The organism is Pseudomonas sp. A25(2017) (genome assembly GCF_002001065.1).
GTDB classification, from domain to species: Bacteria; Pseudomonadota; Gammaproteobacteria; order Pseudomonadales; family Pseudomonadaceae; genus Aquipseudomonas; species Aquipseudomonas kilonensis.
The window spans coordinates 55,937-112,486 of sequence record NZ_MUOA01000079.1 but is presented as its reverse complement, the minus strand read 5'-3'; the positions used below and the strand labels follow the sequence as shown (position 1 = coordinate 112,486).

Below are 56,550 nucleotides of genomic sequence, written 5' to 3'. Positions count from 1 at the left end.
CAACTTGGCGATAGACACCTCGGTGGATTTGACGAAGGCAATCACTTCGCTGCCGATCGCCAGTTCCAACTCCTTGACCGAGCGGGTAGTGATGACCGACGTGACAATGCCCGACGCGGTCTGCACGTCGATTTCCGACAGCACGTCGCCTTCGACGATTTCCTTGATGGTGCCTTTGAACTGGTTGCGTACGTTGATGGCTTTGATAGTCATGGTGTCGATTCCTGTCTGGATGAAGTTATTGCGCCCAACGCAATTGCGTAGGCAAGGGTGAAACGGGTTCGGGTTCCGGCGGTTGGCCGGGCAAGGACAGCACACGGTTGAGGACTTCGGTTTCCAGGCTCGCCAGGCGATGAGAGCCGCGAACCCGTGGGCGTGGCAGGTCGATGGGCAGGTCGAGGCCGATCTGGCCGTCCTCGATCAGGATCACCCGATCGGCAATCGCTACCGCCTCGCTGACGTCGTGGGTCACCAGCAACACCGTGAAGCCGTGCTGCTGCCAGAGGTTTTCGATCAGTTGCTGCATCTCGATACGGGTCAGTGCGTCCAGCGCCCCCAAGGGTTCGTCGAGCAGCAACAGGCGTGGCTGATGAATCAGCGCGCGGGCCAGGGCCACTCGTTGTTTCTGCCCACCGGACAACGCCGCCGGCCACTCATGGGCGCGGTCGGCCAAGCCGACGGCTTCCAGTGCCTGCAACGCCTGCGGGCGCCAGTTGCCCTTGAGCCCGAGGCCGACGTTGTCGATGACTTTTTTCCAGGGCAGCAAACGCGCTTCCTGGAACATCAACCGCGTGTCCTGTTGCGCGGCACTCAGCGGCGCCGAGCCCGCCAACAGTTGGCCATCGGTGGGTTGATCGAGCCCGGCCAGCAACCGCAGCAAGGTACTTTTGCCACAGCCACTGCGACCGACCACAGCCACGAACTGCCCGGCCGGGATATGCAGGTCGATGTCGCGCAACACCTGGCGTGTGCCGAAGGTTTTTTGCAGCTTGCGCACCGCCAGCGGGATGCCACGCAGCAGGCGCGGAGGTTGTTGGGCGGTCATGCGGCACCTCCCTTGTTCACTTGGTAGGCCGGGTGCCAACGCAGCCAGACCCGCTCAAGCCCACGAGCGGCAAGGTCAGCCAATTTGCCCAGCACGGCATACAGAAGAATCGCCAGCACCACCACATCGGTCTGCAGGAACTCCCGGGCATTCATCGCCAGATAGCCGATGCCGGCGCTGGCCGAGATGGTTTCCGCCACGATCAGCGTCAGCCACATGAAACCCAGGGCAAAGCGCACACCCACCAGGATCGAAGGCAGGGCGCCAGGCAGGATCACCTGGCGAAACAGCCTGAAGCCGGACAAACCGTAGCTGCGGGACATTTCCACCAGCGCCGGGTCGACGTTGCGAATGCCGTGGTAGGTGTTGAGGTAGATCGGGAACAACGTACCCAGCGCCACCAGGAAAATCTTCGCCGACTCATCAATGCCAAACCACAGGATCACCAACGGAATCAGCGCCAGGTGCGGGATGTTCCGGACCATTTGCACGGAACTGTCCAACAGACGTTCACCCCATTTCGACAAACCGGTGATGAAGCCCAGGGTCAGGCCGATGCCACCGCCGATCAGAAAGCCCACCGCAGCCCGCCAACCGCTGATCGCCAGGTGCGTCCAGATCTCGCCGCTGCGCACCAGGTTGACCCCGGCCTCGATCACGGCCACGGGTGCTGGCAGGATCCGCGTGGACAACCAGCCGGCCGACACCGACAGTTGCCATACCGCCAGCAACAGCAGCGGCACCGCCCAGGGCGCGAGGGTGTGGATGATTTTCTTCATGGCCGCCTCAGCTCTGGGACGCGGCTTTGGGAAGAATATCGTTGGCGACCATTTCACCGAACGGGCTCACATAGCCCTGGCTTTTCGGTAATTCCGGGCGCTCGACGTCCAGGTGGGGGAACAACAGTTCCGCCACGCGGTAGGACTCTTCCAGGTGTGGATAACCGGAAAAGATAAAGGTGTCGATGCCAAGGTCAGCGTATTCCTTGACCCGCGCCGCCACGGTCGGGCCATCGCCCACCAGCGCCGTACCGGCACCGCCGCGAACCAGACCGACGCCGGCCCAGAGGTTGGGGCTGACTTCCAGCTTGTCGCGACGGCCACCGTGCAGCGCGGCCATGCGTTGCTGGCCCACCGAATCGAAGCGCGCCAGGGACGCCTGGGCACGGGCGATGGTGTCGTCGTCCAGGTGAGAGATCAGCCGGTCGGCCGCTTGCCAGGCCTCGGCATTGGTTTCCCGCACGATCACATGCAGGCGAATGCCGAAGCGTACCGTGCGCCCCAATTTCGCAGCCTTGGCCCGTACTTGTTCGATCTTTTGCGCGACGGCTGCGGGCGGCTCGCCCCAGGTCAGCACCATTTCCACCTGCTCGGCTGCCAAATCCTGGGCGGCTTCCGACGAGCCACCGAAATACAGCGGCGGACGCGGTTGCTGAATCGGTGGATAGAGCAGCTTGGCGCCCTTCACACTGATGTGCTCACCGTCGTAATCCACGGTTTCGCCTTCCAGCACCCGGCGCCAGATGCGGGTGAATTCCACCGATGCCTGGTAGCGTTGCTCGTGGTCGAGGAACAGGCCATCGCCGGCCAGCTCATCCGGGTCGCCGCCGGTCACCAGGTTGAACAGCGCCCGCCCGCCGGACAACCGGTCGAGGGTCGCAGCCTGACGCGCCGCCACCGTCGGGGAAATGATCCCGGGGCGCAGGGCAACGAGGAATTTCAGGCGCTGGGTCACCGGAATCAACGAAGCGGCCACCAGCCAGGAGTCCTCGCAGGAACGCCCGGTGGGGATCAGCACGCCGCCAAAACCCAGTCGATCCGCCGCTTGGGCGACCTGCTGCAGGTAACCGTGATCAACGGCGCGGGCGCCTTCGGCAGTGCCAAGGTAATGGCCGTCGCCGTGGGTAGGCAGGAACCAGAAAATATTGAGGCTCATGGAGTGGTCTCCTAAGGGATCGAATTACTGCGCGTTCGCAACGGCCGCCGGCGGCGTCCAGATCACGTCCTTGATGCTCAAGGGTTTGGGAATCAATTTGAGCTGGTAGAAGCTGTCGGCGATTTTCTGCTGCGCCGCCACCACCTCCGGCGTGAGGAACAACGCCCCGTAGCCTTGGCGTTTCACCGCCGTCAGGGTGATGTCCGCCGGCAGGCCAAGCAACGGCGACACTTGCTTGGTCACGTCTTCAGGGTTGGCCTTGGACCACTCCCCCACTGCCCGCACCTCCTCCACCAGCGTCGTGATGACCTGGGGATTTTTTTGCGCATAGGGTTTGGTGGCAAGGTAGAACTGGTGGTTGTCGACGATGCCTTTGCCGTCACGCAGGGTGCGTGCCTGCAACTGCTGTTCGGCGGCCGCCTGGTACGGATCCCAGATCACCCAGGCGTCCACGCTGCCACGTTCGAACGCGGCGCGGGCGTCGGCCGGCGGCAGGAAAATGGTCTGGATGTCGGAATATTTCAGGCCGGCATCCTCCAGCGCCCGCACCAGCAGGTAGTGGACATTGGAGCCTTTGTTCAGCACGACTTTCTTGCCCTTGAGGTCTTGCACCGATTGGATGGAAGAACCTTTGGGCACCAGGATCGCTTCGCTGGTGGGCGCCGGTGGTTCGTAGGCGACATAAAGCAGGTCGGCGCCGGCGGCCTGGGCAAACACCGGCGGGGTTTCACCGGTCACGCCAAAGTCGATGGAGCCGACGTTCAAGCCTTCAAGCAGCTGCGGGCCGCCGGGGAACTCGGTCCATTGCACGTCCACGCCTTGGGCGGCGAGGCGTTTTTCCAATGTTCCCTTGGCTTTGAGCAGCACCAGGGTGCCGTACTTCTGATAACCGATCCGCAAGGTCTCGGCTTGAGCTTGAGTAATGGCGCCGAGGGACACAGCCGCAGCAAACAGAGCGACCAGCCCGCGACGCAAAATGACAGTGCGCATGGCGCCTCTCCTTTTTGCTGTGGGGTTTTGGCTGCACCTGCTGGGCCGTTGGCGGCTGAGTAAGGTGAGTTGAATCAGGGTGTTCGGGGTTCAAATGCTCCAGCGAGCACTCAACAAACGTTCGTTCAATACACTGGGGTCCAGCGGCCTGGGCCGACGGGCCATGGCGCTGAAAAACTGTTCCAGCGCCTCGTCCAGACGCTGTTGCAATGCTGGTGTCAATTGCGCCTGGGCACTGCCTTCGCCATAAGCGATCTGGCTGTCCTCGGCAAAGATCCCATGGAGCATTTCCTGGGCCTTGAGCGCAGACAACACCGGCTTGAGGGCGTAATCCACCGCCAACATGTGGGCGATACTGCCGCCGGTTGCCATCGGCAACACCACTTTATGGGCCAGGGCGCGCTCAGGCAGCAGATCCAGCACAGTCTTCAGCGCACCGGAAAAAGACGCCTTGTACACCGGCGTGGCAATCAACAGGCCGTCGGCATTTTCGATCTGCTGGAGCAGGTCGACCACCTTCGGGCTGTCGAAGCGGGCATGGAGCAGATCTTCGGCCGGGAAGTCGCGCACCTGATAGCTCACCACTTCCACACCTTGCTGCTGCAACCAGCGTTGCGACCGCTCCAGCAGCACCCCGGAGCGGGAGCGTTGGCTGGGGCTGCCACCGAGTAAGACGACCAACATGCCTGCTATTCCTTAACTGTCACGTGCGATTCGCGGTGGGCGATCTCGCTGCATGGGTCAAACCATAACAGGGGATTCATATATCTTTAAATCATATTTATTCATTTGGTTATGCAATTTGGAGATATAAAACTCGTTCTCTTTAAGCAATAAAAAAAGGCCGTCGAAACGGCCAAAACCCTTGGTGCACAGTCATCTATGCAGGAGCGCGCTTGACTGATCGTTCCCACGCTCTGCGTGGGAACGCCTCAACGGACGCTCCGCGTTCGGCTTTGGGACGCAGAGCGTCCCTGGCTGCATTCCCACGCAGAGCGTGGGAACGATCATTGCGGGCTCAGGTTTTGCTTCAGCGGTTGGGCTGCGGGGTCAGGCGCAGGTAAGGCTTCACGGCGCGGTAGCCCTTGGGAAAACGCTGCTTGAGTTCCTCTTCATCCTTGAGCGACGGCACGATCACCACTTCATCACCGTCCTGCCAGTTGGCCGGGGTGGCGACTTTGTAGTTGTCGGTCAGTTGGAGCGAGTCGATCACCCGCAGGATTTCGTTGAAATTGCGCCCGGTGCTGGCCGGGTAGGTGATGGTCAGGCGGATTTTCTTGTTCGGGTCGATCACGAACAGTGAGCGCACGGTCAAGGTGTCGCTGGCGTTGGGGTGGATCAGGTCGTACAGGTCCGACACCTTGCGGTCGGCATCGGCCAGGATCGGAAAATTGACCACGGCGTTCTGGGTCTCGTTGATGTCCTCGATCCACTTGTGGTGCGAGTCCACCGGGTCGACCGAAAGGGCAATGGCCTTGACCCCGCGCTGGGCGAACTGGTCCTTGAGCTTGGCGGTCAGGCCCAACTCGGTGGTGCACACCGGAGTGAAGTCCGCCGGGTGGGAAAACAGCACGCCCCAGCTGTCGCCGAGCCATTCGTGAAAGCGAATCTTGCCGGCGCTGGAATCCTGTTCGAAGTCGGGGGCGATATCGCCGAGTCTGAGGCTCATGGTGCGGCTCCTGGATGAGGTTGTTGTGAGCCCAACTTTGCACCGGTTTGGATTGCTTTAAAAAGAATAAATATCCATTTATCTAGATCTATAGGGAATATAAAAAACTGTTCACTGGCGCCACAACGCATAGCGGCCCAAGATCATTTCCGAGGTTTCGAGAAGGCCTCGAGTTGCTGAAAAGAGGAGAAGGTTCGGGGAAGGCTACAGGGGTGGGCCAGACCCGAAACGCAAAAGCCCCGTCCGGCGTGTTGCCGGGCGGGGCTTTTTTTACTTCGCTACGTCTTACATGAAGTTGTAAGTGTAGTTGAAGATTACGCGAGTCTGATCTTGGTCATCGCCAACACCGCCGCTGCGGTAGCTACCGTGACGCACAGTAGTACCGAAGCCTTTCAACGCGCCCTGCTGGACTACGTAATCCACACGCATGTCGCGCTCCCACTCCGAGTACTCGCTTGCACCGGAGACTGTTTTGACGTCGTCACCGCGCAGGTAGGAAACCGCAGCTTTCAGGCCTGGAACGCCCAGAGAAGCGAAGTCGTAGGAGTACTGGCCGAAGGTGGTGTTTTCACCGGCACGGACAAACCCGTTGATCATGCTGTCGGTGAACAGGTAGAAGCTCGAGCCACCGGCACCTTCGGGGCGACCGTTGCCATCAACTACGCTGCCCTGGTTCAGGTAGACAAAGCCACCGTCATCGCCGACTTGCTGGTGACCCAACAGGAAGGCACTGCCGCCGAGGGTGTAAGTGAACATCGCGCTCCAGGTCTTGTTATCGACCTCGCCCGCGTTCTTGGCATAGCCATTGTTGTTGTTGAAACGATAGCCTGCGTCGCCGTTACGGCCGTCAGAGCTGCTGTCGAAGTAGCGCAGGTCGGTCTTGAAGGATTGACCTTCGCTGATCGGGAAAACGTGTACCGCGCCCAGGAAGTGCTGCTTGTAGTAATCCTGCAGGTTCGCGTAGTAGTACTGCAGGGTCAGGTCTTTAGTGACCTTCCAGTCAGCACCGCCAAAACGGAACTGGTTGCTTTCCTCGGTACCGCCCGCCACTGCCAGACCGGTGCTGTTGCTCGATGCACGACCTGTGGCGTGTTCCAACTGACCAGCGTTGAAAGTAACGTTGTCGATTTCCTTGGAGGTGATGGTGCCACCTTCAAAGGTCTGTGGCAGCAGACGGCCGTCGTTGGCAACCAGGATCGGCAGGTTAGGTGCCAGGGCGCCACCCACGTGGGCTTCGGTTTTGGAGAAAAGTGCCTTTACGTTACCGGACAAACGGCTCCACTCATGTACCGCCGAACCATCAGTATCGGCTGGCATGTAGGAGCCGTTGTTACGGCCCCTACCCCCATCAAGACGAATACCAACCAGTGCCTGAGCGTCGATACCGAAACCAACAACACCTTGCGTGAAGCCAGACTTGTAGTCGAACTTGAGGCCGGTGCCCGTTTCGCGCAGATCCTCGCTGCCCGTTTCACGGTTGTCGTTGTTGAAATACAACGTACGAGAACTGACAGACGCCTTGCTGTCTTCGATAAAACCGGCGGCGCCTGCCTGCTGCGCCAGAACCCCAACGGCCACAGCCAGGGCCAAGGTGGACTTGTTCATGCTTCGCTCCTCTCGTTTTCTAATTCTTGTGTGTCTTTGGCTCCGGATCGAACGCCCGGAATCCGCGGATGCGCGATTAGCGCCAGACCGTGACTAACAAGTCAATCGTAAGCATTTATCACTACGACTATGGTCTAACCCCTCTACATCGGCCCGCAGGATAATGGATTCTTTATAATCCCAAAAAGAATTGTTTCAGCAGTTTTCAGCTCATTTGGAAATATAGCCGCCATCCAAGCTTCGTCAACCGTGACCCGGCGTATCGGCCAGCCTGCTGATTACTGAATGGTTTTCTGTCGGGACCTCCCAAAAAGGTAATCCCCGGCGTAGAGGCATGCTCTTGATGCTCATTGGCTACGCGCCGGGAACTGCGAAGGTTGCGATCTTGATCGCTATGCGTCTGACGATTCATTGTCTGAAATCAAAAAGACGCAACCTGCGACAGTCCCACGCAGGTAGGAATGACCAGGGGGTTACAGGGCCTTTTCGAAGATCTTCGAATTACGCTGATAGTTGTAGAGCGACGCCCGCGCCGCCGGCAGGCGCTCGACACTGCTGGGTTCAAAGCCACGTTCGCGGAACCAGTGGGCAGTTCGGGTCGTCAGTACGAACAGCGTTTTGAGCCCTTGGGCGCGGGCCCGGGTTTCGATCCGTTCCAGCAGTTCATCGCCGCGGCCACCGTGGCGGTATTCCGGGTTCACCGCCAGGCAGGCCAGTTCCCCGGCGTCCGAATCGGCAATCTGGTACAACGCCGCACAAGCGATGATCATGCCTTCGCGCTCGACCACGCTGAACTGTTCGATTTCGCGCTCCAGCACTTCGCGGGAGCGACGCACCAGAATCCCCTGTTCTTCCAGCGGGCTGATCAGGTCCAGCAGGCCGCCGACGTCTTCGATGGCCGCTTCGCGCACCACCTCGAATTGCTCCTGGGCCACCAGCGTACCGCTGCCATCGCGGGTGAACAGTTCGGCCAGCAGCGCACCGTTCTCGGCATAGCTGACGATATGGCTGCGGGCGACGCCGCCCCGACAGGCCTGGGCCGCCGCGTCCAGCAATTCGGCCTGATAGTCGCTGCCCAGGCGTTGCATGTGGGCCGGGACCTGTTGCGGGCGCAACTCGCGCACCAACCGCCCGTCTTCACCAATAAGCCCCTGCTCGGCACCGAACAGCAGCAGTTTGTCGGCCGCCAGGTCGATGGCTGCGCGGGTGGCAACGTCTTCACAAGCCAGGTTGAATATCTCGCCGGTGGGCGAATAACCCAACGGCGACAGCAGCACGATGGAGCGCTCGTCCAGCAGGCGATTGATGCCCTTGCGATCGACCCGGCGCACTTCACCGGTGTGGTGATAATCCACGCCTTCGAGCACACCGATGGGACGCGCGGTGACCAGGTTGCCGCTGGCGACCCGCAGCCGCGAGCCCTGCATGGGCGAGGACGCCATGTCCATGGACAGGCGTGCCTCGATGGCGATGCGCAACTGGCCGACCGCGTCGATCACACACTCCAGCGTCGCCGCATCGGTGATGCGCATACCGTGGTGGTAATGGGGCGTGAGGCCCCGTGCAGCAAGGCGGGTCTCGATCTGCGGGCGCGAACCATGGACCAGCACCAGGCGCACGCCGAGGCTGTGCAGCAGCACCAGGTCATGGACGATGTTGCCGAAATTAGGGTGTTCCACCCCGTCGCCGGGCAGCATGACGATGAAGGTGCAATCGCGGTGGGCGTTGATGTAGGGCGAAGCGTGACGAAGCCAATTGACGTATTCGGGCATGAACCTGGACCTGTAATAAATAACAGCCAAAACAAAGACGAAACAGAACGCACAACGGGGCTGGTGGTTATCGTCGGAACAGGCTTGGCGACACGCGCGCTCTCCTCATGTGATGAATACGGCCCCGCAAGGGCGCAATTTAACCGGCCGTGGCCGGCGTCAGGCAGTAATGGCCGATCAACTGCCGCAACAACTGTACGGTAGGTTGCAAACGTGACATTTCAAGGTACTCGCCCGGCTGGTGGGCGCAGGCGATATCGCCAGGGCCGAGCACCAGGGTTTCGCAGCCAAGGCGCTGAAGATAAGGCGCTTCGGTGCCAAACGCCACTGCTTCGGCACGATGGCCGGTGAGTCGCTCGGCCACCCGTACCAGCTCGCAGTCTTCGGCCTGCTCGAAGGGTGGCACTTCGGGGAACAGCGGTGCGTAGTCGATCTTGACTTTATGGCGTTCGGCGATGGGGTCCAACTTCTGTTGGATCGCCGCCCGCAGCACCTGCGGATCCATGCCCGGCAAGGGTCGCAGGTCGAATTCCATGGAGCACTGGCCGCAGATGCGGTTGGGATTGTCGCCACCATGGATGCAACCGAAGTTCAGCGTCGGTTGTGGCACGGTGAACTGCGGATTACGGAACTCACGCTGCCATTGCAGGCGCAGGCCGCGCAATTCGCCCATGGCATCGTGCATGGCTTCCAGCGCGCTGTGGCCCAGGCTCGGATCGGAGGAATGGCCGCTGCGCCCGAGAATGTCGATGCGCTCCATCATCACGCCTTTGTGCAGGCGAATCGGCCGCAGGCCGGTCGGCTCACCGATCACCGCCGCGCGCCCCAGTGGTCGGCCGGCATCGGCCAGGGCCCGGGCGCCGGACATGGAGCTTTCTTCGTCACAGGTCGCGAGGATCAGCAGCGGTTGCTTGAACGGTTGGTCCAGCAGCGGCTTGACCGCTTCGATGACCAAGGCGAAAAAACCCTTCATGTCACAACTGCCCAGGCCCACCCAGCGGCCATCGACCTCGGTGAGCTTCAGCGGATCGGTCTGCCACAACGCGCCGTCGAACGGCACCGTGTCGCTGTGGCCAGCCAGTACCAGGCCGCCGGGGCCGCTGCCGAAGCTGGCCAGCAGGTTGAATTTGCCAGGGCTGACCTGCTGGATATCACAGCAGAACTCCAGCTCAGTGAGCCAGCCTGCCAGCAGCTCGATCACGGCACTGTTGGACTGGTCCAGCCCAGGCTGGGTACAACTGACCGAAGGTGCGGCGATCAGGGCAGCGAATTGATCTTTCATGGACGGCAAAGGCATCGCTGACTCCGGGCTTACAGATTGACGTTCATCATAGAACCATCTGGCCCCAGGAATAAACCTAGGGCGGGTGAGTCCTGTACACTGCACGGCCTTGGCAGCCACACCTTCCCCCGGCTGCACACCCGATCCCTGGATTTTCCGGCCATGCAGAAAGAAACCGAAATCAAACTCCGCGTCAGCCGCGAGACCCTGGCAGCCTTGCGCGAGCATCCGCTGCTGAAAAAACGCAACAAGAGTGGCTGGGAACGCCACGAACTGATGAACCAGTATTTCGACACGCCGGAGCGTGACCTGGCCCAGGCCAAGGTCGCCCTGCGCCTGCGTCGCGATGGCGAAGAAGTGATCCAGACCCTCAAGACCCGCGGCCAGAGCGTCGCCGGCCTGTCCGAGCGCAACGAATACGACTGGCACCTGCCCAAGGCCAAGCTCGACCTGAAGAAGCTCGACGGCGAATGCTGGCCCGAGGCCTTGGCCGAACTGGACAAGAAAACCCTCAAGGCCATCTTCACCACCGATTTCGTTCGTGAACGCGCTGAAATCGCCTGGGGCCGTGGCAAAAGCAAGGTGGTCATCGAAGCCGCCCTGGACCTGGGCCACGTGGTGGTGGGTAAGCAGAAGGAAGAAATCTGCGAACTGGAGCTGGAACTGCGCGAAGGCGAGCCCGCCGCCCTGCTGGAACTGGCCGCCGAGCTGGCCGCGACCCTGCCCTTGATGCCCTGCGACATCAGCAAGGCCGAGCGTGGCTATCGCCTGTATGACGCGGGCAGCTACGCCCTGAGCCTGCCGGCCCCGCAACTGACCGCCGAAACGCCACTGGATGACGCCTTCGCCGCGCTGAGCTGGCATCTGCTCGGCAGCAGCCAACGGCTGGCCGAGCAATACCGTTTCAACGGCCACTGGCGCCTGCTGCAGGACTGGGTGGAAAACCTCGCCGAACTGCGTGCCCTGCTCAGCAGCCTCGGCCAGGCCGCGCCGCGTCAATCGACCCACGACTTGCGCCAGGCCCTGGACGCGCTGCTGGAAGACTGGCGCCCACTGGTCCAAGCCGGCCTGGATGACGAAGACGTGCGCAAGGCGGCACCGGAACAGTTCCTTGAAGAGCTGCAAGACCCGCGCTGGGGCCTGTTTTCCCTCAACACTTCACGCTGGCTGCTGGCGCGCAGCTGGGCCGCCGAGCGCAACACCCGTGGCAATCGCCAGGGCGCGGCGCAACTGGGCAGCTGGCTGCCGCGCATGCTGGGCGAAGAATCCTCGTCCCTGCAACTGCAACGCTATCAGCAGCAGCCGGAAGACCTCGCCGAGCAACTGCCGCGCATCGAACGCATCCAGGCCTGGCTGCACCACGCCCGCCATGTGCTGGAGATCCCGGAAATGGATCGCCTCTACGGTGAACTGAACAAACTGGCGCAATTGGCCAACCAACCGATCACCGACGAAACGCTGGATGCGCGCAAGCAACAGGCGATTGCGGTTTACCAGAATCGGGCCTGGAAGACTTTGCTGCGCCTGTAACCGAGATATCTTCGGCGTCGGGTATATTGCTTTCGCGAGCAAGCCCGCTCCCACACTGGATCTTCAGCGAACACAACATGTGTGTACGGTAGAGGCCCATTGTGGGAGCGGGCTTGCTCGCGAAGGGGCCGGTGAATTCACCTCAGATTCAACTACCGCAGCACCGGCAAACTCGTCGTCGACTTGATCTCCGACAGCGCCACGATCGAGTTCACTTCCTGGATCCCCGGCACCATCGACAGCTTTTCGAAAAAGAATCGCTCATACGCCTCGATGTCCGCCGTGACGATGCGCAGCAGAAAATCCACCGCCCCCATCAGCACGTAACACTCCAGCACTTCGGGAAAGCCGCGGATCGCTTCGGTGAATTCGGTGAAGTTCGAACGGCCGTGGGCGTTGAGTTTGATTTCGGCGAAGATCTGCGTGTTGAGGCCGATTTTCTTGCGATCCAGCAGGGTCACCTGGCCGCGAATGATGCCCTCCTCTTTCATCCGCTGGATCCGCCGCCAGCACGGCGATTGAGACAAGCCGACCTGCTCGGCGATCTGCGCGCTGGACAGCGAGGCATCCTCCTGCAGCAGCGCCAGTATCCTGCGGTCGTAGCTATCCAGTTCGCTGTGCATGATCAAACCCGAAATGATTGTTTTAGAGAATCAAGCGATTCAAAACATCGCCAGAATCACTCATCTTAGATAAGAAATACCCCGCATCGCATGTAAATATTTCTCCCGCCACCAAGGAGACCGAACATGCCCTCACTCGAAGCCGTTGCCATCGCCCCGACCCGCGCCGACGTCTGGCACGCCGCCAATACCCATTGCCGGGTGCAGTACCAGATATTGGCCGAAGCCGAGCCGGATTTACTGTGTCGGGCGTTGAACCTGTTTGCCTTGCAGGGCCTGACGCCGCAGCGGGTTCATGCCGAACGCCAAGGCGATATGCTATCGCTGGACATCGTCATGGACGGGCTGAGCTGGCACCGTGCCCAGGTCATCGCTGAAAAATTACGTAACCTGATCAGCGTCTGCTCGGTGGACCTGCAAGACGCTGATATTGCGCACGTTGGGCCGGCCCACGCAGCGGGATGAGCGTCCACGGGCAAAATTTCGCAACGCATTGGTCGGGTAGTGGCCCAACGGTCTACAGCGTCGGGACTATTCTTTTGCAGACCGAGCGAGGACGCCGAGGCGTCTGTATCGCGGCTTTGCTGCAATTGTCCAATAGGAACCCGCATGTCCACCAAACACGCCACTCAGGACCGCTGGCTGGACCTCAACGATCTGCTGCGCCAACTGGTCACCCAGGGCCTCATCAGCCAGGACTCAGCCGAAACCGCGCTGAACGCCCGCCGACGCCACAGCGCCAATAGCCAGTTGCATCCGCTGGAGTTCATCGCCAACCAGCACCTGGACGACCTCAGCCGGCCCGGCAAGCGCCTGGACCTGGAGAACCTGACCCTGTGGTTGTCCCAGCAGGCCGACCAGCCCTACATGCGCATCGACCCGTTGAAAATCAACGTCGCGGCCGTGACGCCCTTGATGTCCTACGCCTTTGCCCAGCGCCACAAGATCCTTGCGGTGGCGGTCGATCGTGACGCCGTCACCGTCGCCAGCGCACAGCCCTACGTCAACAGCTGGGAAGCCGACCTGACCCACGTGCTCAAGCTGCCGATCAAGCGGGTGATCGCCAACCCGGTGGACATCCAGCGCTTGAGCGTGGAGTTCTATCGCCTGGCCAAATCGGTCAGCGGCGCCACCACGGTCGACCAGCAGCCGAGCAACCTGAGCAATTTCGAACAGTTGCTCAACCTGGGCGCCAGCGACCAGGAGCCGGACGCCAACGACGCCCACATCGTCAATATCGTCGATTGGCTGTTCCAGTACGCCTTCCAGCAGCGCGCCAGTGACATCCACATCGAACCGCGCCGCGAACAGGGCACCGTGCGATTTCGCATCGACGGCGTGCTGCACACCGTCTATCAGTTCCCGCCGCAGGTCACGATGGCAATCGTCAGCCGCCTCAAGAGCCTGGGGCGGATGAACGTCGCGGAAAAACGCAAACCCCAGGACGGCCGGGTCAAGACCAAGACCCCGGACGGCGGCGAAGTGGAATTGCGCCTGTCGACCTTGCCCACCGCGTTCGGCGAAAAAATGGTCATGCGGATCTTCGACCCGGAAGTGCTGCTCAAGGACTTCGACCAACTCGGCTTCTCCGCCGACGACCTGCGCCGCTGGCAGGACATGACCCGCCAGCCCAACGGCATCATCCTGGTGACCGGGCCTACCGGTTCCGGCAAGACCACCACGCTCTATACCACCCTCAAGAAGCTGGCGACGCCGGAAGTGAACCTCTGCACCATCGAGGACCCGATTGAAATGGTCGAGGCCTCTTTCAACCAGATGCAGGTCCAGCACAACATTGACCTGACCTTCGCTGCCGGGGTGCGGGCGCTGATGCGGCAAGACCCGGACATCATCATGATCGGTGAGATCCGCGACCTGGAGACCGCCGAGATGGCGATCCAGGCGGCGCTCACCGGGCACCTTGTGCTGTCGACACTGCACACCAACGACGCGCCGAGCGCCATCAGTCGCCTGCTGGAGCTGGGAGTGCCCCATTACCTGATCAAGGCCACCGTGCTCGGGGTCATGGCCCAGCGGCTGGTGCGCACCTTGTGCCCGCAATGCAAGGCCCCCCTGACCCTGGATGAAGATGACTGGCAAACCCTGACGCGGCCCTGGCAGGCGCCGCTGCCGAGCAATGCCCAACAGGCCGTCGGCTGCCTGGAATGCCGTGACACCGGTTACCGCGGCCGCGCCGGCGTCTACGAAATCATGCAACTGACCGACAGCGTCAAGGCCTTGATCCACCCCGACACCGACCTGCTGGCAGTGCGCCGCCAGGCGTTCAAGGAAGGCATGCGCAGCCTGCGGCTGTCGGGGGCGCAAAAGGTGGCGGCAGGCTTGACCACGGTCGAGGAAGTGCTGCGGGTGACGCCACAGAGCGAGCAGAAGTAGCTGTGGCAGCACCTGTGGCGAAAGGCTGTGGGAGCAAGGCTTGCCCGCGATGAAAATGACGCGGTCTCCCGGGGAAGCAAGGCGCCTGCCTCGCGAGCAAGCTTTGCTCCCACAGAGTGATGATACTGGCCGCGTGCCCTACACTCAGGGCTCGCAGGTCCATCTCAATTCGCACAGGGAACCGTCATGCAGATCGGTAGTGTACTTTTACTTTTCATCGGCCTCGTGGTCGCCATCCTGTTCATGGGTTTCAAGGTCGTGCCCCAGGGCTACCAATGGACCGTCGAGCGGTTCGGCCGCTACACCAACACGCTCAAGCCCGGCCTGAACATCATCATCCCGGTGATGGATCGCATCGGGCGCAAGATCAATGTCATGGAAAGCGTGCTGGACATCCCGCCCCAGGAAGTCATCACTGCCGACAACGCCACGGTACAGATCGACGCCGTGTGTTTCTTCCAGGTGGTCAATACGGCCCAGGCGGCCTACGAGGTCAACAACCTCGAACACGCCATCCGCAACCTGCTGCAAACCAATATCCGTACCGTGCTGGGGTCCATGGAGCTGGACGCGATGCTGAGCCAGCGCGACGGTATCAACGAAAAACTGCTGCGCACCGTCGATGAAGCCACAGCGCCGTGGGGGATCAAGATCACCCGGATCGAGATCAAGGACATCAGCCCGCCGGCCGACCTCATGGCCGCCATGTCGGGGCAGATGAAAGCCGAACGTATCAAGCGTGCCCAGATCCTCGAAGCCGAGGGCCTGCGCGCATCGGCGATTCTCACCGCCGAAGGCAAGAAGCAGGCGCAAATCCTCGAGGCCGAGGGCAGCCGCCAGGCCGCGTTCCTGGAGTCCGAGGCCCGCGAGCGCCAGGCACAAGCCGAAGCGCTGGCCACCCAGGTGGTGTCCCAGGCGATTGCCGACGGCAACGTCCAGGCGGTGAACTACTTCGTCGCGCAGAAGTACATCGATGCGCTGGGCAAACTGGCTTCCGCCAACAACAGCAAGGTGATCCTGATGCCGCTGGAAGCCAGCCAGGTCATCGGTGCGGTCGGCGGCATCGGCGAGATCGTCAGGGCCACCTTCGACAGCAAGAAAGCCTGAGGCGCGCATATGTGGGTGTTCCTGCAAAACATGTCGTACTGGGACTGGCTGGCGCTGGGCGTCATCCTGCTGATCCTTGAAGTGTTCGGCGCCGGCGGCTACTTGCTGTGGATCGGCATGGCCGCCGCGGCGGTCGGCGTGCTCACGTTCATCCTGCCGCAGATGCCGTGGGAGCTGCAGTTCCTGTTGTTCGGCCTGTTCGCCATCGCAACAGCGCTGTACTGGTGGCGACGCCAGCGCAGCGCGGTGCGCGAAAGCGATCAGCCGCACCTGAACCTGCGCGGGCAAGAGCTGATCGGCAAGGTCTTCCAGGTTCATGAAGCGATTGTCGATGGCCGTGGCAAGATCAAGGTGGCCGACAGTGTCTGGCTGGCCAAGGGGCCCGAGTCGTCCGTGGGCACGCGGGTCAGGGTGGTGGCGCAAGATGGCGCGGTGCTGCAGGTGGAACGGGCTGACTGACAAGGCATGGAACTGAATAGAGGCGCAGGTAATCCAACGTCATAGTTAACCCAGTGGAGTCACCTATCATGCGTCTCAAACTTGCTGTCGCTACCCTAGCCTTGCTGTCTCTTCCTGTTGGCTCGGCAATGGCCGACACGTTTTGGCGTAACGTCATCTCATCCGGTGCGACCACCGGTTCCACCTACCTGACCTTCAAGGATAACAAGCTGATCGTCGCGGCTCAGGACGACGCCGGCAGCTTCGTCGCCAGTGATGGCGGTATCCGTGGCCCCTACCTGGAAGCGGCGATGCAGAAAGTGCGTGCCGACAACCCAGGCCTGCAAGCCACCGACATGGAACTGGCCAACGCGATCCTGGCGAAAAACGCCGTCGCCCAGGACTGATTTCCGGCCAATAAAAAATGCCGCTCGATGGGAGCGGCATTTTTTTGCCCGAAAATATTATCAGGCTGTACGCAGTACCCTGTGTGGGAGCGGGCTTGCTCGCGAAAGCGGTGTATCAGTCAACAACACTGAAACTGACACACCGCTTTCGCGAGCAAGCCCGCTCCCACATTGGATCCGGGTTATTCGCCGATAGCGGCCTGGTAACCTGCCGCATCGAGCAGCTTGTCCAGCTCATCCTTGTCGCTTGGCTTGAGCTTGAAGATCCAGGCGCCGTACGGATCAGAGTTGAGCAGCTCAGGCGAGCCGCTCAGCTCTTCGTTGACCGCGATCACTTCACCTGCAATTGGGGAATAGATATCGGAAGCAGCTTTGACCGACTCGACCACACCGGCCTGGTCACCTGCGCCAAAGACCTTACCGACTTCAGTCAGCTCGACAAATACCACATCGCCCAAGGCTTCCTGCGCATGATCGCTGATGCCTACGGTGACGGTACCGTCAGCTTCCAGGCGTGCCCACTCATGGCTTTCGGCAAAACGCAGTTCGGCAGAGATATCACTCATATTCTGTGTCCTCAAGAGAAAGTGTCAGCGGCCAGCGGCCCGCCGCAAAAGGTTAGATCAGGGTTTTGCCATGGCGGACGAAGGTCGGTTTGACCACCCGTACCGGGTACCACTTACCGCGAATTTCCACCTCGGCCCGGTCAGCCGTAGCCATCGGAACACGTGCCAGGGCGATCGACTTGCTAAGCGTAGGAGAAAAACTACCACTGGTGATCTCCCCTTCGCCAACATTGGCGATGCGAACCACCTGATGGGCGCGCAAGACACCCCGCTCTTCCAGCACCAGCCCGACCAGTTTGTGCTGCACACCGCTGGCAAGCTCGGCTTCCAGCGCACCGCGCCCGATGAACTGACGGCTCGCCGGTTCCCAGGCGATGCTCCAGGCCATGTTCGAGGCCAGCGGCGAAACGTCCTGGTTGATGTCCTGACCGTAGAGGTTCATGCCGGCCTCCAGGCGCAAGGTATCACGGGCGCCGAGGCCAATTGGCGAAATGCCAGCACCTACCAGGTCATTGAAGAAACTCGGGGCCTCCTGGGCGGGCAGGACGATTTCCAGGCCATCTTCGCCGGTGTAGCCGGTCCGGGCGATGAACCATTCGCCGTCGACGCGACCTTCGAAAGGCTTGAGTTGCTGGATGATTTGCCCACGCGGCTGGGTCACCAGTTCGGCAATCTTCTGCCGGGCCTGGGGGCCCTGGATCGCCAGCATCGCCAGCTCGGGGCGCTCATGCAGTTGCACGTCGTAATCACCGATCTGTGCCTGCATCCAGGCCAGATCCTGATCGCGAGTCGAGGCGTTGAAGACCAGCCGATAGCTGTCCTCGACCCGGTAGATGATCATGTCGTCGACGATGCCGCCGCGCTCATTGAGCATCGCGCTGTACAAGGCACTGCCTGTGTCTTGCAAACGATCGACGTCATTGGCCAGCAAGCGCTGCAGCCAGACCTTGGCCTGGACGCCCGCGACATCGATCACGGTCATGTGGGAGACATCGAACACTCCACAGTCGCGACGCACCTGATGGTGTTCTTCGACTTGCGAGCCGTAGTGCAAAGGCATATCCCAACCGCCAAAATCGACCATCTTCGCGCCAAGGGCGAGATGAAGGTCATACAGAGGCGTACGCTGTCCCATGGGTTTCTCCTTCCGGGCTTGGCGAAGGTGCGGACGGACACTGAGTAGCGCGAACGTCTGAAAAAAAGGAGTTTTCTGACGTTCTCAGTTGCCCGGTCCGACAGACGGACCGCACCGAATGCCGCGCATTGTAGCCGCATGAGGTGGGACTGACACCTAGCTGTTTCGATGGGCCGAACGTCGTATCAATCCGATGACCGGTAACAACCCCACCAGTACCAACGTCAGCGCCGGCAGCGCGGCGCGGGCCCACTCCCCTTCGCTGGTCATCTCGAAGATCCGCACCGCCAGCGTGTCCCAGCCGAACGGGCGCATCAGCAGGGTGGCGGGCATTTCCTTGAGCACATCAACGAACACCAGCAACGCCGCGCTCAAGGTGCCGGGCAACAGCAACGGCAGATACACTTTGAAAAACAGTCGTGGCCCACTGACCCCAAGGCTGCGTGCAGCTTCGGGCAAAGACGGACGAATTCGCGCCAGGCTGCTCTCCAGCGGACCGTAGGCCACGGCCAGGAAGCGCACCAGGTACGCCAGCAGCAGCGCCGACAGGCTACCCAGCAACAACGGCTTGCCTGCCCCGCCGAGCCAGCTCGACAGCGGGATGACCAGCTCACGGTCCAGGTAGCTGAACGCAAGCATGATCGACACCGCCAGCACCGAACCGGGCAAGGCATAGCCCAGGTTCGCCAGGCCGACACCGGCACGAATCGGCCGGGTCGGCGCCAGCCGCCGGGCGAACGCCAGCAGCAAGGCCACACAAACGGTGACCAGCGCCGCCAGGCCGCCGAGGTAGAGGGTGTGGACGATCAGCCCGGCATAACGCTCATCCAGGTCGAAACGACCGCGTTGCCAGAACCACACCACCAACTGCAGCACCGGAATGACAAAGGCACAGGCGAATACCAGGAAACACCAACTGCTGGCTGCCACGGCCTTGAGACCGCGCAACGTGTACAACGCCTTGACCCGGGGCCGCTCGTTGCTGGCTCGATGAGCGCCGCGAGCCCGGCGTTCGCCGTAGAGCACCAGCATCACCGCCAGCAACAGCAGGCTGGCCAACTGGGCTGCGCTGGAGAGGCTGAAGAAGCCGTACCAGGTCTTGTAGATGGCGGTGGTGAAGGTGTCGAAGTTGAACACTGACACCGCGCCGAAATCCGCCAGGGTTTCCATCAGCGCCAGCGCCACGCCCGCACCGATGGCCGGTCGGGCCATCGGCAGCGCCACGCGCCAAAACGCCTGCCACGGCGATTGCCCGAGCACCCGGGCGGCTTCCATCAAGCCCTTGCCCTGGGCCTGGAAGGCACTGCGCGCCAGCAAATAGACGTAAGGGTAAAAGACCAGCACCAGCACCAGGATCACCCCGCCGGTGGAGCGAACCCGGGGCAGGCGCAGGCCGCTGCCGAACCATTCACGCATCAGCGTCTGCACGGGGCCGGCAAAATCCAGCAGGCCCACGAAGACAAACGCCAACACATAGGCCGGAATCGCGAACGGCAGCATCAGAGCCCAATCGAGCCAACGGCGTCCCGGAAACTCACACAGGCTGGTGAGCCAGGCGAGACTGACACCCAGCAACGTCACACCGACACCCACGCCAAGGATCAACGTGAGGGTGTTGCCCAACAAGCGTGGCATTTGCGTATCCCACAAGTGGGACCAGATCTGTTGGTCGATGCTCTGCCAGGACAGTAACAAGACGCTAAGGGGCAGCAGGACCAGCGCGGCGATGGCGAAGACCAGGGGATACCAGCGGCGTTGGGCGGGGTGGGCCAAGGAATACTCTCGTTAAACAAACGGTCATGTGGCGAGGGAGCTTGCTCCCGCTGGGCTCTGTAGGAGCTGGCGAAGCCTGCGATCTTTTGATCTTTTGATCTTTCGCTTGAGATTCAAGTGTCTGGGGAAAGATCGCAGCCTCGTTACACTCGACAGCTCCTACACAGCTCCTACACAGCTCCTACAGGCCCGGCGGGAGCGAGCTCCCTCACCACAGGTCTCAGTTCCAGCCAGCGCGATCCATCAGGCGAATGGCTTCGGCCTGGCGCTTACCCGCGACTTCCACCGGCAGGGTATCAGCCTTGAACTTGCCCCAGGCTGCCACTTCCTTGGACGGCTCGACTTTCGGGTTGGCCGGGAATTCCTGGTTCACGTCGGCGAAGATGTTTTGCGCTTCCGCCGTGGTCATCCACTCCACCAGTTTCTTCGCGGCTTCCGGATGCGGTGCATGCTTGGTCAGGCCAATGCCCGAGAGGTTGATGTGCACGCCGCGGTCGGCCTGGTTCGGCCAGAACAGCTTCACCTTCAGGTCCGGCTTCTGCTGGTGCAGGCGGCCATAGTAGTAGGTGTTGACGATGCCGACATCGCACTGGCCAGCGTTGATTGCTTCAAGCAGCGCGGTGTCGTCGGAGAACACGTCGGTGGACAGGTTCTTGACCCAGCCCTTGAGGATTTCCTCGGTTTTTTCCGCCCCGTGGGTTTCGATCAGCGTGGCGGTCAGGGACTGGTTGTAGACCTTCTTCGAGGTCCGCAGGCACAGGCGGCCTTCCCACTCTTTGCCAGCCAGCGCTTCATAGGTGGTCAATTCGCTGGGTTTAACCCGCTCGGTGGAGTAGACAATGGTCCGCGCCCGCAGGCTCAAGCCGGTCCAGGCGTGGGAAGAGGCGCGATATTGGGACGGGATGTTGGCGTCGATCACCGGCGACGTGAACGGCTGGAGAATGCCCATCTGCTCGGCTTGCCAAAGGTTGCCGGCATCGACGGTAAGCAGCAGGTCGGCAGTGGCGTTCTCGCCTTCGGCCTTGATCCGCTGCATCAGCGGCGCTTCCTTGTCAGTGATGAACTTCACCGACACGCCGGTTTTCTTGGTGTAGGCATCGAAGACCGGCTTGATCAGTTCATCGATACGCGAGGAGTAGACCACCACCTCATCGGCGGCCTGGGCGGCAGTGGTGCCGATCAGGGTCAAGGCGAGGGCGGACAGCAGGCGCTTGGTTGCCAACATGGTAGCGGTCTCTGGATGGTGAGCGAAGCGCAAATGATAAGGACTCACATTTGGCATCTCAATCGAACAATGGTTGGACACATTTCCAAATGTTGCAGCTTTGAGATGTGCCGTGTTTTTGCGTCCGTCATCGCGGGCAAGCCTTGCTCCCACAAAAGCTTGTCCCACATTGCACACCTGTGGTGTGCAAGAGTTTGTGGGAGCAAGGCTTGCCCGCGATAGGGCCATAAGCCCCAATACACCTCTCAGGCCTTGGCCAGATCCGGCAAATCCCCAATCAACCCCAGCGCCTCGCGCACGAACAACGCCTTGGCCTCAGGCATGCGGTCCACCAGCTTCAGCCCGGTGTTGCGCAACCAGCGCACCGGCAGCGGATCGGCCTGGAACAAGCGCTCGAACCCCTCCATCGCCGCCATCAGCGCCAGGTTATGGGGCATGCGTCGCCGCTCGTAGCGGCTCAGCACCTTCACGTCTGCCAGTCGTTCACCACGCCCGACCGCCTGCAACAGCACTTCGGCCAGCACGGCGGCGTCGAGGAAGCCCAGGTTCACGCCCTGCCCGGCCAACGGATGAATGGTATGGGCCGCGTCGCCGATCAACGCCAGCCCTTCGGCCACATAGCGCTTGGCATGTCGTTGGCGCAGCGGCACGCACAGGCGCGGGTCGGCACTCAGTACCGTACCGAGTTGGCCTTCGAAGGCCCGTTCCAGTTCGCTGCAGAATTGAGTTTCATCGAGCGCCATCAAGCGCTGCGCTTCACCGGGGGTGGTGGACCAGACGATCGAGCACCAATCGTGCTGACCGTCACGCTCAAGTGGCAGGAACGCCAGCGGACCGTTGTCGGTAAAACGCTGCCAGGCCGTCATTCGATGCGGCCGGGCGCTGCGCACGCTGGTGACGATGGCGTGGTGCAGGTAATCCCATTCGCGCGTGGCGACGCCGGTCAGGCGGCGCACAGCGGAATTCGCGCCATCGGCAGCGATGACCAGGGGCGCGCGCAACGTGCGGCCATCGGCCAGGGTCAGCAGCCAGTCGTCACCGGAACGACGCATCTGTTCCAGCCGGGCATTGGCCAGCAGGCCCAGGTCGCAGTCATGCAGTCGATCCAGCAAGGCGTCCTGCACAACACGGTTTTCAACGATGTGCCCAAGCGCCTCGGCGTGCAGGCTGGCGGCCGAGAAATGGATCTGCCCGGTGCCGCTGCCGTCCCAGACGTGCATGTCGGTATAGGGGCTGGCGCGGCGGGCGGTGATGCCGTCCCAGACGCCCAGGCGATCGAGGATCCGCTGGCTGGCCGTCGACAAGGCACTGACCCGCGGCTCGAACGCGGCCTGGGGATCAAAGGGTTTGACGCTCATCGGGCTGCCGTCGAGCAACAGCACTTGCAGGCCACTGCCCTGCAACGCCAGCGCCAGGGCGCTGCCGACCATACCGGCGCCGACAATCAGCAGATCTGCACGCAATTCCATGCTCTAAGCCTGTTTTGCTGGCGACATCAGCCGCCCATGAAAAGAAATGACAGCCCCGGCCTCAAGCATCGGGACGCGTCCCCAGCCCCATGGCCTGACGGGCGAACCAGCGCTTGGCCGGCGGCAGCAAGTCGAGGCCCAACAGGCCGAGGTTACGGCCCAGGGACACCAACGGCAGGTTGCTGGCGAACAGCCGCGTGACCTGGTCGGAAAAGCCCACGGTCAAGGCCTGATCCATTCGCTGACGCTCGCGATAGGCTTGCAACACGGCAAAATCCCCCGGCTCGCTTTCGCTGTCGAGCAGAGCATCGGCAAGAGCCTGGGCATCGCGCAGGGACAAGTTGAACCCCTGCCCGGCAATCGGGTGCAGGCTGTGGGCGGCGTTGCCCAGGATCGCCAGGTGCGGACGGACCTGTTCTTCGGCCTCCACCAGCGCCAGCGGGTACAGATGTCGCACGCCCACCTGTTTCAGGGTGCCCAGGCGATAGCCGAATACACCCTGCAATTCACTGAGGAAACTGCGCTCGTCGAGGGCCGCCAGCCGTTGTGCGTCCATGCCCTGGCGGGTCCAGACCAGCGCGCAACGATTCTCCGGCAGCGGCAGCAAGGCCATCGGGCCGTCATCGGTAAAACGTTCGAAGGCCATGCCGTTGTGGGCTTCGCTGGGGGTGATGTTGGCGATCAAGGCGCTCTGGTCGTAGGGTCGACTGCGCACGCCGATACCCAACTGCTCGCGCAGGCCGGAGCGGCCGCCATCGGCCAGTACGGCAAGGTCGCATTCCAGGGTGGTTTCGTCGTCGAGGGTCAGGCGATAACCGCCGACCAGCGGTTCCATCCGGGTGACCTGCGCCGGGCAACGCCAACTGACCACCTCCGGGTCCAGGCCTTGCCACAGGCACTGGCCGAGCCAGGCGTTTTCCACCACGTAGCCCAGCGCCGGCACGCCCTCTTCCATGGCCGACAGCCGCGCCGTGGAAAACCGTCCGCGGTCGGACACATGGATCTGCTTGATCGGCTCGGCGCGGCGGGAAATTTCCTGCCAGACACCCAGGCGTTGATAAATCTGCCGGGCGCCATAGGACAATGCCGAGGACCGGGCATCGTAGCTTGGCTGCCAGGCATCGCCGGGGGCGAAGGGCTCGATCAGCATGATCTTCCAGCCCCGGGCCTTGGCACCGGCCTGCAGGGCCAGCGCCAGGCTCGCGCCGACCAGGCCGCCGCCGACGATCGCCAGATTGACCCGGCTCATGCCGCTTGCGTCCGGGCAGCGGCCATCAGGGCCTCGATGTCGGCGACCGTCTTCGGTACGCCGTGGCTCAGGATTTCACAACCGGTTTTGGTCACTACCACGTCATCCTCGATACGCACGCCAATGCCGCGCCATTTTTTCGCGACGCTGCGGTTGTTCGGGCCGATGTAGATGCCCGGCTCCACCGTCAGCGTCATGCCGACCTCAAGTACCCGCCACTCGCCACCAACGCGGTATTCACCCACGTCGTGCACATCCATGCCCAGCCAGTGGCCAGCGCGGTGCATGTAGAACGCCCGGTAGGCCTCGCTGGCGATCAACGCGTCCACCTCACCCTCCAGCAGCCCAAGGCGCACCAACCCCTCGGTAATCACCCGCACCGTCGCTTCGTGGGCCTGGTTCCAATGTTTGTCCGGCGCGATCTGGGCAAACGCGGCTTCCTGGGCAGCCAGCACCACTTCGTAGATTGCCTTCTGCTCGGGCGAAAACTTGCCACTGACCGGCCAGGTACGGGTGATATCGCTGGCGTAGCAGTCGATTTCACAGCCGGCGTCGATCAACACCAGGTCGCCATCCTTGAGCAGCGCGTCGTTCTGCTGGTAATGCAGGATGCAGCTGTTGCGCCCCGCCGCGACGATCGAACCATAGGCCGGCATCTTCGCCCCGCCCTTGCGGAACTCATAGTCCAACTCGGCTTCCAGGCTGAACTCATGCAGCCCCGGGCGCGCCGCCTGCATCGCTCGGATGTGCGCCTGGGCGGAAATCCGCGCCGCTTCGCGCATCACTTTCACTTCTGCCGCCGATTTATACAGGCGCATGTCATGCAGCAGATGATCCAGGGCAACGAACTCGTTCGGCGGCTGGGCGCCGAGGTGGGCCTTGGAGCGAATCACGTTGATCCATTCCATCAGGTGCCGGTCGAATTCCGGGTTGCTGCCCATGGCCGAATACACCCGGTCGCGGCCTTCGATCAGGCCCGGCAGGATGTCGTCGATGTCGGTGATGGGAAACGCGTCGTCGGCACCGTAGTCACGGATCGCCCCTTCCTGGCCGGCGCGCAGGCCGTCCCACAACTCACGTTCGGCGTTGCGCTCGCGGCAAAAGAGGATGTATTCGCCATGGGCGCGGCCCGGCATCAGCACCAGCACCGCTTGCGGCTCGGGAAAGCCGCTGAGGTACTGGAAGTCACTGTCCTGGCGATAGACGTGCTCGACGTCGCGGTTGCGGATCGCAACGGCGGCGGCGGGCAGGATTGCGATGCTGTTGGGTTCCATCTGCGCCATCAGGGCCTTGCGGCGACGGCTGTATTCCGATTTCGGGATATGAATCATGGGCAGACGGGGTTCCCTCTAAAAATTAATGCAAGGACGGCTTGGCGGCCGCTGCATCGGTTTTCTTGGTCTCGGTGAACAGCAGCAACGGTGCGACCCGCAGGTACTCCATCACTTCCATGTAGTCGCTTTCGCCGTCATCGGATTCTTCCAGGGCATCCTGGACCTGGGAGATCGCGGCCAGGTCCTGCAACACTTCCTTGGCCTCGTCGCTCAGCGCGTATTCGCGGCGGGTCAGGCCGAAGCCGGCGAGGAAGCCCTGGCACCACTGGCCCAGCGCCGCGGCGCGTTCAGCCAAAGGGGCGTCGTCAGTGGGCAGCAGCAGGACGACGGTCATGTCGTCGCTGGTCAGCTCGCCCTTGACCATTTCCTGCAGGCCGATAAGCGCGTTGCGGACGTTGTCCGCCGGCTCGCCTTCCAGCAGTTCGGCGGCGTCGGCCAACCAGCCGGCGGCATCGAAACCGGCGCCGGCGCAACTGCGGCCGAGCAACAGGCCATGCAGTTCGGCGGGCGAGACAGGATGACCGCTGGTGCTCAGCAGGGTGGCGAATGCTTGATACGGGGAATTCTGAATGGGCATGGGCAGCTAGGCGCCAGACGGCGCTATGTCTAGAATGGAGGCCTTGTATCCTACATCGACAGACTCGCCAAGACTATCAGAGGCTGTGCGACCCATACCCTCCATCAGACACAATCTTCAGTGGACACAATGGAAGACACCGACCTGCAAGCGCTGATGGCCAGACTCGAACTGCTAATTGACCGGGTCGAGCAACTTAAGAGCCAAAACGGACTCCTATTAGCTCAGGAAAAAACCTGGCGCGAGGAACGCGCGCACCTCATTGAAAAAAACGAAATCGCCCGGCGTAAGGTCGAATCGATGATTTCGCGCCTCAAGGCCCTGGAGCAAGACTCATGAGTTCAAGCAATAGCGTTACCGTGCAGATCCTCGACAAAGAATATTCAATCATCTGCCCCCAGGAAGAGCGTAGCAACCTGGTGAGCGCCGCCCGTTACCTGGACGGCAAGATGCGCGAAATCCGCAGCAGCGGCAAAGTCATCGGTGCCGACCGCATCGCGGTGATGGCCGCCTTGAACATCACCCACGACCTGTTGCATCGCCAGGATACGCCTGACCTGCAGGTCAGCGGCTCGACCCGTGAACAGGTGCGCGACCTGCTCGATCGGGTGGATCTGGTGCTCGCCACCGATCCAGACGTCAGCAAAGGCTGATTCGCGAGACTGCCTGGGGTATACTCGCATCACTCCCTGGGGTGCTTGCCAGTTGGTGATGTCCCTGAGCCGATACGCACAACCACGGGGGTTGCACGTTGGGGCCGGTGTGCATGTCCGCTTGACGGAAAGCCTTAACGCCCCCTGCAACTTCCACCTTGAACTTTCGGGTTCAAGGGCTAAGCCGACAGCGGTTCATCCGGGGAGCCTGATTCCAGACAATGCCAGTCCATGTGGACTGGCATTGTCGTTTCCGGCGCCGGCATTTCTGAGCAGCCTGTTTTGCGGTTACGCTGTGGCATCGCCACTGCGTGAAGCACTGATATGACCGAACCTGCGCTGCTGCCCCGCCCGCAACTTCGACGCCTGCTGCGCCAGGCCCGTCGTGCCCTGACGCCCGCCCAGCAACGGCAAGCCGCCCGCGGACTGTACAAACAACTGGCCCAGCATCCGCTGTTTCGCCGCGCGAAGCACATCGCCCTGTACCTGCCCAACGACGGCGAGATCGACCCACGCCTGCTGCTGCGCGCAGCCCAACGCCGGGGCAAGGCCACTTACCTGCCGGTGCTCAGCCCGTGGCCGCAGACCAAGATGGTGTTCCAGCGCATCCACCCCGGCGAAAAAATGCAGCCCAATCGGTTTCGCATCCCCGAGCCACGCAAGAACATCGCCCGGCAACGCAAGGTCTGGACGCTGGACCTGGTGTTGTTGCCATTGGTGGGGTTTGACGATGCGGGCGGGCGGCTGGGCATGGGCGGCGGCTTTTATGACCGCAGCCTGGCGTATCTGGCGCGACGAAAGCAGTGGCGCAAGCCGACGCTATTGGGGCTGGCCCATGAATGCCAGAAAGTCGAACGATTGGCGCAGGCAAGCTGGGACGTGCCGCTGCAGGGAACGGTCAGCGACAGGCATTGGTATATCGCAGGATAGACGCCGCGGTAGTCAGCGGCGCCAGGAAAGCGGGTTCAGCGTTTGAGCGATGGCGCGGGCTGGGTGATTTCCACCGGCGCATCGGCCTTGTTGGCCCACAGGCTTTGGGCGTAACCCGTGGTCACGACACCCAGACCGAACAGAATGACCAAGATCCACAACAAATCCGGTTTGCGTTTCATCGATTGCCCCCCTCAAGGCACATCACACACGATGACAGCAGCGGTTTTCTTATTGGCCGTGCAGCAGCGTCAAGCTTGGAAGGCCGGCATTTTGCGGCAACCGGCCCCGACACGCAAACTCTGGCGTCAACCGACTGTCGGTTTGTCATAAAATCGCTGAACTATTTTTTTCAACACCGCCAAGGAGTAGCAATCATGGCCTATTGGCTGATGAAATCCGAGCCCGACGAATTATCCATCCAAGGTTTGGAAACGCTCGGCCAGGCACGCTGGGACGGGGTTCGCAACTACCAGGCGCGCAATTTCCTGCGGGCCATGGCGGAGGGCGATGCGTTCTTTTTCTACCACTCCAGTTGCCCCGAGCCAGGCATTGCCGGGATCGGCCGGATTGTCCGCGCAGCCTACCCCGACCCGACAGCGCTGGAACCCGACAGTCATTACTTCGACCCCAAGGCCGGCCCGGACAAAAACCCCTGGAGCGCGATCGACGTGGCCCATGTCGAAACGTTTCCCCATGTGCTGAAGCTCGACTACCTCAAGCAACAGACCGCCCTGGCTGAAATGCCACTGGTGCAAAAAGGCTCGCGACTGTCGGTGATGCCCGTCACGGCCGAACAATGGGCCGCGGTGATTGCCCTGCGCTGATCGCCAATGAGTTGATGGATATCAAGCTGGATCGGCCATTGATCGCGCAGACTTCGATGCTATAGCCGCAGGATGCCGGACATGTCGACGAACCATCGTACCTCGCGTTTTTTTGCCTTTGCCTTGATGGCCGTGTTGCTGGCCGCCGGCGGTTTCGGCTACTGGAAGTCACGCCACGATCGCCTGCCGGAAGGCTTGAGCATGGGCAACGGCCGCCTTGAGGCCACCGAGGTCCAGATCGCCAGCAAGACGCCCGGGCGCCTGGCCGAAGTTCATGTCGACGAAGGCGACAACGTCATCAAGGGCCAAGTGCTGGCGCGCATGGACACCCGCACCCTGGAGGCCCAGCGCAACCAGGCCGAAGCCGAAGTCGTGCGTGCCCGGCAGAACCTCGCGGCCACCGAAGCCAACGTGCAGTTGCGCCAGAGCGAACAATTGCTCGCCCATCAGGAGCTCAAGCGGACCCAGGAACTGTTCAAGCGCGGTTACGCCAGCGGCCAGGTCATCGACCAGCAACAAGCCCGCGTCGACACCGCCAACGCCGCGGTCAACGCCGCCCGGGCCCAGGTATCGGCAGCGAATGCGGCCATCGGCGCGACCCTGGCCCAAGTGGCGCAGCTCACCAGTGAAATAGATGACAGCACGTTGCGGGCACCCCTCGACGGCGTGATCCAGTTGCGCCTGGCCGAGCCGGGTGAAGTACTGGGCGCCGGCGGCCGGGTGTTGCTGATGATCGATCCGAACGACCAATACATGAATCTCTACCTGCCGGCCTCGGTGGCCGGGAAACTCGCGGTGGGCGATCAAGCGCGCCTGCTGCTCGACGCCCTGCCCGAGCGACCGCTGCCGGCCAAGGTCAGCTTCGTCGCGGCCAAATCCCAGTTCACCCCGAAAGAAGTCGAGACCCGTGATGAGCGCCAGAAACTGGTGTTCCGCGTCAAGGTACACCTGACCCAACCCGGCGAAGTGCCCCAGGCCAAACCCGGCATGCCCGGCGCCGGCTATGTGCGCACCGCCCCCATCGATTGGCCGGCCAACCTGCAATGAGCAGCGCCCTCGGCGAGGCATTGCACGCTTCGGGCATCGAGCATCGCTACGGCCAGCAGGTAGCGTTGAGCGATATCGCCTTCAGCCTGCCCGTCGGCACTCGCTGCGGCCTGATCGGCCCGGACGGCGCCGGCAAATCGAGCCTGTTGGGGCTGATTGCCGGGGTGAAAAAACTCCAGCACGGCCAACTGGACGTGCTCGGCGCCTCGATCGACGACCGACGCCATCGCAATACCCTCTACCGACGCATTGCCTTCATGCCCCAAGGGCTGGGGGGCAACCTTTACCCGGACCTGTCGATACGCGAGAACATCCGCTTCTTCGGCACGCTGTTCGGGTTATCGCGGACAGACTGCGAACAACGCATGGGCACCTTGCTGCTGGCCACCGATCTGCAGCGTTTTGCCGATCGTCCGGCGGGCAAACTGTCCGGCGGCATGAAACAGAAGCTCGGCCTGTGTTGCGCGCTGATCCATGAACCGGACCTGCTGATTCTCGACGAACCCACCACCGGCGTAGACCCGCTGTCCCGGCGACGCTTCTGGGAACTGATAGAAGACGTGCGCCGACAACGCCCGCAACTGACCCTGCTGGTCGCCACCGCGTACATGGAAGAGGCCGAACAATTCGAGCATTGCCTGATGCTCGACAACGGTCGCCTGATCGCCAAGGGCTTGAGTGCGGAGCTGGCCAAGGTCACCCCGGACGGCAAGCTCGACTCGGCCTTCACCCACTTCCAGGGCGACAACGGCCGCGATGCCGAACCGCTGGTGATTCCCCCCAGGAGCGCCGGCACTGCCGACATCGCCATCGAAGCCCACGACCTCACCTTGCGCTTCGGCGATTTCACCGCCGTCGACAACGTCAGCTTCGCGATTGGTCGCGGTGAGATCTTTGGCTTCCTGGGTTCCAACGGTTGCGGCAAGACCACCACCATGAAGGTGCTGACCGGGCTGATCCCCGCCAGCGAAGGCAGTGCCCGGCTGCTGGGCAACCCGGTCAACGCCAAGGACCTCGCCACCCGCAAGCGGGTGGGTTTCATGTCCCAGAGTTTCTCGCTGTACGGCGAACTGAGCGTGCGCCAGAACCTGGCGCTGCACGCCAAGCTCTTCGACCTGCCCACGACGGACAGTCGCCAGCGCATCGACGAACTGATCCAGCGCTTCAATCTCCAGGCACTGGCGGAGCAGCCTTCCGGCGCGCTGCCGTTGGGTCTGCGCCAGCGTTTGTCCTTGGCGGTGGCGGTGCTGCATCGCCCGGAAGTGCTGATCCTCGATGAGCCGACCTCGGGTGTCGACCCGGCTGCGCGGGATGATTTCTGGCGGCTGCTGATCGAGTTGTCTCGCGAACAGGGCGTGACGATTTTCCTTTCCACGCATTTCATGAACGAGGCCCAGCGCTGCGATCGCATTTCGCTGATGCACGCCGGCAAGGTCCTGGCTTGTGACACGCCGGCGGCCTTGCAGGCGCAGTTCAACGGCCAGACGCTGGAAGCCGCGTTCGTCACCTGCCTGGAAAAAGCCCAGGGCGAGACGCAGCAAGACGCCGCCCCCGTGACCCTCGACAGTGCCGACGCCCCCCGGGACCGGCGCGGCCTGAGCCTCGGTCGCCTGTGGGCCGTCGCCAGCCGGGAGGGCAAGGAGCTGCTGCGCGACAAAGTGCGGATGGCGTTCGCCCTGCTGGGGGCGTTGTTCATGATGGTGGTGTTCGGCTTCGGTATTTCCCTCGATGTGGAGAAACTGGCCTTCGCCGTGTATGACCAGGATCAGAGCCCGCAAAGCCGTGCCTACCTGGAAGCGTTCCGCAGCTCACGCTACTTCGAAGAGCAGCCGATCATCCGCGACGCAAAGGAGCTGCACCGACGCTTGCAGCGCTCGGAGATCAAACTGGCCCTGGAAATCCCTCCCAGTTTCGGTCGTGACCTTTACGCCGGCCGCCAGCCGACGGTGGGCGCCTGGCTGGACGGCGGCATACCGTTTCGAGCCGAGACCAGTCGCAACTACGTCCAGGCCGTGCACCAGGCCAACCTTGAGCAATTGACTGAATTCAGCAGCCGCGCGCCGACCCGGCAACCCGGCGCGACGCTGGAGACGCGCTTTCGCTATAACCAGGACGTGGTCAGCGTCAACGCCATCGGCCCCGGGGTCATGGCGCTGATCCTGGCGTTCATCCCGGCCATGTTGACGGCGCTGGGCATCGTGCGGGAGAAGGAACTGGGCTCGATCACCAATTTCTACGCCACGCCGCTGACCCGCCTGGAATTCCTGCTCGGCAAACAAGTGCCCTACCTGGCGGTCAGCCTGATCAACCTCGCCCTGCTGACAGCGATGAACCGCTGGCTGTTCGGTGTGCCGTTCAAAGGCAGCGGCCTGACGCTGGCGGTGGGCGGCATGCTCTATGTGCTGGCAACCACCAGCATGGGAATGCTGATCTCGGCGTTCACCCGCACCCAGATCGCGGCGATCCTCGGCACCATGATCATCACCAGCCTGCCGACCATCCAGTTTTCAGGGCTGATCGTGCCGCGTTCGTCCCTCGAAGGGGCCGCCTCGGTGATGGGCCAGTTGTTTCCCGCCGGTTACTTCCTGGATATCGCCGTCGGCACCTTCACCAAGGCCCTGGATCTGCGCCAGCTATGGCCGCAATGCCTGGCGCTGGGCGGGTTTTTCCTGGGCTTCACCGGGCTCAGCCTGATCATGCTGAAAAAGCAGGAGGCCTGATGAACACGCTTTCACATATCTGGCGTCTGGGGCTCAAGGAGCTGACCAGCCTGCGCTACGACTCCGTCCTGCTGCTGTTTTTGGGCTACGCCTTCACGGTGGCGATCTACATGCCGGCCGCCGGCTCGGTGATCGGCGTCCACAACGCCAGTGTCGCAATGGTGGACGAAGACCAGAGCCATCTTTCGCGCCAATTGGCCCAGGTCCTGCAACCGCCGGAGTTCCAGCACCCGGCGGCCTTGCCCTATGCCGAACTGGACAAGGTCATGGACAGTGGCCGCTACACTTTTGTCATTAACGTGCCCGCCAACTTCCAGGCCGACCTGCTCGCCGGACGCGAACCAACGCTGCAACTCAACGTCGACGCCACGGCCATGAGCCAGGCGTTCATGGGCGCCGGCTACATCGGACGGATTTTCCAGCAGGAACTGACGACCTACGCCGGCCAGGCACAAACGAGCGAAGCAACACCCGTGAGGCTGACCACGCGCTCGCTGTTCAATACCAACCTGGAAGGTGGCTGGTTCCTGGCGGTGATCCAGATCGTCAACAACATCACGATCCTGGCGATCATCCTGACGGGGACCGCGCTGCTGCGCGAGCGCGAACACGGCACCCTCGACCACTTGCTGGTGCTGCCGCTGACGGCATTGGAAATCATGCTGGCGAAAATCTGGAGCAACCTGCTGGTGGTGGTGCTGTGCACCTGGGCGTCGCTGGAAATCATCGTCAAGTTCGCCCTGGGGGTTCCACTCGCCGGCTCCATGGTGCTCTTCCTGCTGGTGACCGCACTCTACCTGTTCGCCAGCACCTCACTGGGCATCTTCCTCGCCACCCTGGCCCGTTCGACGCCGCAATTCGGTTTGCTGGCGATCCCGGTCATCATCCCGATGCTGCTGTTGTCAGGCGGCAGTACACCGCTGGACAGCATGCCGCAATGGTTGCAATGGGTGATGCAGGGCTCGCCCTCGACGCATTTCGTCAGCCTCAGCGCGGCGATTCTGTTCCGAGATGCCGGCACTGGCGTGATCTGGCCGGACCTGCTGGCGCTGGCGGCCATCGGGCTATTGTTCTTTGCAATCGCCCTGGCCCGGTTTCGGAAAAGCCTGGCGTCTTGACGAAAAAAAGCAGCCTTGGGCAGCGCCAGGAGATCCGGGCACTGCCAAAGGCTGCGATCGAGCCGGTTTACTGAATGATCAGGTTGTTGAACAACAGGTCATCGACCATCGGCTTGCCGGTTTCGTCGTTCATCACCTGCTGGGTCTGCTTCAACGCTTCCTGGCGCAGCTTTTCCTTGGCTTCCAGGTTATTCATGGCCTCGGTGGTCTGCTGGGCGAACAGCGCCACCAACTGGTTGCGAATCAGTGGCTCGTTGGCCTTGACCGCCGCAGCGGCGGCGTCACCGGTCACGCGCAGGGCCACGTCGGCCTTGTAGACCTTCAGTTTCGCCGTACCGTCGAGCCCATAGTTGCCGACAAAGGGTGGGCTGAGGGTGATGTAGCTGACCTTCGGCGCCTCGCCTTCCTTCGCTTCCTTGCCCTCTTCGGCCATCGCTGCCACAGGCAACGACAGGGCCAGCATCAACATGATCCACGCTTTCACAATTGATTTCCTCATCCGGTTTGCGGCCCAGCATACCGACCCGCCGTTCAAGCACAAGCTTATGGCCGGCTATCAGGGCGGGGCATGCTCGTTGACCCGTTGTCTCTCACACCTACACTTATCGGCCATCACTCCCAAAGGAATAGCCCTGATGAAAGCCGTGCTGTGCAAAGAATTCGGCCCCGCCGAATCGCTGGTGCTGGAAGACGTCGCCAGCCCCGTCGCCAAGAAGAACGAAGTGCTGCTGGACGTGCATGCCGCCGGGGTGAATTTCCCTGACACGCTGATCATCGAGGGCAAATACCAATTCAAGCCACCCTTCCCGTTCTCCCCTGGCGGCGAAGCCGCTGGCGTGGTCAACGCGGTGGGCGAGAAAGTCAGCCACTTGAAAGTCGGCGACCGGGTGATGGCGTTGACCGGCTGGGGTAGCTTTGCCGAGCAGGTGGCGGTACCTGGCTACAACGTGTTGCCGATCCCCGCGTCCATGGACTTCAACACCGCCGCCGCCTTCAGCATGACGTACGGCACCTCGATGCATGCCCTCAAGCAACGGGCGAACCTGCAACCCGGCGAAACCCTGCTGGTGCTCGGCGCATCCGGTGGTGTCGGTCTGGCGGCAGTGGAGATCGGCAAAGCCATGGGCGCCCGGGTGATCGCCGCTGCCAGCAGCGCGGAGAAACTCGCCGTGGCGAAGGCCGCTGGTGCCGACGAATTGATCAACTACACCGAAACCAGCCTGAAGGATGAAATCAAGCGCCTCACCGACGGCCAGGGTGCCGATGTGATCTACGACCCGGTTGGTGGCGACCTGTTCGACCAGGCCATCCGCGCCATCGCCTGGAACGGCCGGTTGCTGGTGGTGGGCTTTGCCAGCGGACGCATCCCCGAACTGCCGGTGAACCTGGCCCTGCTCAAGGGCGCCGCCGTGGTGGGCGTGTTCTGGGGCTCCTTCGCCCAGCGCCAGCCCCAGGACAATGCCGCCAATTTCCAGCAACTGTTCGGCTGGTTCGCCGAGGGCAAGCTCAAGCCGCTGGTGTCCCAAGTCTATCCGCTGAGCAACGCCGCCCAGGCGATCAATGACCTGGGGCAGCGCAAGGCGGTGGGGAAGGTGGTTGTGCAGGTGCGCTGAATGCGTCAAAGCGGTCAGGCCTCCCACCGCCGGACCGCTATTGACCCGCACTAAAGCAACTCACGAATCTCCTCCGGCAGCATCCGCACATACCGTGCCGCCGGAAAACTCCCGCAACGCTGCACGATCGAGGGCAGGAGCCTGTTGAACCGGGCGATCAAGGCCAGGCGCTCGGTTTCCGGTAGCTGTTTGACGAGAAATACATTGGATAAATAGAGGCGTGTGTAGTGGAACGGGAGCAAGTCCTGCACCCATAGCTGGCCCTTGGCGTGTGCGTTGATGTCCGAGCACTTCCAAGTCTTGATCCATTTATTGGCATCCAGTGGTAAGCCATCCAGGCGGAACTCGAAGGGCACTATAACGTGCGTCTGCGCTGGGTGTTCGTGATCCACCGTCCATGGCTTGAAGCGCCATTGGCTCACGGCCTCCCGTGCGGCCTCGGCGAAATCCGGATGATCGCTGTGCAGGATCGCGATCTCATCGACACGACCATCGGCATGCACCGTGAAGCCGACCCGGGCCACACCCGCGATGCCCTTCCCGACCAGAGTCGTCGGGTAATCCGGCTTGGGATTATGTTCGGGCACCAACAACACATCCGCTGCCCCGCTCGTACCGGACAAGCACAGCAACAGCATCACCACACACCACCTCATGCCCTTACCCCTCACCTGAATGCCAGACCTGGCAAAGATATAAAGAGTAGAGGCCGCGGCCTTGGGGCTGAATAGCGAGACTTCCCATTTGGGTGAAGGACGTTTCCCACTGTCCTGCCCCGCAGCCACCGATGCGCCGCATGAAAAAAGCCTGTGGCGACATTTCCTACAACGGCGTTCGCCGATGCCTGAGCGACATGTTCGTTTAAGAACATTCAATCAGAAAAATTTCGCTTTTTAAGCGATAAGAACCAATGCTATTTTCGGTAACGAAACTGTAACATTCGCATCCGCCGCCATAACAAGAACCAGGAGCACTTGAATGTTTGCTTTCTTTCGACCTGCTGTACACCAGGCAACCCTGCCTGAAGAAAAAATAGACAGCACCTACCGACGCCTTCGTTGGCAGATCTTCGCCGGGATCTTCATTGGCTACGCCGGCTATTACCTGCTGCGCAAGAACTTCTCCCTGGCCATGCCATACCTGATCGACGAGGGTTACACCCGTGGTCAGTTGGGCCTGGCCATGTCGGCCATCGCCATCGCCTATGGGCTGTCGAAGTTCCTGATGGGCCTGGTGTCCGACCGTTCCAACCCACGTTACTTCCTGCCCTTCGGCTTGCTGGTCTCGGCGGGGGTGATGTTCGTGTTCGGTTTCGCGCCTTGGGCAACGTCCAGCGTGACCATGATGTTCATCCTGCTGTTCATCAACGGCTGGGCCCAAGGCATGGGCTGGCCGCCCAGCGGACGGACCATGGTGCATTGGTGGTCGCAGAAAGAACGCGGCGGCGTGGTGTCGGTGTGGAACGTGGCGCACAACGTCGGCGGCGGCCTGATCGGCCCGTTGTTCCTATTGGGGATGGGCTGGTTCAATGATTGGCACGCGGCATTCTATGTGCCCGCTGCTGTCGCACTCGTCGTTGCGGTGTTTGCCTTCGTGACCATGCGCGACACCCCACAATCGGTGGGCCTGCCGCCGATCGAGAAATACAAGAACGACTACCCGGAAGGCTACGACGACAGTCACGAGAACGAATTCAGCGCCAAGGAAATCTTCGTCAAATACGTGCTGCGCAACAAAATGCTCTGGTACATCGCCATGGCCAACGTGTTTGTCTACCTGCTGCGCTACGGCGTGCTGGACTGGGCGCCGACCTACCTCAAGGAAGCCAAGGGCTTCACGGTGGACAAGAGTTCCTGGGCCTATTTCTTCTACGAGTGGGCGGGCATTCCCGGCACGCTGCTGTGTGGCTGGATGTCGGACAAGATCTTCCGCGGCAACCGTGGCCTGACCGGCATGGTGTTCATGGCCCTGGTGACCGTGGCGACGCTGGTGTACTGGCTGAACCCGGCCGGCAACCCGACCGTCGACATGATCGCCCTGGTTTCCATCGGCTTCCTGATCTACGGCCCGGTGATGCTGATCGGTTTGCAGGCACTGGAACTGGCGCCGAAGAAGGCCGCGGGTACCGCCGCAGGCTTCACCGGTTTGTTCGGTTACCTGGGTGGTTCGGTCGCGGCCAGTGCCGCCATGGGCTACACCGTGGACCATTTTGGTTGGGACGGTGGTTTTGTGCTGTTGATCGGTGCCTGCCTGCTGGCGATGGCCTTCCTTGCGCCAACCCTGTGGCACAAGCAGATCGCCAGTCAGAGCCGCGAAGCGATCGCCTGATCCAGCGCTGATTTGCAGCGCTTGAGCCGCGCCTCCAGATTCCGGTCTGGCATGGCGTGGCTGCGCAGGGCGTGGATGGTCTGCTCGACGTAATCGCGAGTGGTGCCGTAACGCCCACAGGCGCTTTCGAACACCTGGCTCAGCACATGGTCCGGCAGGTTGCCGGCATAGCTGGGCAGGTGTCGCTCCAGGACAAACCCCAAGGCTTGCACCCGGCTGCCATCCTCGAGACGGCAACTGAGCCAGTGTGGGCGATAGGACGGGACCGGCATCTCGCGCTGCCACAGGGCAAACAGCGAGTCCTCGAGATTCTCCTCCGGCAACCGGTAGGCGAAACCGCTGCACGAACCGCCGCGATCCAGCCCGAACACCAGCCCCGGCAACTCCGGTGTACCGCGGTGTTCGTGGGACCACAGGTACAAACCGCGATGATAACCATGGACCCGGCCGCGCATCCGCTCCACCGCCGTGCATTCGGGCCGCCAGATCAATGAACCGTACGCAAACAGCCAGACCGGACCGCCCTGGTGAAGGCTCATGGTCAATTGCATCGAGGCGAGCAATTGCTCACGGGTCAGTTGCGGACCCAGGTCGAGCCTTGGCGGGTACAAGGCACAGGCAATGGCGGATTCGATAGCGGTCATGGCCGGTAGCGGTTGGCTCCTCGCGGGTCAAAGAGTTAGGTCGCGCGCCGTCATGATGCTGGCGCACATAGAGATCAAGGCAAGTTGGATGCCACTCCTGCCTATGATGTTGGCATATACCTTAACGACATCCAGTGCGCGCGCTAAATATCGAATCGATATATCGTCAGGCCTATAACCCCGTGGGAGCAAGGCTTGCCCGCGATGAAAGCGATGCGGTCTTTCAAAGATCGAGGTGCCTGTTTCGCGAGCAAGCTTTGCTCCCACAAAGCACAACCCCTTGCGACAAAAAAGCAGACCTCAAGCAAATTTCAAGAGTGGCTCAAGCCCGCGGCGCATACGCAAACACGTCGGCGCGCATTTGATGGGCGTCCATGCCGGCTTCCACCAGCGCATCGAGCGTGGCGTAGATCATGGCCGGCGAGCCGCTGGCGTAGACGTGCACGCCGGAAAGATCGCTGATGTCCTCGCACACGGCTTCGTGGAGCATGCCGCAGCGCCCTTCCCAGCTGCACAAATCGCTGACGACTTTGTGCAGGAACAGGTTCGGCAGCTTTTTCCATTCATCCCAATGCTCGATTTCATAGAAATCTTCCGGCCGCCGCACGCCCCAATACAGGTGCACCGGGTGCTTGAACCCCGCCGCCCGGCAATGCTCGATCAGGCTGTGCATCTGCGCCATGCCGGTTCCGGCGGCGATCAGTACCAACGGGCCATCGGGCAGTTCGGACAAATGCGTGTCGCCAAAAGGCATTTCGATACGCACGCTGGGGTTGCGTCGCAGTTGTTCCAGCAGCGCCTGTGCACTGCTTTCGCGCACCAAAACATGCAACTGCAGCTCACGTCCGGAATGCGGCGCCGAGGCCAGGGAGAAGGCCGATTTTTCGCCGTTCTCCCGTTCGATCATCAGGTACTGCCCGGCGTGATAGCGTGGCGGCTTGCCGGCCGGCGCACGCAGGCGCACTCGCCAGACATCGCCCCCCACGTCGGCGCACTCGACCACCTGGCACGCCAGGTTGCGTACCGGCAGCTCACCCGGCGACAGCACGCCATCCCATAACACCACGCAGTCCTCCAGCGGCTCGGCGATGCAGGTGAAGATCTCACCGTGATCGCGCACCTCGCCCGCCTGTTCCACACGGCCCTCCACCAACAACGCGCCACAGACGTGGCAGTTGCCGTTGCGGCAGCTTTGCGGGCATTCGTAGCCCAGGCGCCGCGCGCCATCGAGAATCCGCTCGGCGGGCCGGATCTCCAGCACCGCCCCGGAAGGCTGCAAGGTTACACGCATCAATCTATTCCTAACTGATTCCAGATGGCATCGATCCGTTGGGTAACGGCTTCATCCTTGACGATAACCCGGCCCCACTCACGGGTGGTTTCACCGGGCCATTTATGCGTGGCATCGAGCCCCATCTTCGACCCCAGGCCAGACACTGGCGAGGCGAAGTCGAGGTAATCGATCGGTGTATTCTCGATCATCACCGTGTCGCGCTTGGGGTCCATGCGTGTGGTGATGGCCCAGATCACATCGTTCCAGTCCCGTGCGTTGATATCGTCGTCGGTGACGATAACGAACTTGGTGTACATGAACTGTCGCAAAAACGACCAGACACCGAGCATCACCCGCTTGGCATGCCCCGGATACGACTTCTTCATGGTCACCACGGCCATGCGATACGAACAGCCTTCCGGCGGCAAATAGAAATCGGTGATTTCCGGAAACTGCTTTTGCAGGATAGGCACGAACACTTCGTTCAGCGCCACGCCGAGAATGGCCGGCTCATCGGGCGGACGGCCGGTATAGGTGCTGTGGTAAATCGGCTTGATCCGATGGGTGATGCGCTCGACGGTGAACACCGGGAAGCTGTCGACTTCGTTGTAGTAGCCGGTGTGATCGCCATACGGACCTTCATCGGCCATTTCGCCAGGATGGATCACCCCTTCAAGGATGATCTCGGCGGTGGCCGGCACTTGCAGGTCGTTACCGCGGCATTTCACCAGCTCGGTGCGGTTGCCCCGCAACAGACCGGCGAATGCATATTCGGAAAGGCTGTCGGGCACGGGCGTGACGGCGCCGAGGATGGTCGCCGGGTCCGCGCCCAGGGCCACCGACACTGGGAATGGCTGGCCGGGGTGTTTTTCACACCACTCACGGTAGTCCAGGGCACCGCCGCGATGGCTCAGCCAGCGCATGATGACCTTGTTGCGGCCAATCACTTGCTGACGATAGATGCCCAGGTTCTGGCGATCCTTGTTCGGGCCCTTGGTGACGGTCAGGCCCCAGGTGATCAGCGGCCCCACGTCGCCCGGCCAGCAGGTCTGCACCGGGAGCATGGCCAGGTCGACATCGTCGCCTTCGATCACCACTTCCTGGCAGATCGCGTCCTTGACGACTTTCGGCGCCATGGCAATGATCTTGCGGAAAATCGGCAGCTTGGACCAAGCATCCTTCAGGCCTTTCGGCGGCTCGGGTTCCTTGAGGAACGCCAGCAGCTTGCCGATTTCGCGCAGTTCGCTGACCGCTTCGGCGCCCATGCCCAGGGCCACGCGTTCCGGCGTGCCGAACAGGTTGCCCAGCACCGGAATGTCATAACCCGTCGGGTTTTCGAACAACAGCGCCGGGCCTTTTGCGCGCAGGGTGCGGTCGCAGACCTCGGTCATTTCCAGGACGGGGGACACCGGCACCTGGATGCGCTTGAGTTCGCCGCGCTGTTCCAGCCCGCTGATAAAGTCGCGCAAGTCGCGATACTGCATGCAAAAGCCTCATGGTGGCCGTGGCGTTCGGGGGCCCGAGTTTAACGCCGCCCGTCCAGAATAGTGAATGCACAGATAGCAAAAAGCCGGGTTTCCCCGGCTCTTGCTGGCCTGTCTTGGCGATTTACTTGCGTTTCATCGACAGGAAGAACTCATCGTTGGTCTTGGTCGCCTTCAGCTTGTCGACCAGGAACTCGATGGCAGCGACTTCATCCATCGGATGCAGCAACTTGCGCAGGATCCACATGCGCTGCAACTCGTCGTCGGCGGTCAGCAACTCTTCGCGGCGCGTGCCGGAGCGGTTGATGTTGATGGCCGGGAAGACACGCTTCTCGGCGATACGACGATCCAGAGGCAGCTCCATGTTGCCGGTGCCCTTGAATTCCTCGTAGATCACTTCGTCCATCTTCGAACCGGTTTCAACCAGCGCGGTGGCGATGATGGTCAGCGAACCGCCTTCCTCGATGTTCCGTGCGGCACCGAAGAAACGCTTCGGTTTTTCCAGCGCGTGGGCATCGACACCACCGGTCAGCACCTTGCCGGAGCTCGGGATCACGGTGTTGTAGGCACGGGCCAGACGGGTGATGGAGTCCAGCAGGATCACCACGTCCTTCTTGTGCTCGACCAGGCGCTTGGCCTTCTCGATCACCATTTCGGCAACCTGCACGTGGCGGGTCGGCGGCTCGTCGAACGTCGAGGCGACCACTTCGCCGCGCACGGTGCGCTGCATTTCGGTCACTTCTTCCGGACGCTCGTCGATCAGCAACACGATCAGGTGAACTTCAGGGTTGTTACGGGCGATGTTGGCCGCGATGTTCTGCAGCATGATCGTCTTGCCCGCTTTCGGCGGTGCCACGATCAGGCCACGCTGGCCTTTGCCGATGGGTGCGCACAGGTCGATGACACGACCGGTGAGGTCTTCGGTGGAACCGTTGCCGGCTTCCATCTTCATGCGCACGGTCGGGAACAGCGGCGTCAGGTTCTCGAAGAGAATCTTGTTCTTCGCGTTTTCCGGACGATCGAAGTTGATCGTGTCGACCTTGAGCAGCGCGAAGTAACGCTCGCCTTCCTTCGGAGGGCGAATCTTGCCAACGATGGTGTCACCGGTGCGCAAGTTGAAGCGACGGATCTGGCTCGGCGAGACGTAGATATCGTCTGGGCCGGCGAGATAGGAAGCGTCTGCGGAGCGAAGGAAGCCGAAGCCGTCCTGGAGAATCTCCAGCACGCCATCACCGGAGATTTCCTCGCCGCTTTTCGCGTGCTTCTTGAGCAGGGAGAAAATCACGTCCTGCTTGCGCGAACGGGCCATATTTTCTATGCCCATCTGTTCGGCCAATTCGAGCAGTTCGGTAATCGGCTTTTGCTTGAGTTCAGTCAGATTCATATAGGAATGACGTAATCATTTATGGAGGGGGGAAATTAAGCTTTTGGCTTAATGAGGCCGCGCCGCAGAGAAGGCGACAGGATCGCGTACTTATTCGAAAGGAGAGCGTCGGCGACGGCTTGCAGGGGGCACTGGAGAAACCAGTGCGGGGCCGAATGTACCACCTGGGTTTGCAAGCGTCTAGCCCCGAATAACGAAAAAGCCCCGCGATTTGCGGGGCTTTTCCAGTGGCATTCGGCGCTTAGATGTTAGCGTCGAGGAAAGCAGCCAGTTGCGACTTCGACAGCGCACCGACCTTGGTGGCTTCGACGTTGCCGTTCTTGAACAGCATCAGGGTCGGGATACCACGCACGCCGTGCTTGGCCGGAGTCTCCTGGTTCTCGTCGATGTTCAGCTTGGCAACGGTCAGCCTGCCCTTGTAGGACTCGGCAATCTCGTCCAGCACCGGGGCGATCATTTTGCAGGGACCGCACCACTCAGCCCAATAGTCGACCAGTACCGCGCCTTCGGCATTGATTACGTCAGCCTCGAAGCTAGCGTCGCTAACGTGTTTGATCAGATCGCTGCTCATGGAAATCTCCGGGGTTGTCAGCAAAAAAACGTGGCCCATCATAGCGGCCCTTCCCGGGTTCAGGAAGCCGCAGTTGATTGAGTCTCGCTATGGCGGTCGATGGCTTTGGGTATGGCCGACGTCACGAAGCTGCGGGGGCGACAAAGGAAATCCCGGTGCGCAGCGCAGCGTTACGTACATGTTCCTGCATGGCTTTTTGCGCAGCCCCCGAAGCGCGGCGAGCCAAGGCGCGAAGGATTTTGCGATGTTCCTGCCACGTCTCCATCGCCCGCTCCGCCCTGATGAACGGTAGTTTCTGGCTTTCCAGGAAGATGTCGGCGCTGGCGGTGAGGATGCTCAGCATCGCCTGGTTACCACTGGCCAGCAGGATGCGCCGATGGAATTCGAAATCCAGCCGCGCGGCGGCATCGAAATCCCCGACCTTCAATTCCCGGCGCATGGCCTCGACGTTGTCTTGCAGCGTATCGAGCTCATCGGCGCTCAGCGTCACAGCCGCCAACCCCGCCGCGAAGCCCTCCAGGGCGTAGCGCAATTGGAAGATATCCACCGGCGAGGCCTGGGCCGCGAACGGCCAGCCCGGCGCCGATTCGCTGCGTGGAGCCTCTACCGGTGCCTGCACGAACACCCCCTTGCCCGGTTGCACGCTGATCATGCCCAAGGCACTGAGGGAGGACAGCGCTTCGCGCAGCGACGCCCGACTCACCCCCAATTGCAGCGCCAGGTGCCGTTGTGACGGCAGTGCATCGCCCGGGCCGAAGCCTTCATCGACGATCAGTTTGCGGATGGCTTGCAGGGCCACTTCAGGAACGGCGCGAGCGATGGAATTCATGATTTTTCAGACGAACCGGGCCAGTGAGCGGCTAGTTGTAAAGCTATTCGTCGCCCCCGGCAAGTCGTGCCCCAGCAGGGTTCGACGACAAATGCCGACGCCCGATAACGGTGCGAAACGCGGCGCAACTGTTCAGACCAGTAAGACCGCTCCCCACCAGCAAAACCGTGGCTTTGGCCGATTAAAAGCCGCCTTGGCATGGCCTGTGCTCTGTCCGAACGCAGAAATCACATCACCGATTGCGGAGATTCGCCATGATTCAGCGTTGCAGCGCCCTGCTCACAGCCCTGTTTGCCAGCCTGATGCTCTGTCAGCTACCCGCCCACGCCGATGGCCTGGAAGACGTGGTCAAGCGTGGCACCCTCAAGGTCGCCGTGCCCCAGGACTTCCCGCCATTCGGTTCGGTAGGCCCGGACATGAAACCCCGCGGCCTGGACATCGACACCGCAAAACTGCTGGCCGACCAGCTCAAGGTCAAGCTTGAACTGACGCCGGTCAACAGCACCAACCGCATCCCCTTCCTGACCACCGGCAAGGTCGACCTGGTGATTTCCAGCCTGGGCAAGAACCCGGAGCGGGAAAAGGTCATCGACTTCTCCAGTGCCTACGCGCCGTTCTACCTGGCCGTGTTCGGCCCGCCTGACGCCGCGATCAACACCCTGGACGACCTCAAGGGCAAGACCATCAGCGTCACCCGTGGTGCCATCGAAGACATCGAGCTGACCAAGGTCGCCCCCGAAGGCACCACCATCAAGCGCTTCGAAGACAACAACTCGACCATCGCCGCCTACCTGGCTGGCCAGGTCGACCTGATCGCCAGCGGCAACGTGGTGATGGTCGCCATCAGCGAACGCAACCCCAAGCGTGTTCCGGCGCTGAAGGTGAAACTCAAGGACTCGCCGGTGTACGTGGGCGTGAACAAGAACGAGCCGGCGCTGTTGGACAAGGTCAACCAGATCCTCGCCACCGCCAAGACCGATGGCAGCCTGGAGAAAAACTCCCAGACCTGGCTCAAGCAGCCGCTGCCGGCCGATCTCTGACCGTCGCTTGAGAGGCTGAGCATGGCTTATCAGTTCGATTTTCTACCGGTGGTGCAAAACACCGAGCTGCTGTTGCGCGGTGCGCTGTTCACCCTGGAACTGACGGCCATCGGCACGTTGCTCGGGGTCAGCCTGGGCATCGTCGGGGCCGTGGTGCGGGCGTGGAACATTCGCCCGTTCGCGGCGATCTTCGGCGTGTACGTGGAGTTGATCCGCAACACGCCGTTCCTGGTGCAGCTGTTTTTCATCTTCTTCGGCTTGCCGTCCCTGGGCCTGCAGATTTCCGAATGGCAGGCCGCAGTATTGGCGATGGTGATCAACCTTGGCGCCTACTCCACCGAGATCATCCGTGCCGGCATCCAGGCGATCCCACGGGGGCAACTGGAAGCCGCCGCGGCCCTGGCGATGAGCCGCTTCGAGGCCTTCCGTCATGTGGTGCTGCTGCCGGCGCTGGGCAAGGTCTGGCCGGCGTTGAGCAGCCAGATCATCATCGTGATGCTCGGCTCGGCGGTCTGTTCGCAGATCGCCACTGAAGAGTTGAGCTTTGCCGCCAACTTCATTCAGTCGCGCAACTTCCGCGCGTTCGAAACCTATGCGCTGACCACGCTCATCTACTTGTGCATGGCGCTGTTGATCCGCCAGTTCCTCAACTGGGTGGGCCGCCGTTGCCTGTACAAGAGCGGCAACGGGAGCGGCCGATGAGCGATTTCACTTTCTGGGACGTGGTGCGCAACCTGCTCACCGGCCTGCAATGGACCCTGGCGCTGTCGCTGGTGGCGTTTATCGGTGGCGGCGTGATCGGCTTGCTGGTGATGGTGCTGCGCATCTCCAAAAGCGCCCTGCCCCGCAACATCGCCCGTACCTACATTGAACTGTTCCAAGGCACACCGCTGTTGATGCAGCTGTTCCTGGTGTTCTTCGGCGTGGCCCTGGCCGGGGTGGAGATTTCCCCCTGGATGGCGGCGGCGATTGCCTTGACGCTGTTTACCAGCGCCTACCTGGCGGAGATCTGGCGCGGTTGTGTCGACTCGATTTCCCACGGCCAGTGGGAAGCCTCGGCGAGCCTGGCCCTCAACCCGCTGGAGCAGTTGCGCTACGTGATCCTGCCCCAGGCCCTGCGCATCGCCGTGGCGCCGACCGTGGGCTTTTCGGTGCAAGTGGTCAAGGGCACGGCCGTGACCTCGATCATTGGCTTTACCGAACTGACCAAGACCGGCGGCATGCTCGCCAACGCCACGTTCGAGCCGTTCATGGTCTATGGCCTGGTCGCCCTCGGCTATTTCCTGCTCTGCTACCCCTTGTCCCTCAGTGCGCGCTACCTGGAAAGGAGACTGCATGCCTCTGCTTAGAATTACTGCCCTGCATAAATACTACGGCGATCATCACGTGCTCAAAGGCATCGACCTGAGTGTCGAGGAAGGCCAGGTGGTGGCGATCATCGGCCGCAGCGGCTCGGGCAAATCCACCTTGCTGCGCACCCTCAATGGCCTGGAATCGATCAACGATGGGGTGATCGAAGTCGACGGCGAATACCTCGATGCGGCCCGCGCCGATCTGCGCAGCCTGCGGCAGAAAGTCGGGATGGTGTTCCAGCAATTCAACCTGTTCCCGCACCTGACGGTTGGCGAAAACGTCATGCTCGCGCCGCAGGTTGTGCAAAAAGTGCCCAAGGCCAAGGCGGCCGTGCTGGCGCGGCAGATGCTGGAACGGGTCGGGCTTGGCGAGAAATTCGATGCGTTCCCGGACCGCTTGTCCGGTGGTCAGCAACAACGGGTGGCGATTGCCCGGGCGCTGGCGATGTCGCCGAAAGTGCTGCTGTGCGACGAAATCACCTCGGCCCTGGACCCGGAGCTGGTCAACGAAGTGCTCAGCGTGGTGCGGCAACTGGCCAAGGAAGGCATGACGCTGATCATGGTCACCCATGAAATGCGTTTTGCCCGGGAAGTCGGCGACAAACTGGTGTTCATGCACCAGGGCAAGGTGCATGAGGTGGGCGATCCCAAGGTGTTGTTCGCCAATCCGCAGACAGCCGAACTGGCGAACTTCATCGGCACCGTGGAGCCGGCGGCGTGACGGTCAGTGGGCGGATACCAATTCGAAGCGTCCACGACCCTCGATCAACGTTTCCTCGCGAACCCGCGTCGCCGTTACGGGCAAGTAGGTTTCAATCTCGACTTGCGCGGAAAACATCCGCCCCTGGATAGGCGCACCGCCCTGTCGGGCAACCAATGTCTGGCCGGGCAACAAGCGACTGGCCTGTTCCAGGGAACGCGCGCGCCCCTGGAACAATTCGACAGCCTGCCCGTCCAGCCGGGGCTGCCTGAGGCTCAACGTGAAGTTGCCTTGCAATCCCAGGCTGAAGGCCTCGGGGCCGGCGCCGGGGCCGTCGAAACGCAAAGCCATCGCGGTGGGCTGGGGACAGACCACGCTCAGGTTCAAGGTTCGCTTACCCAGCGCCAGCTCAGCCTTGCCCGGCTGCTCGACCTGCAGTCCGCCCCGGTGCAGGCGGCCATAATCGACCCGATCCTGACTCAGCGACACATTGCATTGCTCAGCTTTCGCTGGGCTCGCCAGCATCAGTATCGCCATCGAGCAACTCAGGCAACTCAGGCAACTCAGGCAACTCAGGCTCCTCGGCAGTCGCCAGTGCCTCATTTGACTGAAGGTCACGGCATACCGCCGAAGCGCTTTCATAAGGGAGATCTTCATCATTGTCTTCCGTCAGTTCGAATTGAAGTTGGCAGGTCCTGGAATCGGACAGCGCTACTTTCAGGGCCTGCTGCCCGCCGATATCGCCAATGAAAATCATGCCGTCGCCCGCCACGCTGGTGAGGAAGTCGTCATTGTCGGCCAGTACCGAGACACCGTGAGGAAGCGCCTGGCCGCCTTCGTCGCGAGCATGCAGCAACAGCCTGCGGACGTTGACCACCGAAAAGTCGACGGCATTGAATGAGCCGCGCCCGGCGCTCAGGACCTTGGTGCCGTTCTGGATATCCACGCGCTTGGGCAGCGACCGGGTGTCCACTTCGAGCCGGCTGTTGTTGTAGGCGGGCAAACTGGCGATGACCGCGCGGCCCTTGGCGTCCGTCCACACCGGGCCTTGCGGTGTGCTTATCCTGGCCCCAGGAACACCTGCCAGGGAAACGACACCAAACGTTTCCTGGACCCTGTAAGGGGAAAACGTCATCCCTTGTCCGTGGGCCACGACGCCACCTTTTAGATATCCGCTGTAATTGGTGCTGAAACGATCCTGACTGGCCGTCAATCCGACCTGGGTATAGCGCGGCGTAGCGTTGACAGTGCCTCGCGTCAGGGATTGCGGATGGTTCAGCCCCTGTTCGGCGCCGACCTCATAGTTGAGGTATTCGTTGACACGCTCACTGTAGGCCGCCGTCATGGTGGAGCGACTTCCCTGGTGTCTGATGGAGGAACGGGCACGCCGGTCCTTGCCCAGCGGTACGCTGACCTGCAGGCGAACTGACACGCCTTCGTCATACGAGCCTGACGCACCGACCGCCGAGTCGATGTAGGCACTCACACTCGCGTGCTTGAACGATTTGCTCCAGGAGCCATGTAAACGCGCGTAGGCCTGATCATCGAATTGCGATGATCGCGAGTAACCGACCGAGAAACCGCCCAGCGCCGGATCGAACCAGCTGAGTCCAGCCGTGTATTGGTCCTTGAAGCGCGACGCAAGAAAATCATCCCGGTCGGTATGCCTGTCGACGTAGTGGATCTGCGAGACCTCGCGGTAGCCTGGGGTTTGCCGGGTGGCGCTGAGTGTCAGGTCCAGGTTGTCGGCCAGAGAAGTGCCCAGCGAAAGGCTGCTGCGCGCGCCGGACTCACCGCTGGCCTTGTCGCGCGAGACATTGCCGCGCGCGCCAAGCGTCAGGTTTTCCATGGGGCGGGTATCGAGCCCAAGGCCCGCCGCCTGATAAGTTTGCGCGCCCACCAGGCCAGTACTCAGGGCCGAACTGCGCCCGAGCCCCCAGCTTGCGCTCCCCATTGCCAGCAGCGGCTGGTCGCCCTCACTGCCTTCTGACGCACGTACCTGGCCGAGGGAGACGTAATAGCCCGACTGAGCGGGCGCCGCGCCCCGGAAAGACGCCGCCGGCACGACAAAACGCTGCTCCGCGCCGTTCTCCTCGATCACGCTCACTTCAAGATCGCTGGTGCCGTTGAGCAGCGGCAAATTGCTGAGCGTGAAGGGACCTTCCGGAACCAGCGTTGTATAGATCAACGCACCGGACTGACGGACCTCCACGCGGGACTGGCTCAGCGCCAGCCCTTCCACCACGGCGCCACTCGCGCCGGCGTTGCGCTTTACGCCGTCGGGGAAAAATTGCAGGCCGGAGAACTGGACACCACCAAACACCGGGCTGTTGCTGGAGAGCTGTCCGAGCTGGAAAGTGGATTGCCAGGGCAACAGGTCGCGCTGGGCGTAGGCGTACAAATGCTCGCTGCGCTGCACCCCGTTGATCGAGGTATTAAGCTGCCGGCTGCGCACGATCCAGTCCCCCAGGTTGACGCCGGCTTCCGTGGCAACGGATAGATAACGGCTTGCACCGCCTGAACGCGATTGGCTTTCCAGGCCCAGCACATCGTAGTTGAGCAGGCCTGCCAGGCCGCCTCGGGAAAACATCCCTTCGTCCAACCCCAGCTCGCGAAACGCCTCGCTCGGCACCACCAAAGCGACCTCCTCGCGATTGGGGCGCAGGCTCACGACGGTATTGGGGTATTGAGCCAGAAAATCATGGCATGCCGGTTCGCTCCATTCTCCCTGGTCGACGGTGGCGGCAGGCACGCGCAAACCGGCCTTATCCAAGAGAACCTGGGTGAAGCACAACTCGCCCTCACGATCGAATCGCGCCTCGGTCAACCCGAGCTGATTGCCGTTGACCCGCAGACTCACCACCCGCGTACCCTCATGAAAACGCGGCGCGTGACGAAAATAGTCCGAAACACCCGGGTCGATCCCCCGGGACGAGAGGATCGAGGTGTCGAATTGCGCCAGTGTCTCGCCGGCCTTGCCCAGTCCCTGCGCGAGCACATATCCGCCGGTTCCACACCAGATCGCCGCGGATAAAATCAGCTTGCGCGACCAAAGTCCTCCAGCACCCCGCCCGCAAACGAATCGACGACCGCCGTTGCGCACGACCAGACAGGGCTCGGCCTGCATGACCGTCATCATTGACGTGTGACCGGTGCATCGAAGTTGCCAATCGCAAACCCGTACACTGTTGCAGGCTGGATCGTGACCGAAGTCACGGCTGACGTAGGTTCCTTGAATGGGGCCGTCAGGGTTTCGCCCGGCAAGATGTAAGTGCGAGGCAGGGAAACCGGGGTTTCCAGTGGGTTCAGCTGTACCCGCTCAGACAAGCGCACCACATAGGGGCTGTCGTTCTCAACCGCCAGGCTCTCCCCATCGGTTTTCCATTTCAGAAGCTCCCAAGGCGCCTGATGCCGGGCCAAGCCCTTGGGATGAATGATAAGCGGCAGGTTATGCCGGATATTGATGCCCACCGTGGCACCGCCGGTGGATTTCTTCTGCGGGATACCTTCGAAGGTGACCCGCTTGAGTCGCTGGGTCTTGAGCGGCTCCTTGAATGCCCCGATCAAACGGATCAACTGCGTTTCGCCCGCATCGACGCGCGTGATCGGCGGCGTCACGATCACCGACAGTTCGGAGTCTTCGGGTATGTGTTCAACTTTTGAATGAAGCAGGGTCGGGCCGGCATCGGTATTCCGGAGGTTGATGGTGGCTTCGCCATGTTCTTCATAAAAGATGACCACGGTGGTTTCCGGCTGCATGCCGGCGGCCATTGCCGACCCGCACACCAGGCACAGTGATGCACACCAAGAAAATTTCAATCTCGATAAAAAATTCAACACGCACTCTCCCGCCACGAATCAAAGTTCATGGAGCGACATATATAACTAGAAGAATAAAACTCAAAAACGACCGCTGCTTGATGCATCGACGATTGTTAGTCGTCAGCTTCAACCAGCGGTACAGAGCCAATCATGCCCAGTAAAAGAGCCAGCCCCGGGACAGGAGCTGGCATCGGTGTTAGATGTAGGTCACCTCCATCGTTAGACTGCCATCTATGTCCACCTGCTCCAGAAGAGCAAGCTCAGTCGTGTTGTTGATGGCGGCCTGGACTTCCAACTCACCGGTAACGGTTGTCAGAAGATGGGGGCTGTTGGCGCCCCCGGTAGGAGACCACGAGAGGACATAGTTGGGCGTGCTTCGAAAAAAGTCGGCCGCATCCTGCCAAGCGCCCGTCGGGCGACTCAAGATTGTCTTGAAGTCGGTGCCCCCGTCCACAGAATAATTGCGGACATGCAGGCTGTAGGCTCCAATCTTTCCACCCTCGGTGTTTGTACCCAGTCCAAAACTATTACGCGGGTCGGCAAGGCCAGGATCAATCGCAACCATAGCTTCATGCTTTCTGCTGGCGGCCCGATTGTCGGCAGCAGTCAAGCCAACAAGCGTTGGTCCATCACAGGCGATGCTGAACGTCGTGGTCAACTTTTGCAGTGCGGTGTAATCGACAGGACTCAAGTCAGTGACGGTAAGTCGTCCATAATCCACAGCCAACGTAGGAATATTCAGCGAGCAACTGCCAGGAACGATACTGCCCGTCACCTGCAAATCAGCAGCTTGAACATTGGCGCAGGCCAAGGCGAGAACACTGACGGCTGTCAACCCAAGTATTTTTTTCATTTCTTGATTCCTCAACTAACATCAATGAGATGCCGTTCATGCAACGCCCGGGAATTCCTTATCCCAACAGCCTAACTCAGCAGACAATTTTTCTTCCTGAACCTGAAGCAGTCACAACAACTAACAGCACGGCGAAATTGCCGAACGGAAGTCTCGGTTAAGTCCTCTTAAAAATAAGCCGGAAATATCAACTATCCTTGTAGGAAAGTGCCATACGCCCAGATGTAAAAGTTGATTTCTTACAGAGGCCTCCCACTAAGTTATATCTTTTCTACCTTCAGCCAAAAACCTGTCGGCGACCGAACCTCACTCGCATCCGTTGGCGGCGACGGTCGATCGTGGCAGGATGACGTGGTTATCGACCGAGACTTTTTGACCATGCCGCCATCCCAAGCCAAGAATCTGTCCCTGATCGCTGCCATAGACCTGGGCTCCAACAGCTTCCACATGGTCGTCGCCAAGGCCCAGAACGGGGAAATCCGCATTCTTGAGCGGCTCGGCGAGAAGGTCCAACTGGCCGCCGGCATCGACGAAGAGCGCAAGCTGAGCGAAGAATCCATCCAGCGCGGGCTCGATTGCCTCAAGCGGTTTGCCCAACTGATCAACGGTATGCCCCTGGGCGCGGTGCGGATCGTGGGCACCAACGCCCTGCGCGAGGCGCGCAACCGTGGCGAATTCATCCGCCGCGCTGAAGAAATCCTCGGGCATCCGGTGGAAGTCATTTCCGGCCGTGAAGAAGCGCGCCTGATCTATCTGGGCGTCTCCCACACCTTGGCCGACACGCCGGGCAAGCGCCTGGTGGCGGACATCGGTGGCGGCAGTACCGAATTCATCATCGGCCAGCGCTTCGAACCGCTGCTGCGCGAAAGCCTGCAGATGGGCTGCGTCAGCTACACCCAGCGTTATTTCCGCGACGGCAAGATCACCCCGGCCCGCTACGCCCAGGCCTACACGGCGGCGCGCCTGGAAATCATGAGCATCGAACACGCCCTGCACCGCCTGACCTGGGACGAAGCCATCGGCTCCTCAGGAACCATCCGGGCCATCGGCCTGGCCCTCAAGGCCGGTGGTTACGGCACCGGCGAGGTCAACGCCGAGGGCTTGGCCTGGCTCAAGCGCCGGGTGTTCAAGCTCGGTGAAGCGGACAAGATCGATTTCGAAGGCATCAAGCCCGACCGCCGAGCGATTTTCCCCGCGGGCCTGGCGATCCTCGAGGCGATTTTCGACGCCCTCGAACTGCAACGCATGGACCACTGTGAAGGCGCCCTGCGCGAAGGCGTGCTCTACGACCTGCTGGGACGTCATCATCACGAAGACGTGCGCGAGCGCACCCTGGGCTCGCTCATGGAGCGTTATCACGTCGACCTGGAACAAGCCGTACGGGTCGAACGCAAGGCGCTGCACGCCTTCGACCAGGTCGCCGATGACTGGGACTTGAACGACGGGGTGTGGCGCGAGTTGCTGGGCTGGGCCGCCAAGGTCCATGAAGTGGGCCTGGACATCGCCCACTATCACTACCACAAGCACGGCGCCTACCTGATCGAGCATTCGGACCTGGCGGGGTTTTCCCGAGAAGACCAGCAAATGCTCGCGCTGTTGGTACGCGGCCATCGGCGCAACATTCCCAAGGATAAATTTGCCGAGTTCGGCGATGACGGCATCAAGCTGATTCGCCTGTGCGTGCTGCTGCGCTTCGCGATCCTGTTCCACCACATCCGTGGCACCCAGGAAATGCCCCAGGTGGTCCTGCACGCCAATGGCGATCAGTTGGATGTGCTGTTTCCCGAAAAATGGCTGGAAGAGAATCAACTGACCCAGGCCGACTTCGCCCAGGAAGCCGACTGGCTGACTCGGGTCGGGATTGTACTGAACATTCACTGATTGCTTGCTGAAGTCCCTTGTGGCCCAGCTGCAATCCCTGTGGCGAGGGGATTTATCCCCGCTGGCTGTGTAGGAGCTGTCGAGTGCAACGAGGCTGCGATCTTTCCCCAGACACTTGAGTCCCAAGCGAAAGATCAAAAGATCGCAGCCTTCGGCAGCTCCTACAGCGCAGCCCAGCGGGGATAAATCCCCTCGCCACAAAAGCTGAGCCTGCCGCCACCCACCGAGTTTTTAACGAACCGCCAACACCGGGCTGCTCAAGCGCTCGAGCAACGTCGCCTGGGCGCTGCGCGGGTTCTGGTTGCCGGTCGGCGTGTTGCGGATGTAACGGCCATCCGACTGCAGGCTCCAGCTGTGGGTGTTGTCGGTGAGGTAGCTTTCCAGCTCCTTCTTGACCCGCAGGATCAGCTTCTTGCCTTCCACCGGGAAGCAGGTCTCGACCCGCTTGTCGAGGTTGCGCTCCATCCAGTCGGCGCTGGACAGGAACATCTGCTCCTCACCGCCGTTGAGGAAGTAGAACACCCGCGTATGTTCCAGGAAGCGCCCGATGATCGAGCGGACATGGATGTTGTGGGACACCCCCGGAATGCCCGGCCGCAGGCAGCACATGCCCCGCACCACCAGGTCGATGCGCACGCCCGACTGGCTGGCCTTGTACAACGCACGAATGATCTTCGGGTCGGTCAGCGAGTTGAACTTGGCAATGATGTGGGCCGGCTTGCCGTCCAGGGCGAACTGCGTCTCCCGGGCGATCATGTCGAGCATGCCCTTTTTCAGGGTGAACGGCGCATGCAGCAGCTTCTTCATGCGCAGGGTCTTGCCCATGCCGATCAACTGGCTGAACAGCTTGCCGACGTCTTCGCACAAGGCATCGTCGGAGGTCAGCAGGCTGTAGTCGGTGTACAGGCGGGCGTTGGCAGCGTGGTAGTTGCCGGTGCCCAAGTGGGCGTAACGCACGATCTCACCGGCTTCACGGCGCAGGATGAGCATCATCTTGGCGTGGGTCTTGAAGCCGACCACGCCATAGATCACCACCGCACCGGCCGCTTGCAGGCGGCTGGCCAGTTGCAGGTTGGATTCCTCGTCGAAGCGGGCGCGCAATTCGATCACGGCCGTGACTTCCTTGCCATTTCGCGCCGCGTCCACCAGGGCATCGACGATTTCCGAGTTGGCGCCGCTGCGGTACAGGGTCTGGCGCACCGCCAGGACGTGGGGGTCCTTGGCGGCCTGGCGCAGCAGGTCGACCACCGGCGTGAACGACTCGAACGGGTGCAGCAGCAGGATGTCCTGCTTGCTGATCACGCTGAAAATGTTCTCGCTGTTTTGCAGCAGTTTCGGGATCTGCGGCGTGAACGGCAGGTATTGCAGTTCCGGGTGGCTGTCCAGCCCGGTGATGCTGAACAGTCGGGTCAGGTTGACCGGGCCGTTGACCTGATACAGCTCGGTCTCATGCAGGTTGAACTGCTTGAGCAGGTAGTCGGACAGGTGTTTGGGGCAGGTATCGGCCACCTCCAGGCGCACCGCATCACCGTAGCGACGGGAGAACAGCTCGCCGCGCAGGGCGCGGGCCAGGTCTTCGACGTCCTCGGTGTCCACCGACAGGTCAGCGTTACGCGTCAGGCGGAACTGGTAGCAACCCTTCACCTTCATGCCCTGGAACAGGTCATCGGCGTGGGCGTGGATCATCGACGACAGGAACACATAATTGTCGCCGGGGCCGCCGACGTCTTCCGGCACACGGATGATGCGCGGCAACAGCCGTGGCGCCGGGATGATCGCCAGGCCGGAATCGCGACCGAAGGCGTCGATGCCTTCCAACTCGACGATGAAGTTCAGGCTCTTGTTGACCAGCAGCGGGAACGGGTGCGTCGGATCGAGGCCGATCGGGGTGATGATCGGCGCGATCTCGTCGCGGAAATAGCGGCGCACCCAGGTCTTGATCTTGGTGTTCCAGTTGCGGCGACGGATGAAGCGCACCTGGTGCTTTTCCAGCTCCGGCAACAGGATGTCGTTGAGGATCGCGTACTGCCGGTCCACATGACCGTGGACCAGTTCGCTGATGCGCGCCAAGGCCTGGTGCGGTTGCAGGCCATCGGCGCCGGCCTGTTCACGGGCGAAGGTGATCTGCTTCTTCAGGCCGGCGACGCGGATCTCGAAAAACTCATCCAGGTTGCTGGAAAAGATCAGCAGGAATTTCAGCCGTTCCAGCAGCGGATAGGACTCGTCCAGCGCCTGCTCCAGCACGCGGATGTTGAACTGCAGTTGCGACAGCTCGCGATGGATGTACAGGCTGCTGTCATCCAGGTTGGGAATCACAATCGCCGGGGCCGGTGCGGGCTCGACGACAGCCGGGGCAGCAGGCTCCAACGCTGGCGGTGTCTCGGCAACCTGCTCGACCACGGGTTGAGCGTCTTTTACGGCAACTTCGGAGAGTCCTTCGGTATTCATCGCAAGTTCCTGGGAGGCTATTTCTGCTCTCGTAACAATTGGGCGGCGCGCACAGCAAAGTAAGTCAGGATGCCATCAGCACCTGCGCGTTTGAAAGCGGTCAAGGACTCCAGGATCACCCCTTCGCCCAACCAGCCGTTCTGGATCGCGGCCATGTGCATCGCGTACTCGCCGCTGACCTGATAAACAAAGGTCGGCACTTTGAATTCGTCTTTGACCCGGCAAAGAATGTCGAGGTAAGGCATGCCAGGCTTGACCATGACCATGTCTGCCCCTTCTGACAAGTCAGCCGCCACTTCGTGCAAGGCTTCCTGACTGTTGGCCGGGTCCATCTGATAAGAGGCCTTGTTGGCCTTGCCCAGGTTCAGGGCCGAGCCGACCGCGTCGCGGAACGGGCCGTAATAGGCGCTGGCGTACTTGGCCGAATAGGCCATGATCCGCACGTTGACGTGACCGGCCACCTCGAGGGCTTCGCGGATCGCCTGGATGCGCCCGTCCATCATGTCCGACGGCGCCACCACCTGGGCTCCGGCCTCGGCGTGGGACAAGGCCTGCCTGACCAGTGCATCGACGGTAATGTCGTTCTGCACGTAGCCTTCTTCATCGAGGATACCGTCCTGCCCGTGGGTGGTGAACGGGTCCAGCGCCACGTCGGTGATCACCCCCAGCTCCGGGAAGCGCGCGCGCAGGGCACGGGTCGCGCGTTGGGCGATGCCTTCCGGGTTCCAGGCTTCGGCGGCGTCCAGGGACTTGAGTGTCGGCGGTGTGACCGGGAACAGCGCCAGCGCCGGAATGCCCAGCTCGACCCACTGGGCGGCTTCTTCGAGCAGCAGGTCGATGGTCAGGCGTTCCACCCCGGGCATCGACGCCACCGCTTCGCGACGGTTCTCACCGTCCAGCACGAATAC

The 56,550-nt window shown here is 61.6% G+C and carries 54 protein-coding genes and 1 other RNA gene (2 of these 55 only partly in view); 21 read left to right on the top strand and 34 right to left on the bottom strand.

The annotated features are described in order from the left end of the window. The 10 genes from B0E42_RS21220 to argE form a co-directional block, all read right to left on the bottom strand. Positions 1-213, bottom strand: partial view of a molybdopterin-binding protein gene (locus tag B0E42_RS21220; protein WP_003177394.1) — the 5' portion only. Its footprint begins 3 nt before the window's first position; 213 of the gene's 216 nt are visible here — the first part of the coding sequence; the start codon lies at positions 211-213; the stop codon falls past the left edge of the window. 25 nt (positions 214-238) lie between these two features. Beyond that, entirely contained in the window at positions 239-1,045 is an 807-nt protein-coding gene (ssuB, locus tag B0E42_RS21215; RefSeq protein ID WP_003206644.1) for an aliphatic sulfonates ABC transporter ATP-binding protein, read from the bottom strand. Further along, a complete protein-coding gene (gene ssuC / locus B0E42_RS21210; protein WP_014340750.1) occupies positions 1,042-1,824 on the bottom strand; it encodes an aliphatic sulfonate ABC transporter permease SsuC in 783 nt (260 codons plus the stop codon). Before ssuC ends, ssuB begins: the two co-directional genes overlap by 4 nt. A 7-nt stretch (positions 1,825-1,831) precedes the next feature. Beyond that, positions 1,832-2,980, bottom strand: a complete 1,149-nt coding sequence (gene ssuD, locus B0E42_RS21205; RefSeq protein ID WP_018610594.1) for an FMNH2-dependent alkanesulfonate monooxygenase — start codon at positions 2,978-2,980, stop codon at positions 1,832-1,834. Positions 2,981-3,004: 24 nt separating this feature from the next. Then, positions 3,005-3,970, bottom strand: a complete 966-nt coding sequence (locus B0E42_RS21200) for a sulfonate ABC transporter substrate-binding protein (RefSeq protein ID WP_077507244.1) — start codon at positions 3,968-3,970, stop codon at positions 3,005-3,007. 90 nt (positions 3,971-4,060) lie between these two features. Continuing rightward, on the bottom strand, positions 4,061-4,654 hold the full coding sequence (gene ssuE / locus B0E42_RS21195; RefSeq protein ID WP_077507242.1) for an NADPH-dependent FMN reductase: 594 nt from the start codon (positions 4,652-4,654) through the stop codon (positions 4,061-4,063). A gap of 346 nt (positions 4,655-5,000) precedes the next feature. Then, positions 5,001-5,639, bottom strand: a complete 639-nt coding sequence (locus B0E42_RS21185) for a peroxiredoxin (RefSeq protein ID WP_018610599.1) — start codon at positions 5,637-5,639, stop codon at positions 5,001-5,003. Positions 5,640-5,924: 285 nt separating this feature from the next. Continuing rightward, positions 5,925-7,244 (bottom strand): OprD family porin, encoded by a 1,320-nt coding sequence (locus B0E42_RS21180; RefSeq protein WP_053182886.1) that lies wholly within the window; start codon positions 7,242-7,244, stop codon positions 5,925-5,927. A 473-nt stretch (positions 7,245-7,717) separates the two neighbouring features. Then, positions 7,718-9,016 carry an amino-acid N-acetyltransferase gene (argA, locus tag B0E42_RS21175; RefSeq protein ID WP_018610603.1) on the bottom strand — a complete coding sequence of 433 codons (1,299 nt, stop codon included), beginning with the start codon at positions 9,014-9,016 and terminating at the stop codon, positions 7,718-7,720. 139 nt (positions 9,017-9,155) lie between these two features. Then, positions 9,156-10,313, bottom strand: coding sequence for an acetylornithine deacetylase (argE, locus tag B0E42_RS21170; protein ID WP_077507241.1), 1,158 nt, complete (start codon positions 10,311-10,313; stop codon positions 9,156-9,158). Positions 10,314-10,460: 147 nt separating this feature from the next. On the opposite strand from argE, the gene B0E42_RS21165 reads away from it, so the two are divergent. Next, complete coding sequence (locus B0E42_RS21165) at positions 10,461-11,828, top strand: CYTH domain-containing protein (protein WP_077507239.1); 1,368 nt, start codon at positions 10,461-10,463, stop codon at positions 11,826-11,828. Positions 11,829-11,980: 152 nt separating this feature from the next. Here the strand turns inward: B0E42_RS21165 and B0E42_RS21160 are convergent, their stop codons facing one another. After that, a complete protein-coding gene (locus tag B0E42_RS21160; protein WP_018610608.1) occupies positions 11,981-12,451 on the bottom strand; it encodes an Lrp/AsnC family transcriptional regulator in 471 nt (156 codons plus the stop codon). 126 nt (positions 12,452-12,577) lie between these two features. Here B0E42_RS21160 and B0E42_RS21155 point away from each other — a divergent pair, with 126 nt between their 5' ends. The 5 genes from B0E42_RS21155 (at position 12,578) to B0E42_RS21135 (ending at position 16,797) form a co-directional block, all read left to right on the top strand. Next, positions 12,578-12,916 carry a hypothetical protein gene (locus B0E42_RS21155; RefSeq protein WP_053182895.1) on the top strand — a complete coding sequence of 113 codons (339 nt, stop codon included), beginning with the start codon at positions 12,578-12,580 and terminating at the stop codon, positions 12,914-12,916. A gap of 144 nt (positions 12,917-13,060) precedes the next feature. After that, a complete protein-coding gene (locus tag B0E42_RS21150) occupies positions 13,061-14,845 on the top strand; it encodes a GspE/PulE family protein (RefSeq protein ID WP_014340767.1) in 1,785 nt (594 codons plus the stop codon). Positions 14,846-15,031: 186 nt separating this feature from the next. After that, on the top strand, positions 15,032-15,952 hold the full coding sequence (locus B0E42_RS21145; protein WP_014340768.1) for an SPFH domain-containing protein: 921 nt from the start codon (positions 15,032-15,034) through the stop codon (positions 15,950-15,952). Positions 15,953-15,961: 9 nt separating this feature from the next. Further along, positions 15,962-16,411: an NfeD family protein gene (locus tag B0E42_RS21140; RefSeq protein ID WP_077507237.1), complete on the top strand. Its 450-nt coding sequence runs from the start codon at positions 15,962-15,964 to the stop codon at positions 16,409-16,411. Between the two features lie 65 nt (positions 16,412-16,476). Further along, entirely contained in the window at positions 16,477-16,797 is a 321-nt protein-coding gene (locus B0E42_RS21135; protein ID WP_172436019.1) for a DUF2388 domain-containing protein, read from the top strand. Between the two features lie 182 nt (positions 16,798-16,979). Here the strand turns inward: B0E42_RS21135 and gcvH are convergent, their stop codons facing one another. From gcvH to B0E42_RS21095, 8 genes are all read right to left on the bottom strand, one after another. After that, a complete protein-coding gene (gcvH, locus tag B0E42_RS21130) occupies positions 16,980-17,363 on the bottom strand; it encodes a glycine cleavage system protein GcvH (RefSeq protein ID WP_018610618.1) in 384 nt (127 codons plus the stop codon). A gap of 52 nt (positions 17,364-17,415) precedes the next feature. After that, on the bottom strand, positions 17,416-18,498 hold the full coding sequence (gene gcvT, locus B0E42_RS21125) for a glycine cleavage system aminomethyltransferase GcvT (protein ID WP_077507235.1): 1,083 nt from the start codon (positions 18,496-18,498) through the stop codon (positions 17,416-17,418). 156 nt (positions 18,499-18,654) lie between these two features. Further along, positions 18,655-20,271 carry an iron ABC transporter permease gene (locus B0E42_RS21120; protein WP_018610623.1) on the bottom strand — a complete coding sequence of 539 codons (1,617 nt, stop codon included), beginning with the start codon at positions 20,269-20,271 and terminating at the stop codon, positions 18,655-18,657. A gap of 220 nt (positions 20,272-20,491) precedes the next feature. Next, entirely contained in the window at positions 20,492-21,496 is a 1,005-nt protein-coding gene (locus B0E42_RS21115) for an extracellular solute-binding protein (protein ID WP_053182902.1), read from the bottom strand. Positions 21,497-21,741: 245 nt separating this feature from the next. Then, positions 21,742-22,959 carry a 2-octaprenyl-3-methyl-6-methoxy-1,4-benzoquinol hydroxylase gene (locus B0E42_RS21110; protein WP_172681188.1) on the bottom strand — a complete coding sequence of 406 codons (1,218 nt, stop codon included), beginning with the start codon at positions 22,957-22,959 and terminating at the stop codon, positions 21,742-21,744. 67 nt (positions 22,960-23,026) lie between these two features. After that, positions 23,027-24,214: a 2-octaprenyl-6-methoxyphenyl hydroxylase gene (gene ubiH / locus B0E42_RS21105; protein ID WP_053182906.1), complete on the bottom strand. Its 1,188-nt coding sequence runs from the start codon at positions 24,212-24,214 to the stop codon at positions 23,027-23,029. Next, complete coding sequence (pepP, locus tag B0E42_RS21100) at positions 24,211-25,545, bottom strand: Xaa-Pro aminopeptidase (RefSeq protein WP_014340777.1); 1,335 nt, start codon at positions 25,543-25,545, stop codon at positions 24,211-24,213. The genes ubiH and pepP overlap by 4 nt, the downstream gene beginning before the upstream one ends. A gap of 25 nt (positions 25,546-25,570) precedes the next feature. Next, positions 25,571-26,125 carry a YecA family protein gene (locus tag B0E42_RS21095; RefSeq protein WP_077507233.1) on the bottom strand — a complete coding sequence of 185 codons (555 nt, stop codon included), beginning with the start codon at positions 26,123-26,125 and terminating at the stop codon, positions 25,571-25,573. A 129-nt stretch (positions 26,126-26,254) separates the two neighbouring features. On the opposite strand from B0E42_RS21095, the gene B0E42_RS21090 reads away from it, so the two are divergent. From B0E42_RS21090 to B0E42_RS21075, 4 genes are all read left to right on the top strand, one after another. Next, positions 26,255-26,464: a TIGR02449 family protein gene (locus tag B0E42_RS21090; protein WP_003177365.1), complete on the top strand. Its 210-nt coding sequence runs from the start codon at positions 26,255-26,257 to the stop codon at positions 26,462-26,464. Then, positions 26,461-26,778: a cell division protein ZapA gene (locus B0E42_RS21085; protein WP_003177364.1), complete on the top strand. Its 318-nt coding sequence runs from the start codon at positions 26,461-26,463 to the stop codon at positions 26,776-26,778. Before B0E42_RS21090 ends, B0E42_RS21085 begins: the two co-directional genes overlap by 4 nt. A 30-nt stretch (positions 26,779-26,808) precedes the next feature. Continuing rightward, positions 26,809-26,988: non-coding RNA, 6S RNA (ssrS, locus tag B0E42_RS21080), on the top strand. A gap of 114 nt (positions 26,989-27,102) precedes the next feature. Next, positions 27,103-27,708 carry a 5-formyltetrahydrofolate cyclo-ligase gene (locus B0E42_RS21075; protein ID WP_014340779.1) on the top strand — a complete coding sequence of 202 codons (606 nt, stop codon included), beginning with the start codon at positions 27,103-27,105 and terminating at the stop codon, positions 27,706-27,708. 35 nt (positions 27,709-27,743) lie between these two features. On the opposite strand, the gene B0E42_RS31185 is transcribed toward B0E42_RS21075, so the two are convergent. Further along, complete coding sequence (locus tag B0E42_RS31185) at positions 27,744-27,890, bottom strand: hypothetical protein (protein WP_018610636.1); 147 nt, start codon at positions 27,888-27,890, stop codon at positions 27,744-27,746. Positions 27,891-28,085: 195 nt separating this feature from the next. Here B0E42_RS31185 and B0E42_RS21070 point away from each other — a divergent pair, with 195 nt between their 5' ends. The 4 genes from B0E42_RS21070 (at position 28,086) to B0E42_RS21055 (ending at position 33,420) form a co-directional block, all read left to right on the top strand. Further along, positions 28,086-28,535: an EVE domain-containing protein gene (locus B0E42_RS21070; RefSeq protein ID WP_018610638.1), complete on the top strand. Its 450-nt coding sequence runs from the start codon at positions 28,086-28,088 to the stop codon at positions 28,533-28,535. Between the two features lie 81 nt (positions 28,536-28,616). Next, the gene (locus B0E42_RS21065; protein WP_018610640.1) at positions 28,617-29,582 is read left to right on the top strand and encodes an HlyD family secretion protein; all 966 of its coding nucleotides are present in this window, start codon (positions 28,617-28,619) and stop codon (positions 29,580-29,582) included. Beyond that, a complete protein-coding gene (rbbA, locus tag B0E42_RS21060; protein ID WP_077507231.1) occupies positions 29,579-32,302 on the top strand; it encodes a ribosome-associated ATPase/putative transporter RbbA in 2,724 nt (907 codons plus the stop codon). The genes B0E42_RS21065 and rbbA overlap by 4 nt, the downstream gene beginning before the upstream one ends. Beyond that, on the top strand, positions 32,302-33,420 hold the full coding sequence (locus B0E42_RS21055) for an ABC transporter permease (RefSeq protein WP_077507229.1): 1,119 nt from the start codon (positions 32,302-32,304) through the stop codon (positions 33,418-33,420). Before rbbA ends, B0E42_RS21055 begins: the two co-directional genes overlap by 1 nt. 67 nt (positions 33,421-33,487) lie before the next feature. Here the strand turns inward: B0E42_RS21055 and B0E42_RS21050 are convergent, their stop codons facing one another. After that, on the bottom strand, positions 33,488-33,904 hold the full coding sequence (locus tag B0E42_RS21050) for a flagellar basal body-associated protein FliL (protein ID WP_018610646.1): 417 nt from the start codon (positions 33,902-33,904) through the stop codon (positions 33,488-33,490). Positions 33,905-34,055: 151 nt separating this feature from the next. On the opposite strand from B0E42_RS21050, the gene B0E42_RS21045 reads away from it, so the two are divergent. Further along, a complete protein-coding gene (locus B0E42_RS21045; protein ID WP_077507227.1) occupies positions 34,056-35,033 on the top strand; it encodes an NADPH:quinone oxidoreductase family protein in 978 nt (325 codons plus the stop codon). A 50-nt stretch (positions 35,034-35,083) separates the two neighbouring features. Here B0E42_RS21045 and B0E42_RS21040 read toward each other — a convergent pair whose 3' ends face one another. Next, positions 35,084-35,671, bottom strand: a complete 588-nt coding sequence (locus B0E42_RS21040) for an energy transducer TonB (protein ID WP_235862421.1) — start codon at positions 35,669-35,671, stop codon at positions 35,084-35,086. A gap of 340 nt (positions 35,672-36,011) precedes the next feature. On the opposite strand from B0E42_RS21040, the gene glpT reads away from it, so the two are divergent. Further along, on the top strand, positions 36,012-37,361 hold the full coding sequence (gene glpT / locus B0E42_RS21035; RefSeq protein WP_018610652.1) for a glycerol-3-phosphate transporter: 1,350 nt from the start codon (positions 36,012-36,014) through the stop codon (positions 37,359-37,361). Here glpT and B0E42_RS21030 read toward each other — a convergent pair. The 6 genes from B0E42_RS21030 to B0E42_RS21005 form a co-directional block, all read right to left on the bottom strand. Continuing rightward, positions 37,337-38,005, bottom strand: coding sequence for a gamma-glutamylcyclotransferase (locus B0E42_RS21030; RefSeq protein ID WP_018610654.1), 669 nt, complete (start codon positions 38,003-38,005; stop codon positions 37,337-37,339). The genes glpT and B0E42_RS21030 overlap by 25 nt on opposite strands. A gap of 322 nt (positions 38,006-38,327) precedes the next feature. Then, entirely contained in the window at positions 38,328-39,296 is a 969-nt protein-coding gene (locus B0E42_RS21025) for a CDP-6-deoxy-delta-3,4-glucoseen reductase (RefSeq protein ID WP_018610657.1), read from the bottom strand. Then, positions 39,296-40,762 carry a 4-hydroxy-3-polyprenylbenzoate decarboxylase gene (gene ubiD, locus B0E42_RS21020; RefSeq protein ID WP_014340789.1) on the bottom strand — a complete coding sequence of 489 codons (1,467 nt, stop codon included), beginning with the start codon at positions 40,760-40,762 and terminating at the stop codon, positions 39,296-39,298. The genes B0E42_RS21025 and ubiD overlap by 1 nt, the downstream gene beginning before the upstream one ends. Before the next feature lie 124 nt (positions 40,763-40,886). Then, on the bottom strand, positions 40,887-42,146 hold the full coding sequence (gene rho, locus B0E42_RS21015; RefSeq protein WP_003177350.1) for a transcription termination factor Rho: 1,260 nt from the start codon (positions 42,144-42,146) through the stop codon (positions 40,887-40,889). 241 nt (positions 42,147-42,387) lie between these two features. Then, positions 42,388-42,717 carry a thioredoxin TrxA gene (gene trxA / locus B0E42_RS21010; protein WP_077507247.1) on the bottom strand — a complete coding sequence of 110 codons (330 nt, stop codon included), beginning with the start codon at positions 42,715-42,717 and terminating at the stop codon, positions 42,388-42,390. A gap of 121 nt (positions 42,718-42,838) precedes the next feature. Beyond that, positions 42,839-43,546, bottom strand: a complete 708-nt coding sequence (locus tag B0E42_RS21005; protein WP_077507225.1) for a FadR/GntR family transcriptional regulator — start codon at positions 43,544-43,546, stop codon at positions 42,839-42,841. A gap of 254 nt (positions 43,547-43,800) precedes the next feature. Here B0E42_RS21005 and B0E42_RS21000 point away from each other — a divergent pair, with 254 nt between their 5' ends. From B0E42_RS21000 to B0E42_RS20985, 4 genes are read left to right on the top strand one after another with little or no spacing between them, the layout of a single operon-like run. Continuing rightward, positions 43,801-44,586, top strand: coding sequence for a transporter substrate-binding domain-containing protein (locus B0E42_RS21000; protein WP_018610665.1), 786 nt, complete (start codon positions 43,801-43,803; stop codon positions 44,584-44,586). A 21-nt stretch (positions 44,587-44,607) separates the two neighbouring features. Then, entirely contained in the window at positions 44,608-45,288 is a 681-nt protein-coding gene (locus B0E42_RS20995) for an amino acid ABC transporter permease (RefSeq protein WP_014340792.1), read from the top strand. Next, positions 45,285-45,935, top strand: coding sequence for an amino acid ABC transporter permease (locus tag B0E42_RS20990; protein WP_077507224.1), 651 nt, complete (start codon positions 45,285-45,287; stop codon positions 45,933-45,935). Before B0E42_RS20995 ends, B0E42_RS20990 begins: the two co-directional genes overlap by 4 nt. After that, positions 45,922-46,659, top strand: coding sequence for an amino acid ABC transporter ATP-binding protein (locus B0E42_RS20985; RefSeq protein WP_018610670.1), 738 nt, complete (start codon positions 45,922-45,924; stop codon positions 46,657-46,659). Before B0E42_RS20990 ends, B0E42_RS20985 begins: the two co-directional genes overlap by 14 nt. A 3-nt stretch (positions 46,660-46,662) precedes the next feature. Here the strand turns inward: B0E42_RS20985 and B0E42_RS20980 are convergent, their stop codons facing one another. The 4 genes from B0E42_RS20980 to B0E42_RS20965 all read right to left on the bottom strand — a co-directional run bounded on the left by B0E42_RS20980 (position 46,663) and on the right by B0E42_RS20965 (position 51,313). After that, positions 46,663-47,127, bottom strand: coding sequence for a hypothetical protein (locus B0E42_RS20980; protein ID WP_235862376.1), 465 nt, complete (start codon positions 47,125-47,127; stop codon positions 46,663-46,665). Positions 47,128-47,137: 10 nt separating this feature from the next. Continuing rightward, positions 47,138-49,636 carry a fimbria/pilus outer membrane usher protein gene (locus tag B0E42_RS20975; RefSeq protein WP_077507222.1) on the bottom strand — a complete coding sequence of 833 codons (2,499 nt, stop codon included), beginning with the start codon at positions 49,634-49,636 and terminating at the stop codon, positions 47,138-47,140. A gap of 137 nt (positions 49,637-49,773) precedes the next feature. Continuing rightward, positions 49,774-50,478 carry a fimbria/pilus chaperone family protein gene (locus B0E42_RS20970; RefSeq protein WP_235862378.1) on the bottom strand — a complete coding sequence of 235 codons (705 nt, stop codon included), beginning with the start codon at positions 50,476-50,478 and terminating at the stop codon, positions 49,774-49,776. Between the two features lie 178 nt (positions 50,479-50,656). After that, positions 50,657-51,313 (bottom strand): DUF1120 domain-containing protein, encoded by a 657-nt coding sequence (locus tag B0E42_RS20965; RefSeq protein WP_077507220.1) that lies wholly within the window; start codon positions 51,311-51,313, stop codon positions 50,657-50,659. Positions 51,314-51,691: 378 nt separating this feature from the next. On the opposite strand from B0E42_RS20965, the gene ppx reads away from it, so the two are divergent. After that, a complete protein-coding gene (ppx, locus tag B0E42_RS20960) occupies positions 51,692-53,194 on the top strand; it encodes an exopolyphosphatase (RefSeq protein WP_018610680.1) in 1,503 nt (500 codons plus the stop codon). A 231-nt stretch (positions 53,195-53,425) separates the two neighbouring features. Here the strand turns inward: ppx and ppk1 are convergent, their stop codons facing one another. Then, the gene (gene ppk1 / locus B0E42_RS20955; RefSeq protein WP_014340795.1) at positions 53,426-55,642 is read right to left on the bottom strand and encodes a polyphosphate kinase 1; all 2,217 of its coding nucleotides are present in this window, start codon (positions 55,640-55,642) and stop codon (positions 53,426-53,428) included. A 17-nt stretch (positions 55,643-55,659) separates the two neighbouring features. Beyond that, on the bottom strand, positions 55,660-56,550 hold the 3' portion of the coding sequence (gene hemB, locus B0E42_RS20950) for a porphobilinogen synthase (RefSeq protein ID WP_053190061.1). The gene runs 123 nt beyond the window's last position; only the last 891 of its 1,014 coding nucleotides appear in the window; its start codon lies beyond the right edge, outside the window; its stop codon occupies positions 55,660-55,662.

Bases quoted from the DNA above. Each gene is read 5' to 3' on its own strand.
- ssuB (WP_003206644.1), bottom strand. From the start codon at position 1,045: ATGACCGCCCAACAACCTCCGCGCCTGCTGCGTGGCATCCCGCTGGCG.
- ssuC (WP_014340750.1), bottom strand. From the start codon at position 1,824: ATGAAGAAAATCATCCACACCCTCGCGCCCTGGGCGGTGCCGCTGCTG.
- ssuD (WP_018610594.1), bottom strand. From the start codon at position 2,980: ATGAGCCTCAATATTTTCTGGTTCCTGCCTACCCACGGCGACGGCCAT.
- B0E42_RS21200 (WP_077507244.1), bottom strand. From the start codon at position 3,970: ATGCGCACTGTCATTTTGCGTCGCGGGCTGGTCGCTCTGTTTGCTGCG.
- ssuE (WP_077507242.1), bottom strand. From the start codon at position 4,654: ATGTTGGTCGTCTTACTCGGTGGCAGCCCCAGCCAACGCTCCCGCTCC.
- B0E42_RS21185 (WP_018610599.1), bottom strand. From the start codon at position 5,639: ATGAGCCTCAGACTCGGCGATATCGCCCCCGACTTCGAACAGGATTCC.
- B0E42_RS21180 (WP_053182886.1), bottom strand. From the start codon at position 7,244: ATGAACAAGTCCACCTTGGCCCTGGCTGTGGCCGTTGGGGTTCTGGCG.
- argA (WP_018610603.1), bottom strand. From the start codon at position 9,016: ATGCCCGAATACGTCAATTGGCTTCGTCACGCTTCGCCCTACATCAAC.
- argE (WP_077507241.1), bottom strand. From the start codon at position 10,313: ATGCCTTTGCCGTCCATGAAAGATCAATTCGCTGCCCTGATCGCCGCA.
- B0E42_RS21165 (WP_077507239.1), top strand. From the start codon at position 10,461: ATGCAGAAAGAAACCGAAATCAAACTCCGCGTCAGCCGCGAGACCCTG.
- B0E42_RS21160 (WP_018610608.1), bottom strand. From the start codon at position 12,451: ATGCACAGCGAACTGGATAGCTACGACCGCAGGATACTGGCGCTGCTG.
- B0E42_RS21155 (WP_053182895.1), top strand. From the start codon at position 12,578: ATGCCCTCACTCGAAGCCGTTGCCATCGCCCCGACCCGCGCCGACGTC.
- B0E42_RS21150 (WP_014340767.1), top strand. From the start codon at position 13,061: ATGTCCACCAAACACGCCACTCAGGACCGCTGGCTGGACCTCAACGAT.
- B0E42_RS21145 (WP_014340768.1), top strand. From the start codon at position 15,032: ATGCAGATCGGTAGTGTACTTTTACTTTTCATCGGCCTCGTGGTCGCC.
- B0E42_RS21140 (WP_077507237.1), top strand. From the start codon at position 15,962: ATGTGGGTGTTCCTGCAAAACATGTCGTACTGGGACTGGCTGGCGCTG.
- gcvH (WP_018610618.1), bottom strand. From the start codon at position 17,363: ATGAGTGATATCTCTGCCGAACTGCGTTTTGCCGAAAGCCATGAGTGG.
- gcvT (WP_077507235.1), bottom strand. From the start codon at position 18,498: ATGGGACAGCGTACGCCTCTGTATGACCTTCATCTCGCCCTTGGCGCG.
- B0E42_RS21115 (WP_053182902.1), bottom strand. From the start codon at position 21,496: ATGTTGGCAACCAAGCGCCTGCTGTCCGCCCTCGCCTTGACCCTGATC.
- ubiH (WP_053182906.1), bottom strand. From the start codon at position 24,214: ATGAGCCGGGTCAATCTGGCGATCGTCGGCGGCGGCCTGGTCGGCGCG.
- pepP (WP_014340777.1), bottom strand. From the start codon at position 25,545: ATGATTCATATCCCGAAATCGGAATACAGCCGTCGCCGCAAGGCCCTG.
- B0E42_RS21095 (WP_077507233.1), bottom strand. From the start codon at position 26,125: ATGCCCATTCAGAATTCCCCGTATCAAGCATTCGCCACCCTGCTGAGC.
- B0E42_RS21090 (WP_003177365.1), top strand. From the start codon at position 26,255: ATGGAAGACACCGACCTGCAAGCGCTGATGGCCAGACTCGAACTGCTA.
- B0E42_RS21085 (WP_003177364.1), top strand. From the start codon at position 26,461: ATGAGTTCAAGCAATAGCGTTACCGTGCAGATCCTCGACAAAGAATAT.
- B0E42_RS21075 (WP_014340779.1), top strand. From the start codon at position 27,103: ATGACCGAACCTGCGCTGCTGCCCCGCCCGCAACTTCGACGCCTGCTG.
- B0E42_RS31185 (WP_018610636.1), bottom strand. From the start codon at position 27,890: ATGAAACGCAAACCGGATTTGTTGTGGATCTTGGTCATTCTGTTCGGT.
- B0E42_RS21070 (WP_018610638.1), top strand. From the start codon at position 28,086: ATGGCCTATTGGCTGATGAAATCCGAGCCCGACGAATTATCCATCCAA.
- B0E42_RS21065 (WP_018610640.1), top strand. From the start codon at position 28,617: ATGTCGACGAACCATCGTACCTCGCGTTTTTTTGCCTTTGCCTTGATG.
- rbbA (WP_077507231.1), top strand. From the start codon at position 29,579: ATGAGCAGCGCCCTCGGCGAGGCATTGCACGCTTCGGGCATCGAGCAT.
- B0E42_RS21055 (WP_077507229.1), top strand. From the start codon at position 32,302: ATGAACACGCTTTCACATATCTGGCGTCTGGGGCTCAAGGAGCTGACC.
- B0E42_RS21045 (WP_077507227.1), top strand. From the start codon at position 34,056: ATGAAAGCCGTGCTGTGCAAAGAATTCGGCCCCGCCGAATCGCTGGTG.
- B0E42_RS21040 (WP_235862421.1), bottom strand. From the start codon at position 35,671: ATGCTGTTGCTGTGCTTGTCCGGTACGAGCGGGGCAGCGGATGTGTTG.
- glpT (WP_018610652.1), top strand. From the start codon at position 36,012: ATGTTTGCTTTCTTTCGACCTGCTGTACACCAGGCAACCCTGCCTGAA.
- B0E42_RS21030 (WP_018610654.1), bottom strand. From the start codon at position 38,005: ATGACCGCTATCGAATCCGCCATTGCCTGTGCCTTGTACCCGCCAAGG.
- B0E42_RS21025 (WP_018610657.1), bottom strand. From the start codon at position 39,296: ATGCGTGTAACCTTGCAGCCTTCCGGGGCGGTGCTGGAGATCCGGCCC.
- ubiD (WP_014340789.1), bottom strand. From the start codon at position 40,762: ATGCAGTATCGCGACTTGCGCGACTTTATCAGCGGGCTGGAACAGCGC.
- rho (WP_003177350.1), bottom strand. From the start codon at position 42,146: ATGAATCTGACTGAACTCAAGCAAAAGCCGATTACCGAACTGCTCGAA.
- trxA (WP_077507247.1), bottom strand. From the start codon at position 42,717: ATGAGCAGCGATCTGATCAAACACGTTAGCGACGCTAGCTTCGAGGCT.
- B0E42_RS21005 (WP_077507225.1), bottom strand. From the start codon at position 43,546: ATGAATTCCATCGCTCGCGCCGTTCCTGAAGTGGCCCTGCAAGCCATC.
- B0E42_RS21000 (WP_018610665.1), top strand. From the start codon at position 43,801: ATGATTCAGCGTTGCAGCGCCCTGCTCACAGCCCTGTTTGCCAGCCTG.
- B0E42_RS20995 (WP_014340792.1), top strand. From the start codon at position 44,608: ATGGCTTATCAGTTCGATTTTCTACCGGTGGTGCAAAACACCGAGCTG.
- B0E42_RS20990 (WP_077507224.1), top strand. From the start codon at position 45,285: ATGAGCGATTTCACTTTCTGGGACGTGGTGCGCAACCTGCTCACCGGC.
- B0E42_RS20985 (WP_018610670.1), top strand. From the start codon at position 45,922: ATGCCTCTGCTTAGAATTACTGCCCTGCATAAATACTACGGCGATCAT.
- B0E42_RS20965 (WP_077507220.1), bottom strand. From the start codon at position 51,313: ATGAAAAAAATACTTGGGTTGACAGCCGTCAGTGTTCTCGCCTTGGCC.
- ppx (WP_018610680.1), top strand. From the start codon at position 51,692: ATGCCGCCATCCCAAGCCAAGAATCTGTCCCTGATCGCTGCCATAGAC.
- ppk1 (WP_014340795.1), bottom strand. From the start codon at position 55,642: ATGAATACCGAAGGACTCTCCGAAGTTGCCGTAAAAGACGCTCAACCC.